The 57671-nt window shown below is 61.3% G+C and carries 48 protein-coding genes, 1 tRNA gene and 1 riboswitch (1 of these 50 running past the window's edge); of the genes, 16 read left to right on the plus strand and 33 right to left on the minus strand.

Annotated elements, in window-relative coordinates:
- Positions 1-174 precede the first annotated feature (174 nt).
- The 3 genes from AACV02_RS26455 (at position 175) to AACV02_RS26465 (ending at position 2998) form a co-directional block, all read left to right on the plus strand.
- Positions 175-261 (plus strand) — tRNA-Leu (locus AACV02_RS26455).
- A gap of 146 nt (positions 262-407) precedes the next feature.
- Positions 408-1433 carry an iron ABC transporter substrate-binding protein gene (locus AACV02_RS26460; RefSeq protein ID WP_119737913.1) on the plus strand — a complete coding sequence of 342 codons (1026 nt, stop codon included), beginning with the start codon at positions 408-410 and terminating at the stop codon, positions 1431-1433.
- Positions 1433-2998 carry an ABC transporter permease gene (locus AACV02_RS26465; protein WP_119737916.1) on the plus strand — a complete coding sequence of 522 codons (1566 nt, stop codon included), beginning with the start codon at positions 1433-1435 and terminating at the stop codon, positions 2996-2998. Before AACV02_RS26460 ends, AACV02_RS26465 begins: the two co-directional genes overlap by 1 nt.
- Positions 2999-3089: 91 nt before the next feature.
- On the opposite strand, the gene AACV02_RS26470 is transcribed toward AACV02_RS26465, so the two are convergent.
- The 12 genes from AACV02_RS26470 to AACV02_RS26525 form a co-directional block, all read right to left on the minus strand.
- The gene (locus AACV02_RS26470) at positions 3090-5024 is read right to left on the minus strand and encodes a methyl-accepting chemotaxis protein (protein WP_119737918.1); all 1935 of its coding nucleotides are present in this window, start codon (positions 5022-5024) and stop codon (positions 3090-3092) included.
- A 139-nt stretch (positions 5025-5163) separates the two neighbouring features.
- A complete protein-coding gene (locus tag AACV02_RS26475; protein WP_119737920.1) occupies positions 5164-6453 on the minus strand; it encodes an adenylosuccinate synthase in 1290 nt (429 codons plus the stop codon).
- Between the two features lie 54 nt (positions 6454-6507).
- On the minus strand, positions 6508-7695 hold the full coding sequence (locus tag AACV02_RS26480) for an ATP phosphoribosyltransferase regulatory subunit (RefSeq protein WP_119737922.1): 1188 nt from the start codon (positions 7693-7695) through the stop codon (positions 6508-6510).
- Positions 7696-8000: 305 nt separating this feature from the next.
- Complete coding sequence (gene hflC / locus AACV02_RS26485) at positions 8001-8867, minus strand: protease modulator HflC (RefSeq protein WP_017138460.1); 867 nt, start codon at positions 8865-8867, stop codon at positions 8001-8003.
- Entirely contained in the window at positions 8867-10042 is a 1176-nt protein-coding gene (gene hflK / locus AACV02_RS26490) for an FtsH protease activity modulator HflK (protein WP_106577626.1), read from the minus strand. Before hflK ends, hflC begins: the two co-directional genes overlap by 1 nt.
- A gap of 96 nt (positions 10043-10138) precedes the next feature.
- Positions 10139-11440: a ribosome rescue GTPase HflX gene (gene hflX / locus AACV02_RS26495; RefSeq protein WP_106577625.1), complete on the minus strand. Its 1302-nt coding sequence runs from the start codon at positions 11438-11440 to the stop codon at positions 10139-10141.
- A 12-nt stretch (positions 11441-11452) separates the two neighbouring features.
- On the minus strand, positions 11453-11713 hold the full coding sequence (hfq, locus tag AACV02_RS26500; protein WP_083355553.1) for an RNA chaperone Hfq: 261 nt from the start codon (positions 11711-11713) through the stop codon (positions 11453-11455).
- Positions 11714-11806: 93 nt separating this feature from the next.
- Entirely contained in the window at positions 11807-12778 is a 972-nt protein-coding gene (miaA, locus tag AACV02_RS26505) for a tRNA (adenosine(37)-N6)-dimethylallyltransferase MiaA (protein ID WP_119737924.1), read from the minus strand.
- Positions 12778-14691: a DNA mismatch repair endonuclease MutL gene (gene mutL, locus AACV02_RS26510; protein WP_119737926.1), complete on the minus strand. Its 1914-nt coding sequence runs from the start codon at positions 14689-14691 to the stop codon at positions 12778-12780. The genes miaA and mutL overlap by 1 nt, the downstream gene beginning before the upstream one ends.
- Positions 14691-16112, minus strand: coding sequence for an N-acetylmuramoyl-L-alanine amidase (locus AACV02_RS26515; RefSeq protein WP_106577622.1), 1422 nt, complete (start codon positions 16110-16112; stop codon positions 14691-14693). Before AACV02_RS26515 ends, mutL begins: the two co-directional genes overlap by 1 nt.
- Positions 16113-16129: 17 nt before the next feature.
- Entirely contained in the window at positions 16130-16600 is a 471-nt protein-coding gene (tsaE, locus tag AACV02_RS26520; RefSeq protein ID WP_106577621.1) for a tRNA (adenosine(37)-N6)-threonylcarbamoyltransferase complex ATPase subunit type 1 TsaE, read from the minus strand.
- Positions 16588-17448 (minus strand): NAD(P)H-hydrate dehydratase, encoded by an 861-nt coding sequence (locus tag AACV02_RS26525; protein WP_119737928.1) that lies wholly within the window; start codon positions 17446-17448, stop codon positions 16588-16590. Before AACV02_RS26525 ends, tsaE begins: the two co-directional genes overlap by 13 nt.
- 63 nt (positions 17449-17511) lie before the next feature.
- Between AACV02_RS26525 and queG the strand changes: the two genes are divergently transcribed.
- Positions 17512-18576 carry a tRNA epoxyqueuosine(34) reductase QueG gene (gene queG, locus AACV02_RS26530; RefSeq protein WP_119737930.1) on the plus strand — a complete coding sequence of 355 codons (1065 nt, stop codon included), beginning with the start codon at positions 17512-17514 and terminating at the stop codon, positions 18574-18576.
- Here the strand turns inward: queG and AACV02_RS26535 are convergent.
- Positions 18573-19190, minus strand: coding sequence for a trimeric intracellular cation channel family protein (locus AACV02_RS26535; RefSeq protein WP_177410090.1), 618 nt, complete (start codon positions 19188-19190; stop codon positions 18573-18575). The genes queG and AACV02_RS26535 overlap by 4 nt on opposite strands.
- A gap of 191 nt (positions 19191-19381) precedes the next feature.
- Positions 19382-19924: an oligoribonuclease gene (orn, locus tag AACV02_RS26540; RefSeq protein ID WP_056860533.1), complete on the minus strand. Its 543-nt coding sequence runs from the start codon at positions 19922-19924 to the stop codon at positions 19382-19384.
- A gap of 108 nt (positions 19925-20032) precedes the next feature.
- On the opposite strand from orn, the gene rsgA reads away from it, so the two are divergent.
- A complete protein-coding gene (gene rsgA / locus AACV02_RS26545) occupies positions 20033-21064 on the plus strand; it encodes a small ribosomal subunit biogenesis GTPase RsgA (protein WP_003171340.1) in 1032 nt (343 codons plus the stop codon).
- A 36-nt stretch (positions 21065-21100) separates the two neighbouring features.
- Here the strand turns inward: rsgA and motB are convergent, their stop codons facing one another.
- Positions 21101-22117: a flagellar motor protein MotB gene (gene motB, locus AACV02_RS26550; protein ID WP_106577617.1), complete on the minus strand. Its 1017-nt coding sequence runs from the start codon at positions 22115-22117 to the stop codon at positions 21101-21103.
- A 3-nt stretch (positions 22118-22120) separates the two neighbouring features.
- Positions 22121-22972 (minus strand): flagellar motor stator protein MotA, encoded by an 852-nt coding sequence (gene motA / locus AACV02_RS26555; protein ID WP_003217532.1) that lies wholly within the window; start codon positions 22970-22972, stop codon positions 22121-22123.
- A gap of 166 nt (positions 22973-23138) precedes the next feature.
- On the opposite strand from motA, the gene AACV02_RS26560 reads away from it, so the two are divergent.
- The 3 genes from AACV02_RS26560 to asd are packed head-to-tail and all read left to right on the plus strand — an operon-like array spanning position 23139 to position 26424.
- Positions 23139-24674, plus strand: a complete 1536-nt coding sequence (locus tag AACV02_RS26560; RefSeq protein WP_119737932.1) for an HDOD domain-containing protein — start codon at positions 23139-23141, stop codon at positions 24672-24674.
- A gap of 57 nt (positions 24675-24731) precedes the next feature.
- Positions 24732-25547 (plus strand): thiosulfate sulfurtransferase, encoded by an 816-nt coding sequence (gene rhdA / locus AACV02_RS26565; RefSeq protein WP_119737934.1) that lies wholly within the window; start codon positions 24732-24734, stop codon positions 25545-25547.
- 16 nt (positions 25548-25563) lie between these two features.
- Positions 25564-26424: an archaetidylserine decarboxylase gene (asd, locus tag AACV02_RS26570; RefSeq protein ID WP_106577614.1), complete on the plus strand. Its 861-nt coding sequence runs from the start codon at positions 25564-25566 to the stop codon at positions 26422-26424.
- A gap of 124 nt (positions 26425-26548) precedes the next feature.
- Here asd and serB read toward each other — a convergent pair whose 3' ends face one another.
- On the minus strand, positions 26549-27763 hold the full coding sequence (gene serB / locus AACV02_RS26575) for a phosphoserine phosphatase SerB (RefSeq protein WP_106577613.1): 1215 nt from the start codon (positions 27761-27763) through the stop codon (positions 26549-26551).
- A gap of 134 nt (positions 27764-27897) precedes the next feature.
- Between serB and AACV02_RS26580 the strand changes: the two genes are divergently transcribed.
- A complete protein-coding gene (locus AACV02_RS26580) occupies positions 27898-29430 on the plus strand; it encodes an AhpA/YtjB family protein (RefSeq protein ID WP_119737937.1) in 1533 nt (510 codons plus the stop codon).
- Between the two features lie 206 nt (positions 29431-29636).
- Here the strand turns inward: AACV02_RS26580 and AACV02_RS26585 are convergent, their stop codons facing one another.
- The 9 genes from AACV02_RS26585 to AACV02_RS26625 all read right to left on the minus strand — a co-directional run bounded on the left by AACV02_RS26585 (position 29637) and on the right by AACV02_RS26625 (position 39030).
- Positions 29637-30344, minus strand: coding sequence for a PqiC family protein (locus AACV02_RS26585; protein WP_164487902.1), 708 nt, complete (start codon positions 30342-30344; stop codon positions 29637-29639).
- Positions 30345-30520: 176 nt separating this feature from the next.
- Positions 30521-32785: a DNA topoisomerase IV subunit A gene (parC, locus tag AACV02_RS26590; protein WP_106577610.1), complete on the minus strand. Its 2265-nt coding sequence runs from the start codon at positions 32783-32785 to the stop codon at positions 30521-30523.
- Between the two features lie 10 nt (positions 32786-32795).
- Complete coding sequence (locus AACV02_RS26595) at positions 32796-33317, minus strand: retropepsin-like aspartic protease family protein (RefSeq protein ID WP_119737939.1); 522 nt, start codon at positions 33315-33317, stop codon at positions 32796-32798.
- Positions 33314-34309, minus strand: coding sequence for an esterase-like activity of phytase family protein (locus tag AACV02_RS26600; RefSeq protein ID WP_119737941.1), 996 nt, complete (start codon positions 34307-34309; stop codon positions 33314-33316). The genes AACV02_RS26595 and AACV02_RS26600 overlap by 4 nt, the downstream gene beginning before the upstream one ends.
- Positions 34309-36213 (minus strand): DNA topoisomerase IV subunit B, encoded by a 1905-nt coding sequence (parE, locus tag AACV02_RS26605; RefSeq protein WP_119737943.1) that lies wholly within the window; start codon positions 36211-36213, stop codon positions 34309-34311. The genes AACV02_RS26600 and parE overlap by 1 nt, the downstream gene beginning before the upstream one ends.
- 44 nt (positions 36214-36257) lie before the next feature.
- Positions 36258-36866: a YqiA/YcfP family alpha/beta fold hydrolase gene (locus AACV02_RS26610; RefSeq protein WP_119737945.1), complete on the minus strand. Its 609-nt coding sequence runs from the start codon at positions 36864-36866 to the stop codon at positions 36258-36260.
- Between the two features lie 205 nt (positions 36867-37071).
- Positions 37072-37887: a 3',5'-cyclic-AMP phosphodiesterase gene (gene cpdA / locus AACV02_RS26615; protein ID WP_106577605.1), complete on the minus strand. Its 816-nt coding sequence runs from the start codon at positions 37885-37887 to the stop codon at positions 37072-37074.
- 85 nt (positions 37888-37972) lie between these two features.
- Positions 37973-38422 (minus strand): DUF1249 domain-containing protein, encoded by a 450-nt coding sequence (locus AACV02_RS26620; RefSeq protein ID WP_003209507.1) that lies wholly within the window; start codon positions 38420-38422, stop codon positions 37973-37975.
- A complete protein-coding gene (locus AACV02_RS26625) occupies positions 38413-39030 on the minus strand; it encodes an NUDIX domain-containing protein (protein WP_119737947.1) in 618 nt (205 codons plus the stop codon). Before AACV02_RS26625 ends, AACV02_RS26620 begins: the two co-directional genes overlap by 10 nt.
- A gap of 195 nt (positions 39031-39225) precedes the next feature.
- Between AACV02_RS26625 and AACV02_RS26630 the strand changes: the two genes are divergently transcribed.
- Positions 39226-39972 carry an RsiV family protein gene (locus AACV02_RS26630; protein ID WP_119737950.1) on the plus strand — a complete coding sequence of 249 codons (747 nt, stop codon included), beginning with the start codon at positions 39226-39228 and terminating at the stop codon, positions 39970-39972.
- Here the strand turns inward: AACV02_RS26630 and cytX are convergent.
- Positions 39941-41230, minus strand: coding sequence for a putative hydroxymethylpyrimidine transporter CytX (cytX, locus tag AACV02_RS26635; RefSeq protein ID WP_119737952.1), 1290 nt, complete (start codon positions 41228-41230; stop codon positions 39941-39943). The genes AACV02_RS26630 and cytX overlap by 32 nt on opposite strands.
- A gap of 768 nt (positions 41231-41998) precedes the next feature.
- Complete coding sequence (gene thiC / locus AACV02_RS26640) at positions 41999-43903, minus strand: phosphomethylpyrimidine synthase ThiC (RefSeq protein ID WP_119737954.1); 1905 nt, start codon at positions 43901-43903, stop codon at positions 41999-42001.
- 146 nt (positions 43904-44049) lie between these two features.
- Positions 44050-44155: riboswitch (TPP riboswitch) on the minus strand.
- Between the two features lie 197 nt (positions 44156-44352).
- On the opposite strand from thiC, the gene AACV02_RS26645 reads away from it, so the two are divergent.
- A complete protein-coding gene (locus AACV02_RS26645) occupies positions 44353-45792 on the plus strand; it encodes a TolC family outer membrane protein (RefSeq protein WP_106577600.1) in 1440 nt (479 codons plus the stop codon).
- Between the two features lie 110 nt (positions 45793-45902).
- Here AACV02_RS26645 and waaA read toward each other — a convergent pair whose 3' ends face one another.
- Positions 45903-47180, minus strand: coding sequence for a lipid IV(A) 3-deoxy-D-manno-octulosonic acid transferase (gene waaA / locus AACV02_RS26650; RefSeq protein WP_119737957.1), 1278 nt, complete (start codon positions 47178-47180; stop codon positions 45903-45905).
- A 23-nt stretch (positions 47181-47203) separates the two neighbouring features.
- A complete protein-coding gene (locus tag AACV02_RS26655) occupies positions 47204-48094 on the minus strand; it encodes a LysR family transcriptional regulator (RefSeq protein ID WP_106577598.1) in 891 nt (296 codons plus the stop codon).
- A gap of 104 nt (positions 48095-48198) precedes the next feature.
- Here AACV02_RS26655 and AACV02_RS26660 point away from each other — a divergent pair, with 104 nt between their 5' ends.
- The 4 genes from AACV02_RS26660 to AACV02_RS26675 are packed head-to-tail and all read left to right on the plus strand — an operon-like array spanning position 48199 to position 51587.
- A complete protein-coding gene (locus AACV02_RS26660; protein WP_106577597.1) occupies positions 48199-48534 on the plus strand; it encodes a DMT family transporter in 336 nt (111 codons plus the stop codon).
- A 55-nt stretch (positions 48535-48589) separates the two neighbouring features.
- Complete coding sequence (locus AACV02_RS26665; protein ID WP_119737959.1) at positions 48590-49768, plus strand: NAD(P)/FAD-dependent oxidoreductase; 1179 nt, start codon at positions 48590-48592, stop codon at positions 49766-49768.
- Positions 49765-50577 (plus strand): aldo/keto reductase, encoded by an 813-nt coding sequence (locus AACV02_RS26670; protein ID WP_119737961.1) that lies wholly within the window; start codon positions 49765-49767, stop codon positions 50575-50577. Before AACV02_RS26665 ends, AACV02_RS26670 begins: the two co-directional genes overlap by 4 nt.
- 41 nt (positions 50578-50618) lie before the next feature.
- Positions 50619-51587, plus strand: a complete 969-nt coding sequence (locus tag AACV02_RS26675) for a metal ABC transporter ATPase (protein WP_106577594.1) — start codon at positions 50619-50621, stop codon at positions 51585-51587.
- A gap of 67 nt (positions 51588-51654) precedes the next feature.
- On the opposite strand, the gene AACV02_RS26680 is transcribed toward AACV02_RS26675, so the two are convergent.
- The 3 genes from AACV02_RS26680 to msbA all read right to left on the minus strand — a co-directional run bounded on the left by AACV02_RS26680 (position 51655) and on the right by msbA (position 56043).
- On the minus strand, positions 51655-52590 hold the full coding sequence (locus AACV02_RS26680; protein WP_119737963.1) for an NAD-dependent epimerase/dehydratase family protein: 936 nt from the start codon (positions 52588-52590) through the stop codon (positions 51655-51657).
- Positions 52583-54007 carry a bifunctional D-glycero-beta-D-manno-heptose-7-phosphate kinase/D-glycero-beta-D-manno-heptose 1-phosphate adenylyltransferase HldE gene (hldE, locus tag AACV02_RS26685; protein WP_106577765.1) on the minus strand — a complete coding sequence of 475 codons (1425 nt, stop codon included), beginning with the start codon at positions 54005-54007 and terminating at the stop codon, positions 52583-52585. The genes AACV02_RS26680 and hldE overlap by 8 nt, the downstream gene beginning before the upstream one ends.
- Before the next feature lie 230 nt (positions 54008-54237).
- Complete coding sequence (gene msbA / locus AACV02_RS26690; RefSeq protein ID WP_106577592.1) at positions 54238-56043, minus strand: lipid A export permease/ATP-binding protein MsbA; 1806 nt, start codon at positions 56041-56043, stop codon at positions 54238-54240.
- A 159-nt stretch (positions 56044-56202) separates the two neighbouring features.
- Here msbA and AACV02_RS26695 point away from each other — a divergent pair, with 159 nt between their 5' ends.
- Positions 56203-57671 carry the 5' portion of a bifunctional O-antigen ligase/aminoglycoside phosphotransferase family protein gene (locus tag AACV02_RS26695; protein WP_119737966.1) on the plus strand. 391 nt of this gene lie beyond the right edge of the window, so 1469 of the gene's 1860 nt are visible here — the first part of the coding sequence; it begins with the start codon at positions 56203-56205; its stop codon lies off the right edge, out of view.

Consider the following 57671-nt stretch of genomic DNA (forward strand, 5'->3'; position numbering starts at 1 on the left):
TTTCAAACTCAAGGTTCTGCCTCGAGTCTCCAAAAACCCGCGAAAGCGGGTTTTTGCGTTTCAGGCCTTTGATTTCTAACGAGAATCTCGATTTATATTTTTGAATCAGGGGTTTACAGATCAAAAAGCCCTCCGTATAGTTCGCTCCATCAACGGCGCAAGCGTTGTTGATAAGCCCAGGTGGTGAAATTGGTAGACACGCCAGCTTCAGGTGCTGGTGATCGCAAGGTCGTGGAAGTTCGAGTCTTCTCCTGGGCACCAAATTCAGATCAAACCCGCGAAAGCGGGTTTTTTCGTTTCCGGGGTTTGAAAACCTGCCTGGCGATTTCCCCCGCTTGTCCGCACTTGAGAAGTTTTATCGTTTATCCTTGTAAGGATTTGTTGCACTCAAGTGAGGAAAACCCCGGATGATGATCCGCGATACCCGTCTCAAGACATCGCTTCTGCGTGGCCTGACCATCACTCTGCTCGGCCTGACCCTGCTCTCGCCCGCTGCCTATTCTGCCGACAAGGTTGCACTGACCTTGTACAACGGCCAACACAAGGAGGTCGGCGATGAACTCGCCAAAGCCTTCGAAGCCAAGACCGGCATTCACGTCAACGTGCGCAAAGGCAGCAGCAACCAGCTGGCCAGCCAGGTCGTCGAAGAAGGCGACCGCTCCCCTGCCGACGTGATCTACACCGAAGAATCGCCGCCACTGAACAAACTTGGCGAACAAGGCCTGCTGGCCAAGATCGATGCCAGTACGCTCGACGTATTGCCCAAGGATTATGTCGGCAGCAACGGCGACTGGATGGGCGTCACCGCACGCACCCGTGTCGTGGCGTTCAACCCAAAGCTGATCGCCGAAAAAGACCTGCCCAAGTCGGTGCTGGATTTCGCCGGCCCCGAGTGGCAAGGCAAAGTCGGTTTCGTACCCACCAGCGGCGCGTTCCAGGAACAAGCTGTGGCAATCATCAAACTGCACGGCCGCGAAGCCGCTGAAGAATGGCTGACCGGCTTGCGCGCCTTCGGCAAGGTCTACAGCAACAATATGGTCGCCCTCAAGGCTGTGGAAAACGGCGAAGTCGCCACCGTGCTGGTGAACAACTACTACTGGTTCGCCCTGAAGAAAGAAAAAACCAACCTGGATTCCCAACTCCACTACTTTACCGATGGCGACGCCGGTGGCCTGATCACTGTGTCTTCCGCCGCCGCGCTGAAATCCAGCAAGCACCCCAAAGAAGCCCAGCAATTGCTTGCCTTCATGGCCAGCGAAGAAGGCCAGCGTGTGATCACCAACACCTCGGCCGAATACCCGCTGCGCAAGGGCATGGAATCCAACCGTGGCCTTAAGCCTTTCAGCGAGCTGCAGCCGCCGAAAGTCACCCCTGCGGACCTTGGCAATGCCGAAGAAGCCCTGGACCTGGAACGTGACGTTGGCTTGAACTGATGAACCCATCGCTATCGGCCCCCGCCTCGCGCGGGGGTTTCAGCCCGCGACGCAAGCGCCCGTCGATCTGGCTGCTGATTCCCGTCCTATTCCTGGTTGGCCTGAGCCTGTTGCCGTTGGTGTATGTCGGCACAAAGGCCTGGCAGGCGGGCTGGGCACAAGCGATGCACCTGTTATGGCGCCCCTATGTGTTCGGGCTGCTGCGCAACACCCTGGCGCTGATGATTGGCGTGACGGTGGCCTGCGGCGTGATCGGCCTGTCGCTGGCGTGGCTACTGGAACGCAGCAACCTGCCGGGCCGACGCATCTGGGGCGTGATCCTGTGCCTGCCGTTTGCAGTGCCGGCGTTTGTCAGCAGCTTTACCTGGGTCTCGCTGAGCGCCCACTTCGAAGGGCTGGGCGGGGCGATCCTGGTGATGACCCTGTCCAAATACCCGCTGGTGTTTCTGCCGGTGGCGGCGACGCTGCGCAATCTTGATCCCTCTCTGGAAGAATCAGCCCGCACCCTGGGGCTGAATCGCTGGGGCGTGTTTTTGCGTGTCACCCTGCCCTTGCTGTGGCCATCGCTATTGGCCGGGGCACTGTTAATTGCGCTGCACATGCTGGTGGAATTCGGCGCGCTGTCGATCATCGGCCTGCAAACCTTTACCACCGCGATCTACCAACAGTTCGAGCTGGAGTTCAGCAATGCGAATGCCGCGATGCTCTCGGCAGTGTTGCTGGTGATGTGCCTGACGCTGCTGTGGCTGGAACTGCGCGTGCGCGGCAAGGGCCGGCACGTGCGCATCGGCCAGGGCGCGGCGCGGCATGCGGAACAGCTCAAGCTGGGGAAGTGGGCGGGCTTGGGCCAGGTGTATTGCCTGGCGCTGGCGATCATTGGCAGCGGCATTCCACTGGGAATGCTCGGGTACTGGCTGGCGGTGGGCTCATCGGCAGCCTTCCCCGTGGCCGAGATCGGTGAAGCACTGCTGTCGTCCCTTGCGCTGTCGCTGGGCGGCGCCGCGCTTTGCCTGGTGCTGGCCGTGCCAGTGGGGCTGCTGGTGGTGCGCTACAAAGGCCAATTGGCGATCTGGGCCGAGCGCCTGCCCTACCTGCTGCATGCCCTGCCCGGCTTGGTGATTGCATTGACGCTGGTGTATTTCGCACTGCATTACGTGCCGGTGCTGTACCAGACTTCCGCGCTGCTGTTGATTGCCTATGCGTTGCTGTTTTTGCCACTGGCACAGGCGCCGATCCGCACGGCTTTGAACAAGGCGGCACCGCAACTGGAAGAGGCCGCGCGCACGCTGGGTGCGTCGTCGTTCAGCGCGTTTTGCCGGGTGACCTTGCCGATTATTTTCCCGGCATTGGGCGCTGCATTTGCGCTGGTGTTTCTGGATGCGATGAAGGAATTGACCGCGACGCTGCTGCTCAGTCCGACGGGGTTGAACACCCTGGCGACGGCCGTGTGGGCGCACACCTCGAATGTGGAGTTCGCAGCGGCGGCGCCCTATGCGGCGTTGTTGATTCTGGTGTCGGGGTTGCCGGTGTATCTGCTCACGACTCGGATGTATCTGAGCCGCTGAAATAGCTTTCGCGAGCAAGCCCGCTCTCACACTTGAAACACATTCCAATGCGGGAGCGGGCTTGCTCGCGAAAGGGCCCTCCCAGGCGACATCAAGCCCTGAACTGCCCCAGGCTCGCCTTCAACTGCGCCGCCAACCCATCCAGCACCTTGCCACTGGCAGTAGTCTCAACCACCGCCTGCGCAGCACGCTCGGCCTGGGCATGAATCACCTCGACCCGCCCACGCACCGCGTGCGCACCCTGCGCCTGATGCTCAGCCGCGCGCGTCGCCAACCCAATCGCTGCGTGCACCTGCTCCACCGAAGCCTGCACCGTCTGCTGCAAGCGCACGCTGTCGCGCAGCACCAGCAAACCTTCATTGGCCTGACGCCCAGCCTTGCCGATGGTTTCCACCGCCTCGCGCGCGCCTTGCTGCAACGCCACGATGTGCGCCTGGATATCACCGGTAGAGCTTTGGGTTTTGCTGGCCAGCGCCCGCACCTCATCCGCCACAACCGCAAAACCACGCCCGGTCTCACCGGCGCGCGCAGCTTCGATGGCGGCGTTGAGCGCTAATAGGTTGGTCTGCTCGGCAATGCCGTGAATCACCGTGAGCACCACTTCGATCTGCTCGCTTTGCTGGGCCAGCCGCTCAATGACCTGGGAGCCGGCCTGCACCTGCCCGGCCAACGCTTCGATCAGGCTGCCGACTTCCGCCGAAGTGCGCGAGTTTTCGTCCGTGGCCTGGCGAATATCCACCACCTGCTGCAACGCCGCCTGCATCGCATGGCTTTCGGCCTGGGCCTCATCGGCCATTTGCGACAGTGCCCGCAAGCTCTCCGCCACTTCATCGCGCTGCAAACCGGCCGCCGCATCGGCGCCAGAATTGCGCAAGGTCATTGCGCCGATTTCCACGCCGGTGCGCTGGGCCACATCGCCGGCCTCTCGCACGATGGGCTGCAACTTATCCACAAAGCGATTGACCGCCGAAGCCATGTCGCCGATCTCGTCCTTGCTACTGATTTGCACGCGCTTGGTGAGGTCGCCCTCGCCCGCCGCCAGGTCATCCATGGCCGCAATCAGCAGCTTCAGACGATTGACCACGCGACGCCCAAGCACAACAGCGATCAGCAGCAACACGCCAAACCCAACAATCGCGAGCCCCATGCCGATGCGCCAACGCAAGGTGCCTGCAGCCTCCTGCACGGCGCTGGTGGTGTTGGCGGTCATTTGCGTGGCGGTGGCTTGCGCCGATTGCAGGCGCGCGCCCATGGCAGCTGCGCTGTCTGCGGCAGCGCCCTTGAGGCTGTCGCCCACCAGTTGATCGCTGCTGGCAATCAGTGCGGCAAACCGCTTGTCCAGTGCAGCCAGGTCAGTCTCTACCGCCGCAGTCGACACCCCCATGCGGACCTTGCCAATCTCTACGCCATTGGGGCTGATCGACGCTTCGACGTAGAACACGGAAGGGTCGTTTTTCGCCGCGTCCAGGACCTTATCCAGCGCACGGTCGCCCTGACCTTTGGCCAGCAATGCCTGGTTGATCGGGTTGTCACGGTTCAGATAACGGGTCAGATGCTCGCCGGCCGCATCGTCGTAGACCACGAACAGCACGTTGGGATTGCGCTGAGCGCGACGGGCAAACTCCGACAGCGTCGGCACGTCGCTGTCCCACATGGCGCGCGGCGCCACCGAGGCCAGCAGTTGCGCCATGTCGTTGGCCGAGTCTTGCAGGTCCTTTTCCAGGGTCGCACGCAGTTGCTTCTGCTCATCCTGCAAACGCGTGGATAGCCCCGCCGTCAGACGCTGGCGCGTGCTCGAAGACAGACTGTCCAGACTGGAGGTGACTTCCTTGCCGGCTTGCGCCAGCTCGCCGGACAGTTTCTGGCTGTCGATACCCAGGCGGTTGCCCAGATCAGCTTCCAATGCAGTGACCGTGCTCCGCGTCAGAGCGACGGCGACCAGCACTTGCACCAAAAGAGCGATACCAAGGGTAACGAACACCGGCCGCAACAGCCGGCTTTGTAACAATGAGAGAACGGCAGACACTGGGAATCCCTCCACCACGGGTGCCATTAATTTGATAGCACCGCGAAAGAAAGAACCATAGCAAGGGTCGTGCCGTTTACCAGGCAGATACGACAAAGGGCTCCCGAAGGAGCCCTTTGCTTTTTACATCAACAGCTTATTAAGCGAACGGGTGACGCAGAACGATGGTCTCGTTACGGTCCGGGCCCGTCGAAATAATGTCGATTGGCGCGCCGATCAGCTCTTCAACGCGCTTGATGTAAGCACGAGCGTTGGCTGGCAGCTCTTCGAGGGTTTTGGCACCCACGGTGGACTCGGTCCAACCCGGCACTTCTTCGTACACAGGCTGCAGGCCCACGTAGCTGTCAGCGTCGGTCGGCGCAACGTCCTTACCGTCTGCATCTTTGTAGCCGATGCAGATGTTGATGGTTTCCAGACCGTCGAGCACGTCCAGCTTGGTCAGGCAGATGCCCGAGATGCTGTTCACATCGATAGCGCGACGCAGGATAACCGCGTCGAACCAGCCGCAACGACGAGCACGGCCCGTGGTGGCGCCAAACTCATGACCTTGCTTGGCCAGGTGCGCGCCGACTTCGTCGAACAGCTCAGTCGGGAACGGGCCCGAACCTACGCGCGTGGTGTAAGCCTTGGTGATACCCAGGATGTAGTCCAGGAACATCGGGCCGACACCCGAACCGGTAGCAACGCCGCCAGCGGTGGTGTTGGAGCTGGTCACGTACGGGTAGGTGCCGTGGTCGATGTCGAGCAACGAACCCTGGGCGCCTTCGAACATGATGTCTTTGCCGGCGCGGCGCAGGTCGTGCAGCTCAGCCGTCACGTCGAGCATCAGCGGCTTCAGCAGCTCGGCGTACTCTTTGCACTCGGCCAGGGTCTTTTCGAATTCAATAGCCGGCTCTTTGTAGTAACCAACGAGCATGAAGTTGTGGTAATCCAACAGTTCACGCAGCTTGTCTTCAAAGCGCGGCATGTTGAGCAGGTCGCCCACACGCAGGCCACGACGTGCAACCTTGTCTTCGTAGGCTGGGCCGATGCCGCGACCGGTAGTACCGATCTTCAGCTCGCCACGGGCCTTTTCACGGGCCTGGTCCAGCGCAACGTGGAAGGACAGGATCAGCGGGCAGGACGGGCTGATACGCAGGCGCTCGCGCACCGGTACACCCTTCTCTTCCAGCTTGGTGATCTCGCGCAGCAGGGCGTCAGGTGCAACCACCACGCCGTTGCCGATCAGGCACTGCACGCCTTCGCGCAATACGCCCGACGGGATCAGGTGCAAGACGGTTTTTTCGCCATCGATGACCAGGGTGTGGCCAGCGTTGTGGCCACCTTGGTAGCGCACTACGGCGGCAGCATGTTCGGTCAGCAGATCAACGATCTTGCCTTTGCCCTCATCACCCCATTGGGTGCCCAGGACTACGACATTCTTACCCATAACACTTGTCCTCATTCGCGCAAACTTGGTGCCGGCGATGGCCGGCAGGAAAACTCAAGAAGCCAGTGGCGATACTTGCCAAAGCCCGTTCTGCAGAATCAATTGCCGGTCGCAGTCCGCTTCACGGGCGGCGGCCAATGGCTGCCCAGGCAAAGCCTGGACGACACGCTGACCCTCACTGCGCAACTGGCAAACCTGCTGCCAGAGTGCTGCGTCCGTGCTGTCGGGCATCCAGACGCCACCAGACGGCAGCTCGACCTCAGCACGCCCCAGGGTCACCAGGGTTTTCAAATCAGTGGAAAAGCCGGTCGCCGGACGGGCGCGACCGAAGTCGGCGCCGATGTCGTCATAGCGACCGCCTTGGGCGATGGCCTGGCCAACACCCGGTACAAACACGGCAAACACCACACCGGTGTGGTAGTGGTAGCCGCGCAACTCGCCCAGGTCAAAATACAGCGGCAGTTGCGGGAAGCGCGCCGACAAACGCTCGGCAATCGCCAGCACGTCATCGAGCGCCGCCAATACGAGCGCCGGCGCATTGGCCAGGCGCTCGCGCGCAGCCACCAGCACTTCACGACCACCGCACAGATCAACCAACGCGCGCAGCATGCCGGCGAGGTCTGCAGGTACACCCTCGGTAAGGGCGATCACTTCATCGATTGCCTTGCGTTGCAGAGCATCGAACAACTGCTGCTCAACTTCACCAGACAAGCCGGCCGCGCGGGCCAAGCCACGGTAGATACCAACGTGGCCCAGGTCCATGTGCACATCCGGCACGTCAGCCAGTTGCAGCATGGCCAACATCAAGCTGATCACTTCAACGTCGCTGCTCGGGCTGGCATCACCGTACAACTCAGCGCCCAATTGAATCGGGCTACGCGAAGACGACAAGGCACGCGGCTGCGCATGCAGCACGCTGCCGGCATAGCAAAGACGGCTGGGACCTTCGCGGCGCAGGGTGTGCGCATCGATCCGCGCCACTTGCGGCGTGATGTCGGCGCGAAAGCCCATTTGCCGACCCGATTGCGGGTCGATGACCTTGAAGGTGCGCAGATCCAGGTCCTGGCCCGCGCCGGTCAGCAGGGATTCCAGGTACTCGATATGGGGGGTCACGACAAACTCGTAACCCCAGCTCTGGAACAGATCCAACACCTGGCGACGCGCTACTTCAATGCGCGCAGCTTCTGGTGGCAGTACTTCTTCGATGCCATCTGGCAGCAGCCAGCGGTCTACCGTTGCCATTACGCCATTCCCCTATGATCCGGGCGGCCAGCCCTCGGCCGAGCCCTGAGTGAAGCAGAAAATGCCCGGCCCCTGCATAAACAACGCGCAAGAACGACGTGACGAAATGGCCTGCTAGCGGCCTCGTCGGGCACTTTCCTCGAAAAACCTGTGGCGTCTGCAACGCACCACAACAATCAAACATGCAGACGCAAAAAAGCCGGGAATTTCCCGGCTGCCGCATCATACACCCGTTTTCTGAAAGGATCACCCCGCCAGGCATTTTAGCCGCCCGACGGAGTGTGTCCTACAGAATCACCGGCTGGTTACTTGGACTTTTCCAGGTAGCGGAAGAAGTCGCTGCTTGGGTCCAGTACCATGACGTCGGTTTTGTTCGCGAAGCTTTCACGGTAGGCGCGCAGGCTACGGTAGAACGCGTAAAACTCCTGATCCTGACCGTAAGCCTTGGCGTAGATCGCCGCAGCTTGAGCATCGCCATCACCACGGGCCTCTTCAGACTCGCGATAGGCTTCTGCCAGCAGTACACGGCGCTGACGGTCGGCATCCGCACGGATACCTTCTGCCAACTCGTTACCCTTGGCGCGGTGCTCACGGGCTTCACGCTCACGTTCGGTGCTCATACGCTCGAACACGCTGCGGTTCACTTCCTTGGGCAGGTCGATCGCCTTGACCCGGACATCAACAACCTCGATGCCCAGTTCTTTTTCAGCCATGGTGTTCAGCGAACGCGTGATGTCAGCCATCAGCGCATCACGCTCACCGGATACCACCTCGTGCAGGGTGCGTTTACCGAACTGGTCACGCAGGCCCGATTCCAGACGGCGCGACAAACGCTCGTCGGCAATCTGCTTGAGGCCGGATGTCGCGGTGTAGAAGCGCTCGGCATCCTTGACGCGCCACTTGGCGTAGGCGTCAACCATCACGGCTTTCTTTTCCAGGGTCAGGAAGCGCTGTGTCGGTGCATCCAGGGTCATCAGGCGGCCGTCGAACTTGCGCACCTGGTTCACGTAGGGGACCTTCACATGCAGGCCCGGTTGGACATCCGCCTGGACCACACGACCGAATTGCAGCAACACCGCGCGCTCGGTCTGAGACACGATGTAGAAGCAGTTCCAGGCAGCGATGACCACGACGACGCCCACAATCAGGGCGGTCAGCGATTTATTGCTCATCAACGACTCTCCCTGGTACGTGTTTGCTGTTGCAGCAAGTCAGCGGCCGCACGGGCGCTCGCTTCGTTGGCAGCAGCGGTCGAACCGGTAGCCGGTGCGCTGGTGCTGCTACGACCACCTTCGATCATCTTGTCCAGCGGCAGGTACAGCAGGTTGTTCTGCCCACCCTTGCTACCGGTCACGAGAACCTTGCTGGTGTTGCTGAAGACTTCCTGCATGGTGTCCAGGTACAGACGCTCACGCGTGACTTCCGGAGCCTTGCGGTACTCGGCGACCAGCTTGGTAAAGCGATCCGCCTCACCCTTGGCGCGGGAAACCACTTCGTCGCGGTAACCATTGGCATCCTCGAGGATACGCTGGGCCTGACCGCGCGCTTCCGGCACGACGCCGTTGGCATAGGTCTCAGCCTGGTTGCGCGAACGCTGCTCGTCTTCACGGGCGCGGATCACGTCGTCAAAGGCTTCCTGCACTTCGCGCGGTGCAGCAGCGCTCTGTACGTTCACCTGGGTGACAGTGATACCGGTGCGATAAGTGTCGAGGAACCGCTGCAGGCGCTCCTTGATCTCGCTGGCCATCAATTCACGACCTTCGGTCAGCACCTGGTCCATGGCGGTAGAACCGACCACGTGACGCAGTGCACTTTCGGTTGCGTGTTGCAGGCTGATTTCCGGCTGATCAACGTTCAGCACGAAGTCCTGCAGGTTGCTGATCTTGTACTGCACGGTCAGCGGCACTTCGACGATGTTCTCGTCTTCGGTCAGCATCTGGCCCTGCTTGGTATAGGCACGCTCACGCGTGACGTTTTCCATGTACTTCTTGTCGATCGGGGGGAAGTAGATATTCAGGCCCGGGCCGACAGTCTCGTAGTACTTGCCGAAGCGCAGCACCACGGCCTGCTCCTGCTCGTCCACGACGTAAACCGCGCTGTACAGCCACACGGCTGCGAGCACGACAAGACCCAGGCCCAGCAGGCCATAGCCACCGCCCTTGCTTGTGCGACCGCCGTCGTCACCACCACGTTTTTTCCCACCACCGAACAACCCATTCAGGCTTTCCTGCAGCTTTCGGAAGGCCTCGTCGAGATCCGGTGGCCCCTTGCGGTCGCCATTATTGCGGCGCTTACCACCCCAAGGATCCTGATTATTCGAGTTGCCACCCGGCTCATTCCAAGCCATAGCGCTCTCCATCTGATAAAGCAAAGACGCACCCACGGCGCGCCGACCAATGCTACAGAATGCCTGCTACTGCGGCACAACCGCTTTCGGAGGCTTTTATTGCAAAGTGTGTTGTTCGATGAACTCCGTCGGCACCACACCTTCACGGCTGACCAGCCGATTCAGCTCCGAGCGCGGCAATCGAACGGCCAGCAAGCTGACACCTTCTTCGTCGTATTCTTCTTTCTGTACGGCGCCCAGCTCGAAAAACTGTGCACGCAGTCGAGCAAAACGCTGAGGCAAGCGCAAGGTGCCGACAAACAAATCGCTGCCCAGCAACTCGGCAATGGCTTGTTCAAGCAACTCCAAACCACTGCCATCGCGCGCCGACAGCCAGACCCGCTGGGGCTTGCCGTCTTCATCACGCTGAATTTGTGGCTCAACGCCTTCAAGCAAATCGAGTTTGTTATAGACCTCGAGGATCGGCAAGTCCTGTGCACCAATCTCGCCCAGCACCACCATCACCTGCTCGATTTGCAACATGCGATCCGGTTCGGCCGCATCGATCACGTGCAACAGCAGGTCGGAATTGCTCGACTCTTCGAGCGTAGACCGAAACGCCTCGACCAGCTTGTGAGGCAAGTGACGAATGAAACCCACGGTGTCGGCCAGGACAATCGGCCCCAGGTCGTCCAGTTCCAGACGGCGCAAGGTCGGGTCGAGGGTGGCGAACAGTTGGTCGGCCGCGTACACGTCCGATTTCGTCACGTTATTGAACAGGGTGGATTTGCCGGCGTTGGTATAGCCCACCAGGGAAACGGTGGGGATGTCCGCCCGCATGCGGCCGCGACGCGATTGCTCACGCTGGCTGCGCACTTTTTCCAGACGGCCCTTGATCTGACGCAGGCGAACCCGCAGCAGACGGCGGTCGGTTTCCAGCTGGGTTTCACCCGGACCACGCATGCCGATACCGCCACCCTGACGCTCAAGGTGAGTCCAGCCGCGAACCAGCCGGGTGCTCATGTGGTCAAGCTGGGCCAGTTCGACCTGGAGCTTGCCTTCATGGGTACGGGCGCGTTGGGCGAAAATATCGAGAATCAGACCGGTGCGGTCGATCACGCGACACTCGAAAACACGTTCGAGGTTGCGTTCCTGACTGGGCGTGAGGGTGTGATTGAAGATCACCAGATCGGCTTCTTCAGCATGGACCAGGTCGCGCAGTTCCTCGACCTTGCCGCTGCCGATCAGGAATTTGGCGGTTGGCCGATGACGCGGTACGTTAAAAAACGCAACGGTCTCGGCGCCGGCCGAATTTGCCAACTCCTGAAACTCCTGCGGATCTTCGCGCGCCTCAGGGTCCTGTCCATCCAAGTGAACGAGGATTACTCGCTCACCACCACCGTGGCGCTCAAAGAACAAAGGAGACTCCTATCAGGCGTTACCTGGCTCAGCGTCACCCTGTTCGGTATCAGTTGCGCTAGGCAGACGGATAGGACGAACGGGAACGACTGTCGAGATAGCGTGCTTGTAAACCATCTGGCTGACGGTGTTTTTCAGCAGGATCACGAACTGGTCGAACGACTCGATCGTGCCTTGCAGCTTGATCCCGTTGACCAGGTAGATGGAAACCCCCACTTTCTCTTTACGTAAAGTATTCAAGTAAGGGTCTTGTAGCGAATGCCCTTTTGACATGTGCCGCACTCCTTTAAGGATCAATAATAAAATTCGGAAAATAGATAGCTTATGGCCGTCACACCCCCAAGGATAGACGGCAATTGCAAGGACTCAGCTCAATATGGAGACCGTTCCCAAGTATTTCAAGGCGCGTGACAGATTGTCGCTGTCCAGGCTGTCCAGCCAGTGCAAATCGCTCCAGCTGCGCAACCAGGTGAACTGGCGTTTCGCCAATTGGCGCGTGGCAATGATGCCGCGCTCCTGCATTTCGGCTGACGTCAGCTTGCCATCCAGATGATCCCAGACTTGGCGGTAGCCAACAGCACGTATCGACGGCAACCCAGCATGCAGGTCACCTCGGGAACGCAGTGCTACGACCTCATCCACAAACCCCTGTTCCAACATAATTGTGAATCTTTGTGCAATTCGTTCATGCAGCACCTGACGATTTGCCGGAGCAATGGCCAGATTCGCCACAGTATAGGGCAATACTGCCCGTCCAGACGCGCCTGCGTCAGCACTTTGCGCAGTTTGTTTCAGCCGATGTTCAGTCATGGTCTGCCCGCTGACGCGCCAGACTTCCAGGGCGCGAGTGAGGCGCTGCGGGTCATTGGGATGAATGCGCGCCGCCGATACCGGGTCAACCGCCGCCAATTGGTCGTGCAGGGCTTGCCAGCCAAGGCGTACAGCCTCTTCCTCGAGTGCAGCGCGCACTTGAGCGTCAGCCGGCGGCATATCCGCCAGGCCTTCCTGCAACGCCTTGTAGTAGAGCATCGTGCCGCCCACCAGCAGCGGAATATTGCCCCGCGCGGTGATTTCGGCCATGGCGGCCAAGGCATCGGCGCGAAAATCTGCCGCAGAATAGCTCTCGGCCGGGTCGATGATGTCGATCAGCTTATGCGGATATTCGGCCAGCAGCGCTTTTGAAGGCTTGGCCGTACCGATGTCCATGTCCCGGTAAACCAGGGCAGAGTCGACACTGATCAGCTCGCACGGCAACACCTTGGTCAGCTCAATGGCCAGGTCAGTCTTGCCGGCAGCCGTGGGGCCCATCAGGAAGATTGCGGGGGGCAAGGCGCTCATCAACGGCCGCGCAAGAACAGTTTGTCCAGATCGTCCAGGCCCATTTGGGTCCAGGTCGGTCGGCCGTGGTTGCATTGGCCGCTGCGCTCGGTGTTTTCCATGTCGCGCAGCAAGCCGTTCATTTCTGGCAAGGCCAGGCGCCGATTGGCGCGGATCGCACCGTGGCAGGCCATGGTGCCGAGCAGTTCGTTGATGTGGGCCTGGATGCGGTCACTGGTGCCGTACTCCATCAAGTCAGCCAGCACGTCGGCGACCAGACTGTTAGCTTCAGCTTGCTTGAGCAGCGCAGGAATCTGGCGGATCGCCAGGGTTTCCGGGCCAAGGCGCTGCAATTCGAAGCCCAGTTTCTGGAACACGCTGTGGTGCTCTTCAGCGCAATCGGCTTCACGCTGGCTGACGGCCAGGGACTCCGGCACCAGCAATGGCTGGCCGCTCAGGCCTTCGCTGGCCATGGCGATCTTCAAGCGCTCGTACATGATCCGCTCGTGGGCGGCGTGCATGTCCACCAGCACCAGGCCGTGGGCGTTTTCCGCGAGGATGTAGATGCCTTTGAGTTGCGCCAGCGCATAGCCCAGCGGCGGGATATCACCGCCGCCTTCTGGCAACGCGACAGCATTGGGCTCGGCACCCGGCAGCGGCGCAAAAAACTCACGATAGGCCGCCTGGGCCTCAGCCACCGGCACTGCCGACTGCGGACGCGGTGTGTATTGATACTGATAGCCGGCACCGGAGCCGGAACCCGGTGCCGTATAGCTCGGCTGCGGCTGCGGCGATTGCAGCAGGTTGGCCGCCAGGCTCATTTCGCCTTGAGGGCCAAACTCACCGGCTTCCGGGCCGCTCGGCCGCACCACCGCCGTCACGATCGGCGCAGACAGCTGATCATCCGGGCGCACATCGCCCAGCGCGCGGTGCAAAGTGCCATAAAGGAAGTCATGCACCATGCGCCCGTCACGGAAGCGCACTTCGTGTTTGGTCGGGTGCACGTTGACGTCGACCACCGAAGGATCGACCTCAAAAAACAGCACAAACGTAGGATGCCGCCCGTTGAACAGCACGTCGCGGTAGGCCTGACGCACAGCGTGGGCCACCAATTTGTCGCGTACCGCGCGGCCATTCACAAAGAAATACTGCAAGTCCGCCTGGCTACGGGAAAAGGTTGGCAAACCCACCCAGCCCCACAGCCGCAAGCCATTGCGCTCGATCTCGATCGGCAACGCCTGCTCCAGGAAACCCGCGCCGCAGATTGCCGACACACGCCGAGCGCGCGCCGCGTCGTCATGGGCTTCGTGCAGGCTGAGGATGGTCTTGCCGTTATGGCGCAAGTGAAACGCCACGTCGAAACGCGCCAAGGCCAGGCGCTTGATGACTTCTTGCAGATGATCGAATTCGGTTTTTTCGGCCTTGAGGAATTTGCGCCGCGCCGGGGTATTGAAGAACAGGTCGCGCACTTCCACCGAAGTGCCCACCGGGTGCGCCGCCGGCTGAACCCTGGGCGCCATGTCGCGGCCTTCGGTTTCCACCTGCCAGGCCTGCTCGGCGCTGCGGGTGCGCGAAGTCAGGGTCAGGCGCGCCACCGAGCTGATAGACGCCAGGGCCTCACCGCGAAAACCCAGGCTCATGACCCGCTCAAGGTCTTCGAGGTCGCGAATCTTGCTGGTGGCGTGACGCGCCAGGGCCAGCGGCAGGTCATCGGAGGAGATGCCGCTGCCGTCGTCGCGAACGCGCAGCAGCTTGACGCCACCCTGTTCCACGTCGACGTCAATGCGCTTGGCGCCGGAGTCGATGCTGTTTTCCAGCAGCTCCTTGATCACCGACGCCGGGCGCTCAACCACCTCGCCCGCGGCAATCTGGTTGGCCAGGCGTGGGCTGAGCAGCTCGATGCGCGAGCCACTGTTCAAGACTGATTCGCTCATTACTGCGCCGCCAATTCGGTGCCAGGGATGGTCAACACCTGGCCGACTTTCAACTCATCGGTCTTCAGGTTATTGGCGCTGCGCAAGGTAGCGGCCGACACCTGAAAACGCACGGCCAGCATCGCCAGGGTGTCGCCAGGCTGCACGCGATGGTCACGTGGGCCCTGGGCGATTTTCCCGGAGTCACGCAGCCAGGCGATGTAAGTGCCCGGCGGCGGGTTCTGTTGGAAGAACTGACGAATGCCGGCGCTGATCGAGCGCGCCAACGCCTGCTGGTGGCTCGCACTGGCCAGCTTCGAGGCCTCGTTGGAGTTGGAGATAAACCCGGTTTCGACCAGGATCGACGGAATGTCCGGCGACTTCAACACCATGAACCCGGCCTGCTCCACGCGCTGTTTGTGCAGCGAGGTGACGCGACCGATGTTGCTCAGGACCTTTTGGCCAACGTTCAAGCTGGAGGTCAGCGAGGCGGTCATCGACAGGTCGAGCAGTACGCCAGCGAGCATTTTGTCTTTGTCGTCGAGGGACACGTTGCCAGCCCCGCCGATCAAGTCGGAACGGTTTTCGCTGTCGGCCAGCCAGCGCGCGGTCTCGGACGTGGCGCCGCGATCCGACAACGCAAACACCGAAGCACCAAAGGCGGCGGCCGATGGCGCGGCGTCGGCGTGGATCGACACGAACAGGTCGGCGCCCTTCTTGCGAGCGATCTCGGTACGGCCACGCAAAGGAATGAAGTAGTCGCCGGTACGGGTCAGCTCGGCGCGATAGCCTTTCATGCCACTGACCTGACGTTGCAGTTCACGGGCGATGGCCAGCACCACGTCTTTTTCATGCTGGCCGCGCGAGCCGGAGGCGCCCGGGTCTTCACCGCCGTGACCGGCGTCGATCACCACGATAATGTCGCGCTTGCCCGCAGGTGCGGGCGGCGGTGGTGGAAGCTTGACCTGAGGCTGCGATGGATTGACCGGCACGGCCGGCACAGTCGCCACGCTTGGCGTCGGCGCAGGCGGCGGCGCGGCATCGGCGGCATTGTCGAACAGGTCGACCACCAGGCGGTTGCCGTATTGGGCGTTCGGCGCCAGCACAAAGCTTTTCGGGGTCACCGCCTTTTTCAGGTCGATCACCACCCGCAGGTCGGTCGGCGTGCGCTGCGCCGAGCGCATCGAGGTAATCGGCGTGTTGGCGGTGGAGACTTTCAACGGCGCGGCCAGGGTCGCACCGTTGATGTCGATCACCAGCCGATCAGGCGCCGTGAGGGTAAAGACGCTGTGCTGGACCGGGCCAGACAGGTCAAACACCAGTCGCGTGTTATCCGGCGCTCGCCACAGGCGAACACTTTTCACCTGTGAAGCAGCCAGAGCATTGAAAGTCATTGCCGCAAGCAACACCCCTACGACAGCAACCATCGCGCGAAAGCGCATACCTAACCCCACCAATTTTATTTGAATTCCAGTGCCAGAGCGGCGCACCACGACTCACCGCGCGCGCTCTGGGGCAACAACTTCAGCTGACGTCCGTGGTCATGCGGCGTAATGGTAATGGTCAGGTCCGGCTTTGGCAAAAAGCCTGTGCCTTTATCTGGCCACTCGATCAGGCACAACGCGTCTTCGTCGAAGTAATCACGGATGCCCATGTATTCCAGTTCTTCCGGGTCGACCAGACGATACAGGTCAAAATGGAAGGCGCGAACTTTACCGATCTCGTAGGGTTCGACCAGGGTGAACGTCGGGCTTTTTACCGCGCCCGTGTGGCCCAACCCGCGAATAATGCCGCGTGACAGCGTGGTCTTGCCCGCCCCCAGGTCGCCTTCGAGAAAGATCAGCCCCGCGCCGTTTGTGACGTGGGCGATGCGATTTCCGAACGCAACCATGGCGTCTTCATCGCCCAGAAAAAGCGTTACTTCAGACACGGTGACTGCTCCTCCAGCAATTGACGAATGGCAGGTATCAGGTCACTGGCAGCCAGCCCGCGACCGAAAGTGCCTTGGCGATCCCCCGCCGTGGCGTGCAACCACACCGCCAGGCAGCTGGCTTCATAAGCCGGCATGCCCTGGGCCAGCAACGCGCCGACCAGACCACTCAACACATCCCCCAGACCCGCCGTGGCCATCGCCGGATGGCCCTGGTCACAGCGCGAAACACGCCCGTCCGGGCTGGCAATCAAACTGCCAGCACCCTTGAGAATAGCCACTGCATTGAATTTCTGGCTCAACGCGCGCGCCACCTTAAGGCGATCGGCCTGAACCTCGGCTGTCTTCATGCCCATCAAGCGCGCTGCTTCGCCAGGATGTGGCGTGATCACCGAGTTGGCCGGCAGGCTGACGCTGCCGGTAGCCAGTTGATTCAAGGCGTCCGCATCCCAGACTTGCGCCTGTTTGGCGTTGGCGGCGACGGATAACAAACTTTTGCCCCAGGACGCCTCACCGAGGCCTGGACCGATGACGATCACCGAGATTTTTTCCAGCAGCCCCATCAACTGATTGGCCGAACTCACGCCAACGGTCATGACTTCCGGCAGGCGCGCCAGGGCGGCGGGAATGTGTTCAGGGCGCGTGGCCAGCGAGACCATGCCCGCGCCACTGCGCAAGGCGCTTTCGGCGCTCAGCAGCGCGGCGCCGCCAAAGCCGTGGTCGCCGCCGATGACCAGCAGGTGACCGAACTGGCCTTTATGGGCGTCCGGGGAGCGTGCAGCCAGTTGCGGCAAATGGCCGTGCAATAGAGGCTGTACGTCGGTTATTGCGTGTTTTGTCTGCGGCATGCGTCTTCAAGCTCCGATGTCTGGCAGAATTATACCTATCTAACCTGCGGTTTCCCTTGTCTCATGCCTGCCATCACCACCGATCTGCCCGCCCTCGCCCAATCGATCAAAGACTGGGGCCGCGAGCTGGGCTTTCAACAAGTCGGCATCAGCGGCCTGGACCTGGCCGAGCATGAGCAGCACCTGCAACGCTGGCTCGACGCGGGCTACCACGGCGAGATGGACTACATGGGCGCCCATGGCAGCAAACGCTCGCATCCCGATGAACTGGTGCCGGGCACTCTGCGCGTGGTCTCGCTGCGCATGGATTATCTGCCAGGCGACACCCAAATGGCGCAGTTGCTGGCCAAGCCAGAAAAAGCCTACATCTCCCGTTACGCCCTTGGCCGCGATTACCACAAGCTCATCCGCAAGCGCGTGCAGCAACTGGCCGATCGCATTCAGGCCCAGATCGGCCCGTTTGGCTTTCGCGCGTTTGTCGACAGCGCGCCGGTGCTGGAAAAAGCCATCGCCGAGCAGGCCGGTCTCGGCTGGATCGGCAAAAACACCCTGGTGCTCAATCGCAAGGCCGGCAGTTATTTCTTCCTGAGCGAGCTGTTTGTCGATTTGCCACTGCCGGTAGATCCGCCTCACGCCACCGAGCACTGCGGCCGCTGCACCGCTTGCCTGGACATCTGCCCCACCAACGCGTTTGTCGGCCCCTATGTACTGGACGCGCGACGCTGCATTTCCTACCTCACCATCGAGCTCAAAAGCTCAATTCCTGAAGACCTGCGCCCGCTGATCGGCAATCGCGTGTTCGGTTGCGATGACTGTCAGATCGTTTGCCCGTGGAATCGTTTCGCCCGACCTACCGCCGAAGGCGATTTCAAGCCTCGGCACAACCTGGACAACGCCGAGCTGGCCGAACTGTTTATGTGGGACGAGGATAAATTCCTCAGCAGCACCGAAGGTTCGCCGCTACGCCGCGCCGGTTATGAACGCTGGCTGCGCAACCTGGCCGTTGGGCTGGGCAATGCGCCATCGAGCATTCCAGTGCTGGAAGCTTTAAAGGCGCGTCGGGATTACCCATCGGACTTGGTGCGCGAACACGTCGAGTGGGCGCTCAACCAGCACGCTACACGCTAGTGCACGTCGTCGTTGTAGACGAACTTGGGCATTTCCCAGTGAAAACGGATGGCCAGCAGGCGCAACAGAAAGCCGCTGAACAAGGTCAGCAGGATCGCTTGCTCGCTGGGCAACTGCAGATAAAGGCACAGCATGTAGAACCAGGCGGCAAGGAACGACACGCTGGCGTACAGCTCACGGCGGAAGATCAGCGGGATGTCGTTGCAGAAAATATCCCGCAGGATGCCGCCGAATACGCCAGTAATTACCCCGCTGACTGACGCCACCAACATGCCATGGCCCATTTCCAGGGCGGTCATGCAGCCGATCAAAGTGAACGCCACCAGGCCCACGGCGTCCAGCGCCAGGAACAGTGACCGCAGATGGCGCATCAACGGTGCGATAAAGATCGTCACCAACGCAGCGATGGAGGTCAACACCAGGTATTCCGGGTGTTTGACCCAGGTCAGCGGGTAATGCCCAAGCAATACATCGCGTACCGAACCACCGCCCAATGCCGTGACGCAGGCAATCAGCACCACCCCAAACCAGTCCATGCCCCGCCGCCCGGCGGACAGCGCGCCGGTCATGGCTTCGGCGGTGATGGCGATGAGGTAGAGCATCAACAGCATGATGGCGATCCTTGCAATGAGGCGCGCAGTCTAATCATTTGGTGATGGCACCAAAAGGGGGCGCCAGGCGAAAGACCGCGTCGCGCCCTTCGCGAGCAAGCCCGCTCCCACATTTAACCGAGTTCCACCTTTGGAATGCAGTCGAATGTGGGAGCGGGCTTGCTCGCGAAGGCGCCGGGCCAGGCGCCACAGATTCAGGCCTTGATGAAATGCTTGCGGTAATGCTGCAACTCAGCAATCGACTCGCGAATATCATCCAACGCCAAATGGGTGCTGCCCTTATGGAAGCTGTCTTTGACTTCCGGCGCCCAACGCGCAGCCAGCTCTTTCAAGGTAGACACATCCAGGTTGCGATAGTGGAAGTAGCTCTCCAGCCCCTTCATATGTGTATAAAGGAAGCGACGATCCTGGCAGATGCTGTTGCCGCAGATCGGCGACTTGCCCTTGGGCACCCATTTTTCAAGGAAGGCGATGGTTTCAGCTTCGGCGTCGCGCATGCTGATGCGGCTGTCACGCACGCGCTGGGTTAGGCCGGAGTTGCCGTGGGTGCGCGTATTCCACTCATCCATGGTGGCGAGGACGGCGTCGCTGTGGTGAATGGCGATCACCGGACCTTCGGCCAAGGTGTTGAGGTTGCTGTCGGTGACAATCGTCGCCATCTCGATGATGACGTCGGTGTCGGGGTTCAGACCGGTCATTTCCAGATCGATCCAAATCAGGTTCTGTGGGTTTTGCATGGCTTGATTCTCTTGGCACCTTGGCGTAGCTGCGCAGTTTAGCAGGCAGGGGCGTGCTAGACTCGCGACCGTTTTACCTAACTTTTGCATTATCGACACGGAACACCCATGGCCAAACGCCAGCTCAATCGTCGCCAAAACTGGCGCATCGAAAAGATCCAAGGTGAGCGCGCTGCTCGCGCCGCCAAACGTGAATCCTCCGCCGTAGAGGCGCTCGAGGGCGGCGACCTGGGCCCCGAACAGACGGGCCTGGTGATCGCGCACTTTGGTGTGCAGGTCGAAGTCGAGGCGCTGGAAGGCGAACTCGCAGGCTCTGTCTCCCGCTGCCACTTGCGCGCCAACCTGCCTGCGCTGGTGACCGGCGACAAGGTCGTGTGGCGCGCCGGCAACCAGGGCATCGGCGTGATCGTCGCCCAGTTGCCGCGCACCACCGAATTGCGCCGCCCTGACAGCCGCGGCCAGCTCAAGCCCGTGGCCGCCAACGTCGACATGATCGTGATCGTGTTCGCGCCGCTGCCCGAGCCGCATGCCAACCTGATCGACCGCTACCTGGTCGCAGCCGAGCATGCCGGCATTCGCCCGCTGTTGCTGCTGAACAAATTCGACCTGATCGACGAGCAAAACGCCCCGGCGCTCAACGCGCTACTGGCGGTCTACCGCACGCTGGGTTACCCGGTGCTGGAAGTTTCGGCGCATCACGGCAATGGCATGGAACAGCTGCAACAGCAGTTGGACGGGCGCATCAGTGTGTTCGTCGGCCAGTCGGGCGTGGGCAAGTCGTCGCTGGTCAACAGCCTGCTGCCGGAAGTCGACACCCGTGTCGGCCCGCTGTCGGAACTGTCCGGCCAGGGCACCCACACCACCACCACCGCGCGGTTGTTCCACTTCCCGGGCGGCGGTGAGCTGATCGACTCCCCGGGTATTCGTGAATTTGGCTTGGGCCACGTCAGCCGCAGCGATGTGGAAGCGGGCTTCATCGAGTTCAACGACCTGATCGGCACCTGCCGCTTCCGCGACTGCAAACACGACCGCGAGCCCGGTTGTGCACTGCTCAAGGCGCTGGAAGACGGTCGCGTTCAGCAGCAGCGCATGAACAGCTACCGGTCGATTATTGCGAGCTTGCCCGAGAGCAGTTACTGAACCGTTGTGGCGAGCCCGCTCGCCACAATCGCTCTGTTACGAGCCAGGCGCCGTAGGATCTTTCACCCCACCATCATCAAACAGGTTCAGCTTCTGCCGCAGCTCGTGGGCCGGCAGCGGCTCCTGCCCTGGCGGAATCGCGTTCGGGTCGGCCGGCACTTCGCCCGGTGCGCCTTCGCCTTGGGTCGGTGCTGCCGGCGCTGCGCCCTGATCGCCTTCGATCGCACGCTGGGCCTTTTTGGTCAGCACGACAATATCAATCCGACGGTTGATCGGGTTGAACGGATCTTTAGGATCAAATAGCTGCGACGACGCAAAACCCACCACACGTGCCACTTGCGGGTCCGGGTAGCTGCCCGCGACCAGCGCACGGCGGGCGGCGTTGGCGCGGTTGGCCGAGAGTTCCCAGTTGCCGAAGTCACCCTGGCCCGCATACGGCTTGGCGTCGGTGTGGCCGCTGATGCTGATCTTGTTCGGCACCGCCTTGATGGTGTCAGCCATGGCCAGCAGGATGTCTTCAAAATAGGGTTTCAGGCGCGCGCTGCCAGAGTCGAACATCGGCCGGTTGGCGGCGTCGGTGATCTGGATGCGCAAGCCTTCCGGCGTGATTTCGAAAGAAATCTGATCCTTGAATTTCAGCAGCTGCGGATTCTCTTCAACCTTGGTCTGCAGTTCCTGCAGCAACAATTCCAGGCGTTCCTGCTCGACCTGCTCGGCCATGGCCTCGACGGTGTCGCGCTCGATTGGAATGTTTTCCTGCGGCGATTCGGTCTTGACCTCCGGGTTGATGGTGCGCTCGGGCGCCAGCTGCGGCGAGCCGCCCAGGTCGATGACAAACGGTGTGCCGCTTTCCGAAAAGCCAATCGGGTCTTTGAAGTAACCGGCGATGGCGATCTTCTGTTCGGGCGTGGCGGTGGACATCAGCCACAGCACCAGGAAGAACGCCATCATCGCCGTCGCAAAGTCGGCGAAGGCGATTTTCCAGGCGCCGCCATGGTGCCCCGCAGCGAAGCGCTTGACGCGCTTGATGATTATCGGCTGGTTGTTTTCCATGACTTAGCGACCGCGAACCGCTTGTTCCAGCTCGGCAAAACTTGGGCGATGTTTCGGGTACAGCACCTTGCGCCCGAACTCCACCGCCAGCGATGGCGGCATGCCGGACGCCGAAGCCACCAGACAGGCCTTGATTGCTTCGTACAAATTCACTTCTTCCTTGGCATCGTGGGCCAGGGAAGTGGCCAGTGGGCCGAAGAAACCGTAGGCGGCAAGAATACCGAAGAAGGTACCCACCAGGGCCGCGCCCACGTGCATGCCGATGGCCTTCTGGTCGCCTTCGCCCAGGGACGCCATGGTCACCACGATGCCGAGTACCGCCGCGACGATACCGAAACCGGGCATGCCGTCGGCGATGCCGGTCACGGCGTGGGATGGGTGTTCCAGCTCTTCCTTAAGGCTGAACAACTCCATGTCGAACAAGCCTTCCAGCTCGTGCGGCGCCATGTTGCCGGAGGACATGATGCGCAGGTAGTCGCAGATGTAGGCGGTCATGCGCTCGTCTTTGAGCACCGCCGGGTACTTGGCGAAAATCGGGCTGGCGGCGGCGTCTTCGATGTCGCCTTCGATAGCCATCATGCCTTCGCGGCGACTCTTGTTGAGGATCTCGTAGATCAGCCCCAGCACTTCCAAATAAAAGGTGTGGGAGAAGCGCGAGCTGAACATGCCCAGCGACTTCTTGATCACGTGCATGGTCATGTAGCCGGGGTTGGCCTGCAGGAATGCGCCAAACGCGGCACCGCCGATGATCAACACTTCGAAGGGCTGGATCAGCGCGGCAATTTTACCGTGGGACAGGACGTACCCACCGAGCACACTTGCGATGACGACGATGATGCCGATAATTTTAGCCATAGGAGATTGGTACTTGCGCCGTCGGGTTCATGGACATATTGGGTGAAGCTGAAAACTCTTGTTCTACTTATCGGCAAAACTGCGCCAGACTATAGCCCGTTAAGGCGAAAAGCCAATTCGGCCCGTTCCGGGCGTGTAGAACGCAAGTGATGATCGCGCCCCAATCATGGCTAATGAAACGACAGCTCCAACGACAAAACCCACTACCCTCGCGACTTGGATAAAGCGCCTGGACGATGTGCTGCTGCCTGTTCCTCAGGCTAGTCACGAACGCGTGTGCAAGGCCATCCGCGATAGCCGTAGTTCTTTACGGGATATTGCTGAGCTGATGCAACACAGCCCGGCGCTGGTGCTCAGCGTGATGCGCGAGGCTAACGGCCAGGCCCATGGCAGCCTGTCGGGGCCGGCGGAAAACCTCGAAGTGGCGCTCAACCGCCTCGGCCTCAAACGCGCCGAGGAGTTGCTGGCGCGCCTGCCCTCGGTGCCGGAAAAAGACATTCCGGTGGCCCTGCGCCAACTGCTGCTGGTGAGCCAGCACGCCTCCCAGCAAGCCAACGGTTTGTTCGCCAGCCGCCTTGCGCGGTTGTGGCAAGACATTCATTGGGGCAGCCTGCTGTTTCTGTCGCCGCTGTGGCCGATGGCCGTCGCGTACCCCAAGCTTCTGGAAGAATGGGAACTGCGGGTGATCCACAAAGGCCAGTCGGCACACAAGGTCGAACAGGCACTGTTCGGTGTGCGCCTGCTGGACTTGTGCCGCGGTTTGACCGAAGCCTGGCACCTGCCGATCTGGGTCTCCCAAGGCTACAACCTGCTGCTGACTGAACAGCGCTTGCTGGTCAAGGCGCTGCGCATCGCCCGTGAAGACGACGCGCTGCGCCAACAGCAATTGCTCGACGCCGAACCCAACCTGCGCCGCTGGCTGAACCAGCCGGCCAACACTGTGCTGCTGGCCAACGGCCTGGCGATGTCGGCGCAGGAATCCTGGACTTGCCCGCACACCGAGCGCTGGCAGTACCTCACGGCGCTGTACCTGCAAGAGCCGCTGAGTGACGTGCAGCAACAAGTTCACCAGCAAGCGGTGACCAGCGCACGCACAACCTTGATGCCTGACCTCTGGCACCCGGCGTTGTCGCTGATCTGGCCGTGGCATGTGCAGAAAATCCATCGCGGCCTGTTGCCGGCGCCGCCGCCCACTGCCGAGGCACTCGCCGTGTGGCGCAAGCGTTGCACCGAGCTGCTGGTCGAACCGAGCCGTTTTGCCAATGCCATGCACCTGACTACCTGTGCCCGAGAAGCCTTGGTCGCCAGTGGCATGCAGCGCGTCTTGCTGTTCATGGCGGACCGCGCCTTGAGCACCTTGCGCGTGCACCAGGCTGACGGCTTGCCCAGGGACGCGGCAAACCTGAGCCTGGACGTGGTCAACAGCACGCTGCTGCAGCGCCTGCTGGAAAAGTCTGCCCAGGTACGCCTCACGCCAGACAACCACGCACAGTTCTCGGCCTTGCTGCCGCCGATCCTGCGCCGCCTGTTCAATGGCGAACACCTGTTGCTGCGTTCGTTGAGCTGCAACGGCAAGGTCGTGATGCTGATGGTCGCCGATCAGGGCGGTGGCCCCTTCTCGGAAACCACCGTGCAGGCCTTCGGCAAAACCGCTCAATGCATCGAGAAAGCGCTGCACAGCTTTACCAACCGCAGCGCTTGATGCTTGCGCTACAATCGCCCTCTTTTATCGCCAACAATTGTGCCCAGGAGACCTCACATGCCTGACTTCTCTGGCTTGCCGCTGGTGATCGAGTCCAGCGACCTGCTCGGTCAACTGGATGCCGAACACCTGATTCTGGTGGACCTCACCAGTGCTGCCCGCTACGCCGAAGGGCATATCCCCGGCGCGCATTTCGTTGACCCCAAGCGCACCCAACTGGGCCAGGCGCCCGCACCCGGTTTGCTGCCGCACAAGGCTGACCTCGAAAAATTGTTCGGCGAACTGGGCCACACCCCGGATGCCACCTACGTGGTCTACGACGACGAAGGCGGCGGCTGGGCCGGGCGCTTCATCTGGTTGCTCGACGTGATCGGCCACCAGAAATACCACTACCTGGACGGCGGCCTGCTGGCATGGCTGGACGGTCAGCACCCGCTTTCCACCGAGGTGCCCGCCCCTGTCGGCGGGCCGGTGAGCCTGACCTTGCACGACGGCCCTACCGCCACCCGCGAATACCTGCAAAGCCGACTTGGCGCGGCCGACCTGGGTATCTGGGACGCACGCGGCCCCCTGGAATACTCCGGCGAGAAAGTGCTCGCAGCCAAGGGCGGACACATCCCCGGCGCGGTGAACTTCGAATGGACCGCCGGCATGGACAAGGCGCGCAGCCTGCGTATCCGCCGCGACATGCCGCAGATCCTGGAAGACCTCGGGTTGACCAAAGACAAAGAAATCATCACCCACTGCCAGACTCACCACCGCTCTGGCTTCACCTACCTGGTGGCCAAGGCGCTCGGTTATCCGCGAGTCAAAGGTTATGCCGGTTCCTGGGGCGAATGGGGCAACCACCCCGACACCCCCGTTGAGATTTAAGGTTTAAGGACAGTTAATGAAAAAGCAGTTGTTTATCCTCAGCCAGTACTTGCTGCCGCACCACTTGCTCTCGCGACTGGCCGGCTGCATCGCCGAGTGCCGCGTGCGCTGGTTCAAGAACGCCTTCACCGCCTGGTTCGCCAAGCGCTATCAGGTGGACATGTCCCAAGCCCTGGTTGAAGACTTGACCGCCTACGAGCATTTCAACGCCTTCTTCACCCGCGCCTTGAAAGACGGCGCGCGCCCGCTGGATCAAACCCCAGGCGCGGTACTCAGCCCGGCCGACGGCGCCGTCAGCCAGCTTGGCCCAATCGAACACGGCCGCGTGTTCCAGGCCAAGGGCCACAGCTTCAGCGTGCTGGAATTGCTGGGCGGCGATGCCGCATTGGCTGCACCGTTTATGGGCGGTGATTTCGCCACTATTTACCTGTCGCCCAAGGACTACCACCGCGTGCATATGCCGCTGGCCGGTACGCTTCGCGAGATGGTCTACGTGCCAGGTCGAATTTTCTCGGTCAACCAGACCACCGCCGAAAACGTGCCTGAACTGTTTGCCCGTAACGAACGTGTTGTCTGCCTGTTCGACACCGAACGCGGCCCGATGGCGGTGGTGTTGGTGGGTGCGATGATCGTCGCGTCGATTGAAACCGTATGGGCCGGGCTGGTGACGCCGCCAAAACGCGAGCTGAAAACCTTCCGCTACGACGAGGCTGCACGCGCACCGATTCACTTGGAGAAAGGCGCAGAACTGGGCCGCTTCAAGCTGGGTTCGACTGCAATTGTGCTGTTCGGGCCGGACCAGGTTAAGTGGGCCGAAGAACTGGTGGCAGGCACGCCGGTACAGATGGGCCAGGGCATCGCCGCTCCTAAAGCCTGACACCAAACCCAATGTGGGAGGGGGCTTGCCCCCCGAAAGCTGTGTTTCAGTCACCTCATCGGGTGACTGACTCATCGCAATCGGGGGCAAGCCCCCTCCCACATTTTCAACTGCGTTTTGCCAGTTACAACTGACCGTCGCGGTCGCGCAAGCCCAGCAGGTACAACACGCCATCCAGCCCCAACGTCGAGATCGCCTGCTTGGCCGATTGCTTGACCAGCGGCTTGGCGCGGAACGCCACACCCAACCCGGCGATTGCCAGCATCGGCAAATCATTGGCGCCGTCACCGACCGCAATGGTCTGTTCCAGACGCAAACCTTCCTTATGCGCCAATTCCCTCAGCAAATCCGCTTTGCGCTGCGCGTCGACAATCGGCTCCACCGCCACGCCCGTCACCTTGCCATCCACCACTTCCAGCTCGTTGGCGAACACATAATCGATGCCCAGCTTGGCCTGCAGTTGCTTGGCGAAGTAGGTAAAGCCGCCCGATAGAATCGCGGTCTTGTAGCCCAGGCGCTTGAGCTCGGCGAACAGGGTTTCGGCGCCTTCGGTCAGGCGCAGCGAGGCGCCGATCGAGTCCAGCACGCTCACATCCAGGCCTTTGAGCAGCGCCAGGCGCTCCTTGAAGCTGGCACGGAAATCCAGCTCACCGGCCATGGCGCGCTCGGTAATTTCAGACACTTGCTCGCCCACACCGGCAGCCTTGGCCAGCTCGTCGATGACTTCGGCTTCAATCAGCGTGGAGTCCATGTCGAACACCGCCAGGCGGCGGTTGCGGCGGAACAGCGAGTCTTCCTGGAAGGCGATGTCGACATTCAGTTCCTGAGCCACGCTCAAGAACTCGGCGCGCAGGGCTTGCGGATCCGCCGGTTCGCCGCGCACGGAAAACTCGATGCAGCCCTTGCCTTTGTCGGCTGGCGTATCAAGCGGCATGCGACCCGACAAACGGTCGATATGATCAATATTCAAACCGTACTGGGCGGTAATCGAGCTGACACGTTGCAATTGCTCGGCGGTGACCTTGCGGGTCAGCAGCGTAACGATGTGGCGTTTTTTGCCCTGGCCTTCCACCCAATGCTGGTAATCGGCTTCGGACACCGGCGTGAAACGCACCTGCTGATCGAGCTTATACGCCGTAAACAGGATGTCCTTGAGCACCGAAGAAGCCTGTTCGGTACTCGGGATTTCCACGAGGATGCCGAACGAGAGGGTGTCGTGGATCACCGCCTGGCCGATGTCGAGAATGTTCACACCACCCTGGGCCAGCACACCGGTAATGGCTGCGGTGAGACCCGGTCGGTCAACACCTGTGATGTTTATCAGGACAATTTCGCGCAAAGCGCACCCCCAGGCTGGAAAAAAACCGCATTCTACCCACTTTCAGTGACCATCGGGCACAGCCAGCGCTTTGCCGGTCCCAGGCCTGTCGCTATACTGCGCGTCAACTTCACGGACTAAAGAGCCGAGCTCAAGTGAACCGGCCTACGCCAGTAAAAACCGATAACTTCTTCCTGCTGATCTTCCGGGCACTGCGCCACCGCCGTGTACCGATCGCATTACGCATCGCCAGCCATAACGTGATCCTGGTCGCTCTGGCCCTGGTGATCTATGCCTGCGTGATGGGCTTGCAGTTCAAGCAGGCCATGCACGAGCAAGCCGACGCCCTGGGCGAGAGCCTGACCACTCAGACCGCCACGTCGGCGACTGAGTTGCTGGTGTCCAACGACATTCTCAGCCTCAACGTGCTGCTCAACAACCTGACCAAGAACCCGTTGGTGGCCCACGCCGCGATTTACAGCGTGGACAACCGGATCATGGCCGAAGCCGGGCAACGCCCGAAAAACGGCTTGCTGGGTGAAGCCGAAGGTTTGTATTCGAGCAACATCACGTTTCAGGATGTGAAGGCCGGCCAACTGCGCATCAGCCTGGACATGCAGCAATTCCAGCAGCCGATGACCATCAGCCTGCAAAGCATGGGCATCCTCAGCGCGATCCTGTTGGCATTGGCCCTGGCCTTGAGCTTGCGCCTGGGGCGGCATATCTCCACGCCGCTGATGCAGTTGCGCATCTGGCTGCGCGATATTGACGAACACACCCCGGCCACTGATCGCCAGGATGAGATCGGCGACCTCGCCCGCCAGCTTCACGCCAGCTTCGCGCCCGAGCCGGTAGTGCCCGAGGTCGAGCCCGAACCCGAGTACGACGACACCGATTACGACGACGAACCCGAGTTTGAAGTGCGCGACCTGCGTGATCCAGGCTTTGACGAAAGTGCGCCGGTGGCAGGCCTCAAGCCCGCGCCCCGCCAGGTCATCAAGGCGGAGGAAGATGAACTGGATGACGAAGACCCGTTCTCCGACCTGCGCGATACCTCGGCCGCCACCGCGGCCGTCGCGCCTAAGCCTGCGCCGGTGAAGAACACCGAGCCCCAGCACAGCGCCGTATTGGCCGTGCAACTGGGCGCCCAGGACCAACTGCGCCGCCTGCCCCGCGCCCGCCTGACGGAATTGCTGGAACGCTACCGCGACTGCCTGGACCAGGCCGCCTCGCTGTATCAGAGCGAACTGCACACCCTGAACGACGGCAGCACGCTGATGCTGTTCCACAGCGAAGACAGCGGCGAAGATTACCTGACCAACGCCATTTGCTGCGGCGAGTTGTTGCGCGCCCTCGGCCATGCCCTGCAGATCGAAGTGGCCGACAGCGGCATCACCTTGCAACTGCAGCTTGGTTTGACCGTGGGCGATGATCTGTTTGGCATGAGCCAGATCGACCTGCTGCTGACTGAAATCGCCCAGGATGCGCTGGCCTTGTCGCAACACAGCCGCAACCTGCTGCTGGTGGAGCGCAAGATCAGCGAAGACGCGTTGATTCGCCAACGCGCGCGTATCCGCCCGATTGCCAGCCCTGAAGGCGCCAGCTGTGTGGAACGCTTGATGGAGCCGTATCCGTCGATGCTGGAGCGGCAGTTGGCGCGGATGCATGAGACCCGTACCAAGTCCTGAAGACACCGCCCAGCCCACTGAGCAGTGGGCTTGTGGGGGAGCGGGCTTGCTCGCGAAGGCGGCGTGTCAGTGGCCAGGCTTATCGACTGATCCAACGCACTCGCGGGCAAGCCCGCTCCCACATTAATCTGCAGCGCAACTCAAATCCCGGACAAACAAAAAGGCCCGCTTACTCAGCGGGCCTTTTTGTTTGTCTGCGATTCAGATCAGAACCTGAACACTTCCATGTCCGTACGAATCGGCGTAGCCATCGGCATCTTCGGCTTTTCCGGCGCTGCGGGCTTGGCCTGAGCCGGGGCTTGCTTGCGCGGCGCCTCGGCAACCGGCGGCTGGTTGGCCAATGGCTTGAGCGCCACCGACAACTGCTGCGCCAGATGCTGCAACAACACGCCCTGGGCCTGGACCTGGGACGCGGTGGTGCCGCTGTGTTCTTCCTGCAAATGCACGATGCGGTTATCGCGCACCTGGCCACGGCGGTCGATCAGACGCCACTGCGCGTCGAGGATGGCCGGCTGCGAGGCGCCCGAGTCAAGCCGCGTAATGGTCAGCAACACCTGCACATCCGGAGTAAAGCCGGTTGGCGCAGGCGCGAGCACCACACGCTGACTGTCCAGATGACCGGCCACTTGGCGCAACATCAACTGGTTGATGTCGGACGACAAACTGCCCGCCCAACGGCCGTCAGTGGAACCTTGCAGGCTGCCGTCGTTCTGACGTTGCAGCAGGGTTTCGCGTTGCAGGTAATCGGCAACGACTACCGGGCCAAGCAATACGGCCATGCCAGCGGTTTGCGCTGGCTGAGCTGGACTTCCGCTGTCCAGCTGGTACAGCGACACCGGCTGGTGCGTGCTGCAACCCGCCAGCCCCAAAAGGCCAGCGAGCATCAAAAATAAAGGAAGGCGTGGAGCAGTCATCATCCCATCCAGGTGGCTGCCACAAGGCGAACCACAATGTAATACTAAAAATAACCTAAACACGCTCGGCCACGCCGGCGCTGGAAAGGCCATATCATCCGTGAATATGCGCCATGACTCCAGCGCGAAAGCGTCGATCTACGCGTTAAATCGTAGATCGAGGGCTCTAATACGCCTTAAACCGGCGTTTCGACCAACAAAGCATCCACTCGCTGGAAGCCCCGCGGCAGTTTGTTACCGCGCCGCCCACGCTCACCCTTGTAATGTTCCAGGTCGTCAGCACGCAGCGACAGCGTGCGTTTGCCAGCCTGAAGTACCAGGGTTGAGCCTTCCGGGATCACTGCAATGTCGGTCACGTACTCTTCGCGACTGGCCACCCGCTCCCCGGGAATCCCAATAATCTTGTTGCCCTTGCCTTTACCCAGCTGCGGCAGGTCGCTGATCTTGAACACCAGCAGACGCCCTTCGGTGGTCACCGACGCCAGCCAGTTGCTCTCGCGGTCTTCCACTGTGCGCGGCAGGATCACCTTGGCGTTGTTGGGCAAGCTCAACAACGCCTTGCCCGCCTTGTTCTTGGCCTGCAGGTCTTCACCCTTGACCACAAAACCGTAACCCGCGTCGGACGCGATCACATACAGCGAATCATCATCGGGCAGCAGCACGCATTCGAAACTCGCCCCCGGTGGCGGTGTGAGTCGCCCGGTCAGCGGCTCGCCCTGGCCACGCGCTGAAGGCAACGTGTGCGCCGGCACCGAGTAACTGCGCCCGGTGGAATCGATAAACACTGCAAATTGGTTGGAACGCCCGGCAGCCGCGGTCTTGAAGCCATCACCGGCCTTGTACGAGAGGCCGGTAGCGTCAATATCATGCCCTTTGGCGGAGCGAACCCAACCCTTTTCCGACAGAACGACGGTAATTTTCTCGTTAGGCAACAGCTCGGTTTCTGTCAGAGCTTTCGCTTCTGCGCGCTCGACGATTGGCGAGCGACGGTCATCACCATAGGTTTCGGCATCTTTGATCAGTTCGCTGCGCACCAGCTTCTTGAGCTTGGCTTCGCTGCCCAGCAGCGCTTGCAGCTTGGCTTGTTCCTTGAGCAATGCATCCTGCTCGTCGCGCAACTTCATCTCTTCCAGGCGCGCCAACTGACGCAGGCGGGTGTCGAGAATGTAGTCGGCCTGGATCTCGCTCAGCTCGAAGCGCGCGATCAGCTCGGCTTTCGGGTGCTCGGCGGTACGAATGATGTGGATCACTTCGTCCAGGTTGAGATAAGCAATCAGCAAGCCGTCCAACAAGTGCAAGCGACGCTCGACCTTGTCGAGGCGAAATTGCAGGCGGCGGCGCACGGTTTGTATGCGGAACTCCAGCCACTCCACCAGCAAGTTGCGCAGGTTTTTCAGCTGCGGCTTGCCGTCCAGGCCGATGATGTTGACGTTGACCCGGTAGCTCGACTCCAAGTCGGTACTGGCAAACAGGTGCTGCATCAGCACCTCGTGGTCGACCCGGCTGTTGGTCGGGATGATCACGATGCGGCATGGGTTCTCGTGGTCGGACTCATCACGCAGGTCAGCGACTTGCGGCAGTTTCGACGGTTTGGCCTGCATCAGCGCGGCGATCTGCTCCAGCACCTTGGCACCGGACACCTGGTGCGGCAGCGCGGTGACAATAATGTCGCCGTCTTCGATGTGGTACACGGCGCGCATGCGCACCGAGCCCTTGCCGGTTTCGTACATTTTCAGCAGGTCGGCGCGCGGCGTGATGATTTCCGCTTCGGTCGGGTAGTCCGGGCCCTGGATATGCTCGCAGAGCTGCTCGACCGTGGCCTTGGGTTCATCCAGCAAACGTACGCAGGCGGTGGCCACTTCGCGCAGGTTATGCGGCGGCACGTCGGTGGCCATGCCGACCGCGATGCCGGTGGTGCCATTGAGCAGGATATTCGGCAAACGTGCCGGCAACACCAAGGGTTCGTCCAGGGTGCCGTCGAAGTTCGGGCCCCAGTTCGCGGTACCCTGGCCCAACTCGCTGAGCAGCACTTCGGAGTAACGCGACAGGCGTGCCTCGGTGTATCGCATGGCGGCGAATGACTTGGGATCATCCGGCGCACCCCAGTTACCCTGCCCGTCTACCAGCGTGTAGCGGTAGCTGAACGGCTGGGCCATCAGCACCATGGCTTCGTAGCACGCCGAGTCGCCGTGTGGGTGGAACTTGCCGAGCACGTCACCGACGGTACGCGCCGACTTCTTGTGCTTGGAATCAGCGTCCAGCCCCAACTCACTCATGGCGTAGATGATGCGCCGTTGTACCGGTTTCAGGCCGTCGCCGATATGCGGCAAGGCACGGTCCATGATCACGTACATGGAGTAGTTGAGGTAGGCATTTTCGGTGAAGTCAGCCAGCGACCGGCGTTCTACGCCATCTAAGCTGTCTGCGAGGATGTCACTCATGCGGGCCTCATCATTGTTTGGTCTGGCGCAGCAGCAATGTGCCGCTGCGCTGGGTAAATTCAAGTTGTTTCAATGCGCTCATGCCCAGCAGCACCTGTTCCCCGTCCAGGCCCGGCGCCACGATCGCGCGGACGTCCTGCAGGACGATATCGCCCAGCTTCAGGCGGTCAAGGTGGGTGCGGTAGCCCTGAACACGGCCGTTGGCGGTGCTCAAGGTCACCGGCAGGCCACGTTTAAGCCCGAGGCGGTCGGCCAATTCGGCCGGCACCGCCACATCGGTCGCGCCGGTATCGAGCATAAACTCCACCGGCTGACCATTGATCTGGCCACTGGCAACAAAATGCCCTTGGCCGTTGCCCAGCAATTTCACCTCGATGTACCCCTCGTGTTGCTGCGAGGTCACCACCGCATTGGGATTTTCCTGACGTGCTTCCCACTGCCCAAAAAACCGTGTGGCCAAAAACAGCCCGGCGCCCCATGCCACAAACATCAGCACACGTCCGGCGCGCTTGCCAGGCGGCTGCCCGCTCATGGCTGGGCGCTCCAGCCGCCGGCAGGCGCGGCGAAACGATAGACCACAGGGCGTTTTTCACCATCGGCACGCGGGCCAAAATTGTTGTCGATCCCCAGCCAGGCGCCGTCTGCATCCACCACCAGGGCTTCGGCCAGACCGTAGGGCTGGGCATAGCGCCGTTTCGGCATCAGGGTTTCGTCGGCAAACGACCAGCACAGCTCGACTTTGGCGGTGACCGCATCGCGCCGGCAAATCTGGAACGCATTGCGCTCCAGGGTAAACAGCTTGCCGTCAAACAGCGCCAGGTCGGCAAAATCCTTGGACACAGCCTTGGCGTTGGTGAACTGCGCCGGTTGCACTTCCTGGCCAGCCTCGCTCAACAACACACAGGGACCGTCACAGTCCCATACGCTCTGCCCGCGCTTGATCGAGATTAAGCCACGCCGCTCACGCTCGGCCGCCAGCCAAATCTGATTACCGGCAGGATTCACCGCCAGGCCTTCGAACAAAGCGTTGAAGTGCAGCAACATGCCACTGGCGCGGGCTTCACGCACCATGCCAGGGGCGATTTTCAACCATTCAGGGGCGCCCGCCATCGGCACTTGCAGCACCGCAGCGTGGGCTTCGCTGACAATGTAGCGGTTGCCGGCGGCATCGCAGCTAATGCCTTCAAAATCCAGGTCGCCACCGCGGATGAACGACGCCGCCTTGGTGCGCGAGCGCAACCCCCAGGGCAACCCGGACTCGGGCACCGGCGGCACGTCAATTTTCACGGTTTCGGCCTGCCAGGTCGGCGCACTGATGTCGAGTCGGTAAATCTGGTCGTCATCGCGATCGGACACCGTCCACAGCTCCTGGCCACATACCGCCAGGCCCGAGAGGTTACCGCCGCGCATGCCGTCCACCGGATGCTCGGATATCAGCTTTAGCTCAGTCACGGGCTCGGCGACCACTTGGGCCGCCGCCAACCCGCTCAACATCAGGATCGCCAGGGCGAAACCTGTGCGCATCAGCCCAGAACCTCGGCCAGGTTGCCTTTGGACTCCAGCCAGGCCTTGCGATCCGGTGCACGCTTTTTCGCCAGCAACATGTCCATCATTTCCGAGGTGCCGGCGAAGTCTTCCAGGGTCAACTGCACCAGGCGCCGCGTGTTCGGGTCCATGGTGGTTTCGCGCAGCTGCGGTGGGTTCATCTCACCCAGGCCTTTGAATCGCGTGACCTGTGGCTTGCCGCGTTTCTTCTCGGCGACCAGGCGGTCGAGGATGCCATCGCGCTCGGCTTCGTCGAGCGCGTAGAAAATCTCTTTGCCCAAATCGATACGGTACAGCGGCGGCATGGCAACGTAGACGTGACCGGCATCCACCAATGGGCGGAAGTGCTGGACGAACAGCGCGCACAGCAGCGTGGCGATGTGCAAACCGTCGGAGTCGGCGTCGGCGAGGATACAGATCTTGCCGTAGCGCAGCTGGCTCATGTCTGCCGCGCCCGGGTCGACGCCGATGGCCACGGCGATGTTGTGCACCTCTTGGCTGGCGAGGACTTCGCTGCCATCGACTTCCCAGGTGTTGAGGATCTTGCCGCGCAACGGCAGGATCGCCTGGAACTCCTTGTCTCGCGCTTGCTTGGCAGAACCGCCGGCGGAGTCACCTTCGACCAGAAACAGCTCGGAACGCATCGGGTCTTGCCCGGCGCAATCGGCCAGTTTGCCCGGCAGTGCCGGCCCTTGGGTAATGCGCTTGCGCTCGACCTTTTTGCTGGCCTTCAAACGGCGGCCGGCGTTATTGATCGCCAACTCCGCCAGGGCCAGGCCCAGCTCCGGGTGCTCGTTGAGCCACAGGCTGAACGCATCTTTGACCACGCCGGAGACAAACGCCGCCGCTTCACGCGACGACAGGCGTTCCTTGGTCTGACCGGAGAATTGCGGCTCCTGCATCTTCATCGACAGCACGAACGCGATGCGCTCCCACACGTCTTCCGGCGCCAGCTTCACGCCACGTGGCAACAGGCTGCGGTATTCGCAAAATTCGCGCATGGCGTCCAGCAAACCCTGGCGCAAACCGTTGACGTGGGTGCCGCCCTGGGCGGTGGGGATCAGGTTGACGTAGCTTTCCTGCACGCTGTCGCCGCCTTCAGGCAACCACAGCAGCGCCCAGTCAACGGCTTCTTTATTACCGGCCAGGCTGCCGCAGAACGGCTCGTTGGGCAGGCGGTCGAAGTCGCTGACAGAGTCTTCGAGGTAGGAACGCAGGCCGTCTTCGTAATGCCACTCGACCTTCTCGCCGGTGCCTTTGTCTTCAAAGCTGACCAGCAAACCCGGGCACAGAACGGCCTTGGCCTTGAGCACATGCTTGAGGCGGCTGATGGAGAATTTGGGTGAATCGAAGTATTTCGGGTCCGGCGCGAAGTACACGCTGGTGCCGGTGTTGCGCTTGCCAACGCTGCCGATCACTTCCAGGTCGGTGGCTTTGTAGCCATCGGCGAAGGTCATCTGGTACTCGTTACCGTCGCGCTTGACCTTGACCCTGACCTGCGTGGACAGGGCGTTGACCACGGAAATACCCACACCGTGCAAGCCACCGGAAAACTGGTAGTTCTTGTTGGAGAACTTGCCGCCGGCGTGCAGCTTGGTGAGGATCAGCTCGACGCCCGACACCCCCTCTTCGGGGTGGATGTCCACCGGCATGCCGCGACCATCGTCGGACACTTCCAGGGAATGGTCGGCGTGCAAGATGACTTGTACCGACTTGGCATGCCCGGCCAAGGCTTCGTCGACGCTGTTGTCGATGACTTCCTGGGCAAGGTGGTTCGGCCGGCTGGTGTCGGTGTACATGCCTGGGCGTTTACGCACCGGGTCGAGGCCCGAGAGGACTTCGATGGCGTCGGCGTTATAAGAGCTAGCGCTGGGAGTGGCCATGGGGTCTCGTCGTGAGTCGTTCGATTAAAAAGTAACCTGCGGCTTTACAGGGCTGCAAAGTCGAAGGATTGATACTGATCTGCACCAATGCCGGCAAAGCTCAACATCGCCGGCAGTTGCTGGGCGAACCCTTGGTAGCCATGGTCGCCACCGGCCTGGATGCGCAAGGCACAGGCCCGGTAATACTGTTGGGCGAGGCGATAATCCAGGGTTTCATCCCCGGTCTGCAACCACACCTGATAACGCGCGGCGTCCTGCGGGGCTGGCACTTCCAGTTCGGCCAGGGCCGAGACGTGGTCGTGGGTCAGCTCCCAGGTTTCATCGGTGTAGAGGTTTTTCTGGGTCCCCAGGTAACCGTCAAACATCCGATGCGGGCTGACCGCCGGGTTGACCAGCAGCGCCGTGAGGCCATGGCGTTCGGCAAGATGGGTTGCATAGTAGCCGCCGAGTGAGCTGCCGACCAGCAGCGGCCGACCCAGCTGCGCAATCGCTTCTTCCAATTGAACAATTGCCTGGCGCGGGTGGTGATGCAGGGCCGGCACGCGCAATTGGTCGGCCAGGCCGAGGCTGTCCATCACGGTCATCAACTGACTGGCCTTGTTGGAGGCCGGCGCACTGTTGAAACCGTGGATATACAAGATCGAAGCAGACATGCCGGGCTCTCCGTGCGTCAGCCAAAGAGGCGCAGTTTACAGGGATCGGGGTGGTGTGTGAGGCCCTCTATCCAAAGGACACAGAAGATCCACTGTGGGAGCTGGCTTGCCTGCGATGACGGTGTATCAGTCACACATTTATCAACCGGTATACCGCTATCGCAGGCAAGCCAGCTCCCACATTTTTGATCAGTGTTTGCAGCGGTTAGTAGCCGTTGCTGCCGTAATCGATGGTAAACGCGAAACCTTCGACCCGCTCTACGCCGGTCTCCAACCGCCCGTCGGCGTGCAGGCGCAGCCAGCGGTAACCCGGCGCTTGCTCGCTGACCTTGAAGTCTTCGCTGCCCGGCGCGAACTGAATGCAGGTAGACGGCGACGCCAGCAAGCGCACGCCGTTGCGATCGCGGTCGATTTCCTGGTGCACATGGCCCCAGAGCAGCGCCTTGACCTGCGGAAAGCGGTCGAGCACCGCAAACAAAGCCTCCGGGTTGCGCAGGCCGATGGGCTCCATCCACGCACAGCCAATGGGCACCGGATGATGGTGAAAACACACCAGATGATGACGGGAAGGCGCCTCGCTCAAGGCCTGGGCAAGCAATTGCAGTTGCTGATCTTGCAAGTAACCGGGCACTGAGCCTGGAACAGCCGAATCCAGCAAGGTGACGCGCCAGTTGCCGATGTCGACGACCGGCTCCAGCAAATCACTGTGTTCGGCGGCGTGGGCCATGATCTGCGGCTCGTCGTGATTGCCGGGAATCCAGCGCGCCGGAGCGTCGATCTGTCGGGTCAGGTCGCGAAACTGTTGATAGGACTCAAGCGTGCCGTCCTGGGACAGGTCGCCGGTGGCCAGCAGCAAATCGATCTGCGGCTGTTGCGAGCGCACCAACCCGATCACTCGCTGCAGGCTTTCGCGGGTGTTCATGCCTAGCAGCGCGCCGTCGGCCTCGGCATACAGGTGGCTGTCGGACAGCTGCACCAGCAGCGCTGGCGCATCAGGGTTCACGGTGGATACGCTCGGCAAGGCGCTCTCCCAAGGCAATCACAGAAAAGGACATGTGGGCGATTATGCTAGGGCAGGACGCAAAGAGGAAAGACGCAGTTCACATCTACCGCACGACTTCAAACTCATGGCCCAGGGCCAGGCAGTGGCTCAGCCATTCACCGAGGAACACATTGAGCTGTGCTTTCTCATCGGGTTGGTGCATGAACACGTTCGGGTAAGGATAGATGCTGCGAAAGCGTCGCGCATGTTCGGCGCTGATCACTTCGGCCATGCGCGCATCGTGGTAGACCTGCACCTCCAGTTGCGGCACCGGCAGCCACGGCAGGCTGTGCTCCTGGCGCACGCGCAGGGTGGTGGTGTACGGGCAGTTGACGATGACTTCAAGGGTCAGCACGCCAAGCATCTGGTCGCCGTGGGTCACGGCAATACGCCGCGCCTCGGGGGTGTGGCGCATGTCGGGCAGCAAGCGCATCAGCCGCGCATAGTTAGCCTCGCAGGCGGCTTGCAACCCGATCAGGTCAACGCGATATCGTTCCCGTGCCTTTACTGCCATAACCCCCTCACTTCCGCGCGATTAAGCGCAAGCCATTGCAGGGCGATAATGCTGGCTGCGTTGGAAATTTTGCCGTCACGCACCGCTTGCAAGGCATCTTCAAAGGCCCAGGTGGTGACGCGGATATCTTCTGCCTCTTCTTCCAGTCCATGGACGCCACCGGCCCCGGTGCTGTCGCAACGGCCCAGGTACAGGTGGACAAATTCGGTACTGCCACCGGGCGATGGGAAATATTGGGTGATTGGCCACAGCGCAGAGAATGTCAGCCCAGCTTCCTCCTCGGCTTCGCGGTGTGCAACCTCCTCCGGCGCTTCATCCTTGTCGATCAGGCCGGCAACCATTTCTATCAGCCACGGGTTGTCGGTACGGCCCATGGCGCCCACGCGGAACTGCTCGATCAGCACCACTTCATCGCGCTGCGGGTCATATGGCAACACGCACACCGCGTCGTGCCGAACAAAGACTTCACGGTTGATCACCCGGCTCATGCCGCCGTCGAATTTCTCGTGGCGCAGCTGCACGCGATCAAGCTTGTAGAAGCCCTTGTAGGCATTGTCGCGCTGAACAATTTCGATTTTGTTCGGCGTCGATTTGGCAATGTCCGTCATATTCTTCCTCGTTTACGCGGGTGCAATTCGCGCCATCCTAACGCGCCCTTGCCACTTGATGCAGCCCCTTTCCAGTTGCCGGGATAGACGGCGGAGGTCAAACTCACTCTAATCAGCTTAGTGGCGAACTGACGGCTCTGTTCGCAGTCGAAGCGCTACTCTTTTTCGCTTTCCATCGATTTCCGAAGGACGCACATGTCGCTTTTAAAAATCGCCTCCGTGGCTTGTATTGCCTTGACCCTGGGTGCCTGCCAGAGCCTGTTCCAGCCCAGCTACCTGAAGCCGCTGGACACTAAATCGGACGCCTCCGAACAGATCAAACCCGGCTGCGGCAGCCCTGACTGCCCGCTGGTGAACATTGACACCGTGCACTTCCCCAGCGAGCCGCAGCTCGACACGATTGTGGAGCAACGCCTGCTGCAAATGACCCGCACCACGCCCGGCGCCAGCGTGCCGCCGACGCTGAATGCCTACCGGGACAAGTTCCTGCGCGAATCGCCGGACCGCAACAGCATGTACTTGCAGGCCAAGGTACGTGACCAGCATGACGGACTGGTGATCATTGAAGTTTCGAGCTACCTGGACACCGGAGCCGCCCACGGTGAACCCGGCCGCGGCTTCATCAACTACTCACGCCTGCAGCACAGAGAGCTGAGCCTGACCGACATGCTGCTGCCGGGCCAGGAACAGGCGTTCTGGAACACCGCGAAAGTCGCCCACAACAGCTGGCTGATCAATTCGCAGATGGACCGCGACCCGGCGTTCGTCAAGAACTGGCCGTTCCAGAAAACCCCGAACGTGGCCTTGACCAGCGACGGTGTGGTGCTCAAGTACAACGTGGCCACCATCGGCCCTTACGCATTGGGGCTGATCGAAATGACCATCCCCTATGCGCGTCTGACGGGCGTGCTCAAGCCTGAACTGATGCCCGCGCGCCGCTGAAGACCCGGCCCAATATCAACTGCAACAGCCCTGCCAGCACCAGTGCCGGCAGGGTCGCGCCGATATCCGGATACAGGTTGGCCAGCACGTGATACGTGGCAATGCCACCCAGCCAGGCCACCAGCGCCGCCCAGTGCAGGTTGCCAACTGAACCCTGGCCACGGCGGCGCAGGATAAAGTGATCCACCAGCACCACGCCGAACAGCGGCGCGAACACCGAGCCGATCAGCAACAGGAAGTTCTGGTATTGCGCCAACGGCGCGAAGCAGGCGATCAGCGTGCAGATAACGCCGATGGCCAACGCCAGGTGTTCGACCTTCCAACGCAGCAAAATCCCGCTGGAGACTGCTGCCGAGTGGATATCGGCGAAGGCGTTTTCCGACTCGTCCAACAGGATCAGCAACAGCGGAATGCCCAGACCTGCACCGGCCAGCGCCAGCAACAGCGCATTCACCTCACCACTGGGTGCAAACGCCAGGGTATAGGCCACGCCCAGGCTCATCAGCCAGAAATTGCCGATAAAAAAGCCCAGCGCCGTCCCGCCGAATACATTTTTTGCGCGTTTGCCGAAGCGCGAGTAATCGGCAATCAACGGCAGCCACGACAGCGGCATGGCGATGGCGATATCAAAACCCACCGCGAACGGCATCGAGCCGTCACCGGGTGTTGCCCACAACGCGGCGAGGTCGGCCTTGGCGAACAGGTTCCAAGTCAGCCACAGGCAGGCGGCCAGCAGCAGCCAGATGCCCCACTTGCGCAGGATCTGGCGCACAAAAGTCAGCGGGCCACTGACGGCCAGTAACGTCGCCAAACCACCGAAAAACAGCGTCCACAGCAAAGGACTCGCCAGCAGGCTACCCTCGCTGAATGCTCGCGTGCCCAGCAAACTGGCGGCATCGCGCATCACGATGATTTCGAATGAACCCCAGCCGACCAGCTGCAGCAGGTTCAGCAATGCCGGCAGGCTGGCGCCCTTGGCGCCGAGGCTGAGTTTGAGCGCGGCCATGGCGGACAGGCCAGTGTCGCTGCCAATCACGCCGACGGCGGCCAGCAACAGCACGCCCACCAGCGTGCCGAGAAAAATCGCCAACAGCGAACCGGAAAAGCCCAGGCCCGGAGCGAGCAACGCGCCGGTTTGCAGGACCATCAGGCCGATGCCGAGGGAAAACCACAGGGAAAACAGGTCGCGGGCGCCGAAGACGCGTTTGTCGCTCGGCACCGCTATATCAGGGGAGTAGGTACTCGGTTGAATGCTCAAGGGTGTTATCTCTGAGGGACATGTGTTGTTTGAGAGATTGCATTCGCGGGCAAGCCCGCTCCCACATTCGACCGCATTCCAAAGGTGGAACCCGATCAAATGTGGGAGCCGGGCTTGCCCGCGATGACGGCAGTGCAGGCACCACCGTCTCTGGATCAGACCTTTTTGTACAACTGACTACCTCCCACATTCGACCGCATTCCAAAGGTGGAACCCGATCAAATGTGGGAGCCGGGCTTGCCCGCGAAGAGGCCCTTACAGGCGCCCGCAACCCCGGATCAGACCTTTCTTGTACAGCTGACTGCCTCCCACATCCGACCGCATTCCAAAGGCAGAACCCGATCAAATGTGGGAGCCGGGCTTGCCCGCGAAGAGGCCCATACAGGCGCCCGCAACCCCGGATCAGACCTTTTTTGTACAGCTGACCGCCTCCCACATCCGACCGCACTCCAAAGGTGGAACCCGATCAATGTGGGAGCGGGCTTGCCCGCGAAGAGGCCCTTACAGGCGCCCGCAATCCCGGATCAAACCTTGTTGTACAGCTGACTACCTCCCACATTCGACTGCATTCCAAAGGTGAAACCCGATCAATGTGGGAGCGGGCTTGCCCGCGAAGAGGCCCTTACAGGCGCCCGCAACCCCGGATCAGACCTTTTTGTACAACTGACTACCTCCCACATTCGACCGCATTCCAAAGGTGGAGCCCGATCAAATGTGGGAGCCGGGCTTGCCCGCGATGACGGCAGTGCAGGCACCACCGTCTCTGGATCAGACCTTTTTGTACAGCTGACTGCCTTCCTGCTTGAACCGCTCTGCCTGCTCGGCCAAGCCCTTGGCCACGTCCACATCCACCGCTTCAATGCGCTGGTTGGCGGCGTACTCACGCACTTCCTGGGTGATCTTCATCGAGCAGAATTTCGGCCCGCACATCGAGCAGAAGTGCGCGACCTTGGCCGAGTCTTTCGGCAAGGTTTCGTCGTGATACGAGCGCGCGGTGTCCGGGTCCAGGCCGAGGTTGAACTGGTCTTCCCAGCGGAACTCGAACCGCGCCTTGCTCAAGGCGTTATCGCGGATCTGCGCCCCCGGATGGCCCTTGGCCAAATCCGCAGCATGCGCCGCGATCTTGTAAGTGATGATCCCGGTCTTCACGTCATCCTTGTTCGGCAGCCCCAAGTGTTCCTTGGGCGTGACATAGCAAAGCATCGCGCAACCGAACCAGCCGATCATCGCCGCGCCGATGCCCGAGGTGATGTGGTCGTAGCCTGGTGCAATGTCTGTAGTCAGCGGGCCGAGGGTGTAGAACGGCGCCTCGTCGCAGCACTCGAGCTGCTTGTCCATGTTCTCTTTGATCAGTTGCATCGGCACGTGGCCGGGGCCTTCGATCATGGTTTGCACGTCGTGCTTCCAGGCGATCTTGGTCAGTTCGCCCAATGTCTCCAGCTCACCGAATTGCGCAGCGTCGTTGGCGTCGGCAATCGAGCCAGGACGCAGGCCGTCGCCAAGGGAGAAGCTGACGTCATAGGCCTTCATGATTTCGCAGATTTCGTCGAAATGCGTGTAGGTGAAGTTCTCTTTGTGGTGCGCCAGGCACCACTTGGCCATGATCGAACCGCCACGCGAGACGATGCCGGTGACGCGCTTGGCCGTCAGCGGTACGTAGCGCAGCAGCACGCCGGCGTGGATGGTGAAGTAGTCGACGCCCTGCTCGGCCTGTTCGATCAGGGTGTCGCGGAACAGCTCCCAGGTCAGGTCTTCAGCGGCGCCGCCGACTTTTTCCAGGGCCTGGTAGATCGGCACGGTACCGATCGGCACCGGCGAGTTGCGGATGATCCATTCGCGGGTTTCGTGGATGTGTTTGCCGGTCGACAAGTCCATGACGGTGTCCGAACCCCAGCGAATGCCCCAGGTCAGTTTCGCCACTTCTTCTTCGATGGACGAACCCAAGGCGCTGTTGCCGATATTGCCGTTGACCTTCACCAGGAAGTTACGGCCGATGATCATCGGTTCCAGTTCGGTGTGGTTGATGTTGGCCGGGATGATCGCGCGGCCACGGGCGATTTCTTCGCGCACAAATTCGGGGGTGATGATTTTCGGCACGCTGGCGCCGAAGCTGTGGCCGGCGTGTTGCTGATCGAGCAGGCCGCTGGCGCGGGCTTCTTCAAGCTTCATGTTTTCGCGGATGGCGACGTATTCCATCTCGGCGGTGATGATGCCTTTGCGCGCGTAGTGCATCTGCGTGACGTTGGCGCCGGCCTTGGCGCGGCGCGGGTTCTTCACGTGGGCAAAACGCAACGCGGTGAGTTCGGCGTCGCTCAGGCGCTGTTGGCCGAAGTGCGAGCTCAAGCCCGACAGGCGCTCGGTGTCGCCACGCGACTCGATCCACGGCGAGCGCACATCGCCCAGGCCTTTGCGCACGTCGATGATCACATTCGGGTCGGTGTACGGGCCGGAGGTGTCGTAGACCACCACGGGCGCGTTGATTTCGCCGCCGAAGTCGGTGGGGGTCACGTCCAGGCTGACCTCGCGCATCGGCACACGAATGTCCGGACGAGTGCCTTGCACGTAGATTTTTTGTGAGCGGGTAAACGGCTGCACGGAGCCGGAGTCGACCTTGGCCGATTCACTCAAGTGCACGGTGTTTTTCAGTTTTGTACTTTTTATATCTGTGCTCATCACGGGCTCTCCAACTATCCAGGCGGTGGATTTTTGTCGGAGCGAACCTGTGACGGATGGACGCACTGAAACCAGTGCTGTGCAAGGCACGAGGGCTGTTCGATTGTCGAACAACATCCCGGACGAAGCACAAGAGGACTCGCCGGGTGACGAGAAATCTTGTTCCCTACGCAGGCGCTAACCTGATCAGGTTCAACGGGATCCGGTATTTACCGATCTCAGCCTTCCAACAAGGCACCCCGACAAGAACGCGGCCAGTCTAGACCAAGGCGTGGGCAAATTGCCAATGGCGGTGCATTCAGCGTGATGAATGGCGTGATTGCGGGATTGTTGCGCCGGGTCAGCAACACTACACTCGGTTGCCGCCACAATGGCTTGACGCCAGAAATGGCCAGCCTTAGCCTTGGGCGCTAAATTATCGCCGTAATATTCACACTAGGGATCGCCTCATGCTGCGCAAACTCTCACTGGCTCTTGCCGTGTCTTGTGCGACCAATGGAATGGTCTGGGCAGCTGAAGCGCCCTTGTCCGCCAAAACCGATTTGGTCAGCGTCTACCAGGAAGCGGTGAACAACAACGCCGACCTGGCCGCCGCCCGCGCCCAATACGGCGCGCAGAAAGAAGTGGTGCCCCAGGCCCGTGCCGGCTTGCTGCCGAACCTGTCGGCCGGTGCCGACAGCAATAACGTGCGCACCCAGATCGACCAGCCGGCGGCCACCGCCAACCGTGATGCGCACTCCTGGCGCGCAACCTTGAGTCAGCCGCTGTTCCGTGCCGACCGCTGGTTCCAGCTGCAAGCCGCCGAAGCCGTCAACGAGCAGGCCTCGCTGCAGCTCTCGGCCACCGAACAGAACCTGATCCTGCAAAGCGCCGAGAACTACTTCGCCGTGCTGCGCGCCCAGGACAACCTGGCGTCGACCAAGGCTGAAGAAAATGCCTTCAAGCGCCAGCTCGATCAGTCCAACGAACGCTTTGACGTGGGCCTGTCGGACAAGACCGACGTGCTGCAATCCCAGGCCAGCTACGACACCGCCCGCGCCAACCGCATCGTCGCCCAACGCCAGGTAGACGACGCCTTCGAAGCGCTGATCACCCTGACCAACCGTGAGTACAACGCGATCCAGGGCATCGTGCACACGCTGCCGGTGTTGCCACCGGCGCCGAATGACGCCAAGGCCTGGGTCGAAACCGCCGGCCGCCAAAACCTCAACCTGCTGGCCAGCAACTACGCGGTCACGGCCGCCGAAGAAACCCTGCGCCAGCGCAAGGCCGGCCACTTGCCGACCCTCGATGCCGTGGCGCAATACGAAAAGGGTGACAACGACGCGCTGGGTTTCAGCAACCCGAATCAACTGCCCATCCCTTACGGCGGTGATGTGTCGCAACGCACCATCGGCCTGCGCCTGAACATCCCGATCTACAGCGGCGGCCTCACCAGCTCGCAAGTGCGCGAATCCTATTCACGCCTTGACCAAAGCGAGCAACAACGCGAAGGCCTGCGCCGCCAAGTGGTGGAAAACACCCGCAACCTGCACCGCGCGGTGAACACCGACGTGGAACAGGTGCAGGCACGCCGCCAGTCGATCATCTCCAACCAGAGCGCGGTGGAAGCCACGGAAATCGGGTATCAGGTGGGTACGCGCAACATCGTCGACGTGCTGGATGCACAGCGCCAGCTCTACTCGTCGGTGCGCAACTACAACAACAGCCGCTACGACTACATCCTCGACAACCTGCGCTTGAAGCAGGCGGCGGGCACGCTGAGCCCCGGCGATTTGCAGGACCTGACGCGCTACCTCAAGGCTGACTACAACCCGGACAAGGACTTCCTGCCACCGGACCTGGCCAAGGCCGCTGCCGAACAGCTCAAGGCTCGCCCCGGTTACTGAGCACAGCACAAAACCACTGTGGGCGCTGGCTTGCCTGCGATAGCATCACCTCGGTCTACCTGATGGACCGAGGCGTTTGCATCGCAGGCGAGCCAGCTCCCACCTTTGGATCAGCGTTGAATCAGTCTGTCCAACCCATCCAGCAGGCGCTTCAGTGCGCCCTGGTTGGCCTGCATCACTGCCAGCCCCGCCTGCGCCATCTTGCGCGCATCCTGCGGCAGCTCGAACAGCTGCCGCACCGCCTCGGCCAAGCCCTGGGCGTCATCCACCTCCCGCAACGCCCCGGCCTCGCGCATCATTGCGCTGATTTCGAGGAAGTTGAACAGGTGCGGTCCCATGATTACAGGCTTGGCCAGCGCTGCCGGCTCCAGCGGGTTATGCCCGCCCGTCGGCACCAGGCTGCCGCCGACAAACGCGCTGTCGGCCAGGGCGTAGAGAAACAGCAACTCGCCCATGGTGTCGCCGAGCAGTACCGACGTTTGCGCCGTCACAGGCTCGCCACTGGAGCGGCGCACCGTGGTGAATCCTTGCTGCCCGCACAGCTCGAACATCGGGCCGAAGCGCTCCTGATGACGCGGCACCAGAATCAACAATGCATTGGGATAACTTTCGAGCAGCTGGCGATGCGCAGCCAGGACCACGTCGTCTTCGCCTTCATGGGTGCTGGCGGCGATCCACACCGGGCGTTCGCTGGCGCCCCATTGCTCGCGCAAGGCGGCAGCGCGCGCCGGCAGCTCGGGGTCAATGGTCAGGTCGAACTTGATCGAACCGGTCACCTCTACGGTTTCCGGGCGCGCGCCCAGGCTCAGGAAGCGCTGGGATTCAGTGCGCGTCTGCACGGCGAACAGGCTCATTTGCGCCAGCATCGGTGCGGTGAGCTTGGCGAATCGTGCGTAGCCCTTGGCCGAACGCGCCGACAACCGCGCATTGGCCAGCGCCACTGGAATACCGCGTTGGGCGCAGGCGTGAATATGGTTGGGCCACAACTCGGTTTCCATGATCACGGCGAGCTTAGGCTGCACGCGATCTAGAAAACGCTTGGCCGCGCACGGCAAGTCATACGGCAAGTAGCAATGCTGTACGCGCGGTTCATTGGCGAACAGCGCCTGGATGCGCTCGGAACCGGTGGGCGTCATGCAGGTGACGGTGATCGGCAGCGTCGGATGCCGCGCCATCAGCCCGCGAATCATCGGCGCGGCGGCGATGCTTTCACCTACCGATACCGCATGCACCCAGATCCCGCCCGGCTGCATCACCGGCAGGCCATAGGAGAACCGCTCGCCGACGCGCTTGGCGTAGGCCGGCGCCTTGCGCGCGCGCAGCCACAAACGTAAAGCCACCAACGGCAGCGCCAGGTAAAACAGACAGCTGTAGAGAGTTCTATTCATGGCGGCGGAGTTTATCGGCTTTTTCAGTCTATCGCCTGCAAGCACTCGGCAAATCGTGCGGCCAGGAAGCGCGCTGCGGGACCGAGGTGCTCGTCACGGCGCCAAACCAGTTCCACCACCAGCGCGGGCGGTGTCCATTCGCTGTCCAGCTCAACCATTTGTTGTTGATAAGTCGGGTACTGCACGATGTGCCGCGGCAGCCAGGCCCAGCCCAGGCCACTCATCAGCCATTCGGCCAACACGTAGAAACTGTCGGCGCGCCACACCAGAGGGCTGGCGGCTTCGCTGCCGGGGTAGACGCTGGTCTGGGTCGACATCAACAGTTGGCGAAACTGCGCCAGATGCTGGCAGGTCACGTACGGTTGCTTGGCCAGCGGATGATTCACACCGCACACGGTGACCATTTCCACACTGCCCACCACCCGCCGCTCAAGCGCCTCAGGGATTTGGTCGTGGTAAAACAACAGGCCCAGGTCGGCCTTGCGCTCCACCAACTTGCGCGCCACATCGCCTTGAGCGGCGCTGGAAAGCTGCACCTCCAGCTGCGGGTATTGCCCGGCCAGCGCCTCAAGGCTGTCGAGTACCGGCTGAAACAGCATGGCCTCGTCCTGGGCCAGGCGCAGGCAGGCTTCCTCGCCACGCGTCAGTGACAGCGCGCGGCCATTGAGCCGTTCACACTGGCGCAATACCTCACGGGCTTCCTCCAGCAACACACTGCCGGCTTCGGTCAGGCGCGGCTGGCGGCCACTGCTACGCTCAAACAGGCTCAGCCCCAGGTCCGCTTCCAGCAGGGCGATACCGTTGCTCACCGCCGATTGCGCCTTGCGCTGGTCGCGGGCCACTGCCGAAAACGAACGCTGTTCGGCAACGCTGACAAACAGGCGCATCTGGTCCAGGTTCCACTGCACGCTCATGGCTCAACCCATCTTGAATTCGGATAGGTAATGACTTTATCCCATCTGCCGAAGCGTTAGAATGCTGACCTTATTCAAGTACGTCACACACCGAGGATTACCCCATGAATGCCGCCTACCTCTACCTGGCCATCGCCATTTGCTCGGAAGTGATCGCAACCGTGTCCATGAAAGCCGTCAAGGGCTGGAGCACACCGCTTCCACTGGCGCTGGTCATCGTCGGCTACGGCATTGCGTTCTGGATGTTGACCCTGGTGGTGCGCACCGTGCCGGTGGGCGTGGCGTATGCGGTGTGGGCCGGCATGGGCATTGTGATGGTCAGTGTCGCCGCGCTGTTCATCTATGGGCAAAAGCTCGACCTGCCGGCGATGCTGGGCATGGGCCTGATTGTGCTGGGCGTGGTGGTGATTCAGCTGTTCTCGAAAACCGCCGGGCACTGACCGCCACTCAACAGCCTGTATACTGCGCCTCTTGTCTTGAACACTGAGGTCGCCGATGCCATCCGTTATTTCCACCGACGTTCTGATTGTCGGCGCCGGGGTTGCCGGCCTCTGGCTTAACGCGCGCCTGCGCCGCCAGGGGTTTTCCACGGTGTTGGTGGAAAGCGCCACGCTGGGCGGCGGGCAAAGCGTGAAGTCCCAGGGGATCATCCACGGCGGCGCGAAATACGCCCTGCACGGCGCGCTCACCGGCGCGTCCGAAGCGATTGCCGACATGCCGCGCCGCTGGCGCGAGGCGTTGGCGGGTGATGGCGAACTCGATCTGTCGGGCGTGCGCCTGCTGTCCGAAGCCCATTACCTGTGGTCGCCCGGCACACTCGCCGGCAACCTCACCAGCTTCTTCGCCAGCAAGGCCGTGCGTGGCAGGGTCGACCAGGTCAAGGGCGACGAATTGCCGCCGGCCCTGCAGGACCGTCGCTTCAAGGGCAAGGTCTACCGACTGGCCGAGCTGGTGGTCGACGTGCCGAGCCTGATCGAGCGTCTGGCCCAACTGGCGGGTGACGGTTTGCTCGCCGGCCAGCACATCGAACCGCTGCGCGATGGCGATAGCCTGGTGGGTTTGAAGGTTGACGGCCGTGAGATTCGCGCCCAGCGCATCGTGCTCAGTGCCGGTGGCGGCACGGCTGATTTGCTCAGCGCCCTGGGCCTGAGCCAGCCCGCCATGCAAAAGCGCCCGCTGCATATGATCATCGCCAAGGGCCCGGGCTTGAAACCGCTGTATGCGCACTGCCTGGGCGGCGGCACCAAGCCACGCCTGACCATCACCACCCACCCGGCCGCCGATGGCAACTGGGTGTGGTACATGGGCGGCGATATCGCCGAGGCCGATGGCGTGGCGCGCACACCTGAAGAACAGATCGCCACTGCGCAAAAAGAGCTGGCGCAATTGCTGCCGTGGATCGACATGAGCCAGACGCAATGGGCGACCTTGCGCGTGGACCGCGCCGAGCCGCTGCAATCGGGCCTGACCCGACCAGACAATGCGTTCCTTGCCGAAGAGGGCCGCCTGCTGGTGGGTTGGCCGACCAAACTGGCGCTGGCGCCAGACTTCGCTGACCGCGTACTCAACGCCCTGCAACGCGACGGTATCCAGCCGAGCACCAACAACGACGCCCTGCCCGAGCTGCCAAAACCAGCCCTCGGCCAACCTGCCTGGGAGCACCTGTTGCCATGAGCCTGCCCACCCTGCACGACCTGCATCGCCCCTTGGGCAGCACCGGCCTGCTGGTGTCGCCACTGGGTCTTGGCACAGTAAAACTGGGCCGCGACCAAGGGGTGAAATACCCCAACGGCTTCCAGATTCCTGATGATGACGAGGCGCGCATGCTGCTACGCCAGGCACGCCAGCTGGGCATCAACCTGATCGACACCGCGCCGGCTTACGGCCGCAGCGAAGAACGCCTGGGGCCGCTATTACGCGGCCAACGCAATGACTGGGTGATTGTCAGCAAGGTGGGTGAAGAGTTTGCCGATGGCGTGTCGCAGCATGATTTCAGTGCGGCCCATACGCGGATGTCGATCGAGCGCAGCTTGAAACGACTTGAAACGGATTTTATCGACCTGGTGCTGGTGCACTCCGATGGCAATGACCTGCATATCCTCAATGATTGCGAGGTGTACCAGACCCTCGCAGCGCTGAAAAAAGAGGGCAAGATTCGCGGTTTCGGCTTCTCCGGCAAAACCGTCGAAGGCGGCGTGAAGGCTCTGGAACAAGGTGATTGCGCAATGGTCACCTACAATCTGAACGAACAGAGCGAGAAAACCGTCATTGATTACGCCGCTGCCCATGGCAAAGGCATCCTGGTGAAAAAAGCCCTGGCCAGCGGCCACGTGTGCCTGGAGCCTGGAATGGATCCAATTCACGCCAGTTTCATGTTGTTGTTTGCGCAAACGGGCGTCGCCAGTGCTATTGTCGGGACCATTAATCCGCTGCACCTGGCCCATAACGTGGCGACCGCTGCCAAGGTCATTCGTCAACTCTGATGCCGCCGACGCGGCCGACCCCGTCGCAAGAAGGAGCCGACATGCCGCGCACGCTTATTAGAAAAAACCCCAGCAACTTTAAAACACTGCCGCTGCACGTCGAAGCCACCCCCGAAGGCCTGAGTTACCAGAGCGTGGGCATGCCGCTCAACTTCGCCCAGACCCTGCAACGGCGCAAGCCGGTGGAGGTGGCGGACCCGGAGCGTTTCGCCCTGGAACTGGCGAATCTCGGTGTGTCGGTGCGACTGACCCTGCACTGGCAAAACAAGGATTACTGGGTATTGGTCCGCCAACGCCGCCAGGACCGTGGCGACGTGGTGCTCAAGCTGATCTCGGGCTATGTGCCGGCCCACGAACTGAACCTGCCGCTGCACACCGCCATCCAGGAAATTGCCGAAGAATGCCTGCTGGAGACGCCTGAAGGCTGGCTCGGCGGACGCTTCAACGACACCTGGCTGCCAGCGCCCTACTCCACCGCCCTGCATTACCGTGAAGCACTGCCGTTTCGGTTGAGCCCTTTGTCGGGCGCCGCCCGCCCGGTTCGCTGCGCTACCACGCAATTGATCGAGCGCCCACGGGCCTACGTGCACCTGCCGACGGCGTCGCTGCAATTGATTTATGACTTGCGCCTTGAGGTGCCGAAGGAAGCCAAATCCCTCAGCCTGTTTCATGTGGATGAGCGACTTGAAGGCGACCAGTTGGTAGCCCGACTGGACCGCAAGCGCCCGGACTTGTACCTGATGCCGCTCAAAGATGGCCAGCCTGTAGCAGAGCTGTACACCGTCAAGAAAGACCAGCTGTATCCCGCCAGCACACGCGGTTTATACCTGGCCGAAAGCTTTGCTCAGCAAGACGGCTGGTTGGTACGTGATGAGCGGATTCGCTGGAAGGATTGGCTCAGGCAGCAAGGCCTGGCCCAGCCTGAAAAAGAGTCGAAACTGAAGCGATTGACCGGCAAGGCGCGGCAGATGCTGCGCAAGATTGTGCCGAAGAAAAAAGCCAAGGGGTGAAACCGCTCTGATCTGGGCGCTGGCTTGCCCGGCTCCCAGATAAAGCGGCTACTACAGTTGACGGTGTTCAGCCCGTGAGCAACCGCTCCAGGCCCACCTTCAACGGCGTGGGCTCAGGCAGCGTGAAACTCGCCAACAGCCGCTGGTTATTGGCCCGCGAATGCCGAATATCCCCCGAGCGTGCCGGGCCGTAAGTGATCGTCGGCAACTGACCCACCACTTCTTCCAGCGCCTGCAACACCTGCTTGAGCGTGGTGGTGCGGTTCCAGCCTACGTTGATCGCACCCAGCGGCGCGTCGGGCGCTTCGATGGCCTGTACCAGCACATCGACCAAATCTTCCACGTACATGAAATCGCGGGTTTGCTCGCCATCACCAAACACGTTGATTGGCACACCCTGCTGCACACGCTCGCTGAAAATACTGATCACCCCGGAATACGGCGAGGACGGATCCTGGCGTGGCCCGAAGATGTTGAAGAAGCGGAAGATCACCGGCTCAAGGCCATGCTGGCGGCGGTAGAAATCGAAGTAATGCTCACCGGCCAATTTGTCCGAGGCATAAGGTGTCAGCGGCGCCTTGGTGGTCTCTTCGTCAATCGACGCGCCCTCACCATTGTTGCCATACACCGCCGCGCTGGACGCAAACACCACGCGCTTGACCCCGGCCTTGCGCATCGCTTCGCAGACATTCAGGGTACCGACGAAGTTGCTCTGGTGAGTGCTCACCGGGTCATCCACCGAGGCCTGCACCGAGGCCACTGCGGCCAGGTGCACCACGGCGCTCACGCCAACGGCGGCGTGCGCCACCAGCTCGGCATTGGCGACATCACCCTCAATCAGTTGCACACGCGGGTTGCCCAGCGCCAGGTTGCTGCGCTTGCCGGTGGACAGGTCATCCAGCACCCGCACGGCATAGCCTTTGGCAAGCAACGCATCAACCAGATGCGAACCGATAAAACCGGCACCGCCGGTGATCAAGACCCACTTATCAGCGTTACTCATTGTTGCGGATCTTCTCGACAATGGCGGTGGTCGAGCTGTTCTCGACCAGGCCCAGCACCTTCACCGTGCCGCCGTAAGCGCCAACGATATCGGCACCCACGACCTGATCGACGGAGTAGTCGCCGCCCTTGACCAATACATCGGGCTTGACCTGGGCCAACAGGTTTTCCGGAGTGCCTTCAGAGAAGCTGATCACCCAGTCCACCGCGCCCAGACCGGCCAATACCGCCATGCGCCGATCAACACTGTTGATCGGACGGCCAGGGCCTTTCAGGCGGCTGACCGAAGCGTCGTCGTTGACCGCAACGATCAGGCGATCGCCTTGGGCTCGGGCCTGCTCAAGATAGGTCACGTGACCGGCGTGCAGGATGTCGAAACAGCCGTTGGTGAACACAATGCTTTCGTTGTGGGCCCGCGCATCGTCAATCGCCAGCAGCAATTGTTCGATGGTCAGCACACCGCGCTCGGAGCCTTCGGAGCGCTGGATAGCCCGGCGCAATTCTGGCGCGCTGATGGCCGCGGTGCCCAGCTTGCCGACCACAATGCCCGCCGCCAGATTGGCCAGGGCCACGGCGTGGGGCAATTCCTCACCGGCTGCAATCGAGGCAGCCAGGGTGGAGATCACGGTGTCGCCGGCGCCGGTAACGTCGAACACTTCACGCGCACGCGCCGGCAAGTGCATCGCCGGGTGGCCCGGACGCAGCAGCGTCATGCCATGCTCGCCACGGGTCACCAGCAAGGCGCCCAGGTCGAGGTCGGCCATCAGCGTGGCGCCCTTGGTCACCAGCTCGTGCTCGTCGGCGCAACCGCCGACGATGGCTTCGAACTCGCTGAGGTTTGGCGTGATCAGGCTGGCGCCCCGATAAATCGAGAAGTCCTTGCCCTTGGGGTCGGCCAGTACCGGAATGTTGCGGGCCTTGGCGGCCTGGATCAGCATCTGGTGGTTCTTCAGGGCGCCTTTGCCGTAGTCGGACAAGACCAGCACCTTGATGCCTTCGAGCAACGTGTCGACTTGCTCGCTCAGCGCCAAGGCGTCGGTGGCGAAGGGTTCTTCAAAATCAATACGCAGCAATTGCTGGTGACGGCTCATGACCCGCAGCTTGACGGTGGTCGGCTGATGGGCGATGCGCTGGAACAGTGCGCGCACGCCGGCACCGCGCAGGCTGTTGGCCAGGCTGTCGGCGGCTTCGTCGTCGCCGGTCACACCCACCAGGGAGGCCGGGGCGCCGAGCGCGGCAATATTGAGGGCAACGTTGGCAGCGCCACCTGGACGGTCTTCGATTTGCTCGACCTTGACTACCGGTACCGGTGCCTCAGGGGAAATCCGTGAGGTACCGCCATGCCAGTAACGGTCGAGCATGACATCGCCGACCACCAAGACAGGGGCTTGATCGAATCGCGGCATGGACAACTTCATGGAGCAACCCACATACAAAATGAACAGGGGCGCGATATTAGCACAGGGTTACAGGAGGCTTGTGGAGGGCGTGACAGAAGATGGTACGGGAGACGGAGAGCGAATCCGCTGATGAAACAAATATGGGAGCGGGCTTGCCCGCGAAGACGGCGTGTCAGTCGACATCTCTATGACTGATCTACCGCATTCGCGAGCAAGCCCGCTCCCACACTGGGCCGGTGGCCCCTGACTCAGGTGATGTCGGCCGGTACCGGCGCATCCAGGCCCATGGCATGCAGACGGGCGTAATAGCCGTTCTGGGCCAGCAGCTCGGCGTGAGTGCCGCGCTCGACAATCCGGCCGTCGTCCATCACCAGGATCAGGTCGGCTTTCTCAATGGTAGAGAGGCGATGCGCAATCACTAACGTCGTGCGGCCCTGCATGACTTTGTCCAGTGCGGCTTGGATGTGCCGCTCGGATTCGGTGTCGAGGGCCGAGGTGGCCTCGTCGAGAATCAGCAACGGCGCGTTCTTGAGCAACGCCCGCGCGATCGCCAGGCGCTGACGCTGGCCGCCGGACAACAGCACGCCGTTCTCGCCAACCTGGGTGTCGAAACCCTTCGGCAATTGGTCGATGAAGTCTTTGGCATAGGCATCCGCCGCCGCCGCTTCAACGTCCGCACGTGGCGCGCCGGCCAGGTCGCCGTAGGCGATGTTGTTGGTGACGGTGTCGCTGAACAAGGTCACATGCTGGGTCACCTGGGCGATGTGCCGGCGCAGGTTAAGCAGTTTGTAATCTTCGATCTCTACGCCGTCGAGCAGGATTTCACCACTCTCGTGATGGTAGAAACGCGGAATCAGGCTGGCCAGGGTCGACTTGCCGCTGCCGGAACGCCCCACCAGCGCGATCATCTGCCCAGGCTCGGCGGTGAAGCTGATGTCCTTGAGCACATGGCGTTCAGTGCCTGGGTAGGTGAAGTTCAGGTGACGCACTTCCAGGCGGCCGCTGACCTTGTCGCGCTCAACGGTGCCGCGGTCGATTTCCTGCTCTTCGTCCAACTGCTCGAAAATGCTCTCGGCGCCGGCCACACCTTTCTGGATGGTCGAGCTGACTTCCGACAATTGACGGATCGGCTTGGGCAACAGCCCGGCCAATGTGATGTAGGCCACCATGTCACCCGCCGACGCATCACCGCGAAGGTAAAGCACCAGGAACATCAGCACCGCCATGGCGGTGTAGATCACCAGTTGCAGCAACGGGGTGTAGATCGCCCCGGTGCGGGTCATGCGCAGTTGCTTGTCGGTGTTGCCCTGGCTGGCCTTGAGGAAACGCTTCTCCTCGTAGACTTCGCCGCCGAAGCTGCGCACCACACGGTAGCCCTGAATGGTTTCCGAGGCCACGTGGGTCACATCACCCATGGCAACCTGGATCTTCTTGCTCTGCTTGCGGAATTTCTTGCTGGCCGTGCTGACCATCACCGCAATCAACGGCAGGATGGCGATCATCACCAGCGTCAGGCGCCAGTTCATGAACAGCAGCGAGGCGAACAGGAAGATCACCGTCATGCCTTCGCGGATCACCACTTTAATGGCATCGGTCGCCGCACCCGTGACCATGGTCACGTTAAAGGTGATGCGCGAAATCAGGTGCCCGGAGTTGTGGTTGTCGAAGTAGCGGTTGGGCAGCGTCAGCAGGTTGTTGAACAACTGCACGCGCAGGTCGTGGACCAGGCCCAGGGAAACCTTGGCCAACAGGTAGTTGCCTAGGAACGAACCCAGGCCCTGCCAGGCTGCGATCAGAATGATCAACAACGGCACGGCTTGCAGCAATTGCAGGTCACGCAGGAACGGTACGCTGGGAAACAGCACCGCTTCAGGGTTGGACAAACCGTCGACGAAGTACTTGAGGATGTACCCCAGCATGGGCTGGGTCGACGCGAAAATCAGAAATCCGACAATACTCAACGCGAACAAGCCGGCGTAGGGCTTAACGTACATGAGCAGGCGGAAGTATATTTTCAAGCTCGAAGGGCTTGCGCTCGGACTGGAGTCGGTCATATCACGCGGCGTTTTGAAAAAGGAGGCTGACTTTAGCACAGCTTCTCTGTTGTACTTGCACCCGGTATGACCCTCGGCCTGGTTGGATCCAGGCGACGACATTATATAGCCACTACTTTAAGATGGTCGGCTTTCTCTATTCTGGAATGGCTTTTCTGTATGCACTCCAAGCGCCTTATTTATGGCTCAAATCGCGTTTTCGACTTCCTGGTCCTATGGATTTTGCCCATTGGCTTGTTGTTGCTTCTGAGTTCATTGTTCTACGTCACCAACCGCAACGTCATGCACCGTCTCTACTACGGCTTTTTCAGTGTGCCGACCTTGTTCCTGCTGTGCCTGCGCCCGCGGGAAATCAAAGAACTGCTGCGCGAACCTTTGATCATTGCGCTTCTGGCATTTTGCGCCTGGGCGCTGATCACCGTGCTGTGGAGCCCGCAACCCACCGGCGACTCCAACCTGTTCAAGGTGCCGCTGCAAACCTTCATGCTGTTTGCCGGCTGTGGGCTGTTGCTGCACTACCGCAGCGAGCTGTTCAAACCGATCTTTTTCAGCGCCGCCGTCATTGCCCTGGTGGTGTGCCTGTTCAACCTGGTGGCGTTCGCCAAAGGCTTCGTGCCCGGCGTGAGCATGCGCATGATCGGCGGCCTGGGCGCTCTCGATAACCCACTGCTGAGCTCCCATCTGTTCGGCTTTTTCTGCATCTATTGGCTGTATGTCTGCATCACCACCCAGCGCTTGCAGGTGTTGTTGTTCAGCGCGCCTGCGCTGGCGGTCATGACGCTCGCAGTCCTGGCCACCGGCTCTCGCACGCCACTGGTTGCGCTGACGCTGGCCGCCGTGTGGATCGCCTTCGTCAGCCGCAATCGCCGCTCAGCACTGATGATCGCGACCCTGGTGCTTGGCGCTGCAGCGCTGCTGCTGTTTTATCCTGAAGCGATTACCGAGCGTGGCAGTTCGTACCGTTTTGAATTGTGGGGCATGACCCTGCAGCGTATCGCCGACCATCCGCTGATCGGCCACAGCTACGACTCCGAACTGTCCTTGATCGTGGACGGTTACGAACTGATGGAACCGCACAGCTTTGCCCTCGGCGTGCTCTATTACGTCGGCATCATCGGCTTTATCCCGTGGATCTTCATGCTCGGCTGGGGCCTGTACAAAGGTTTCAAAGAGCGCGCACAACCGCTGTTTCTGCTGGCGTCCGCCCTGCTGGCCTATGGCATCGGCGCCGGTCTGACTGAAGGCGGCGGGATCCTGTCGCGCCCTAAAGAGCATTGGTTCCTGCTGTGGATTCCGCTGGCGCTGATCGCCGGCCTGAGTATCGCCAAGCGCCGTCGCAGCCTGCTCGGCATGCGTGTGCAAACGCCCACACCGCTGGCGTTCGACGCCCTGCGTAAAGGCGCTGCAGTCATCGAGGAAGATGGTCTTGGGCCCAAGGTCCTGCGCCTTGAGGACGGCAGCTTCCTCAAGCTGTTCAGGGCGCGCCGCTGGTACACTTCCGGGGGTTTCAATCCGTATTCGGAACGCTTTGCCAGCAACAGCGAACACCTGCAGCAACTGGGTATCGCGTCACCGCGGATTCTGGATGTGTATAGCTTGCGCGATGGCAGCAGTGCCGTGCGCTATCA

This window comes from Pseudomonas sp. Larv2_ips (genome assembly GCF_963879675.1).
Lineage (GTDB): Bacteria > Pseudomonadota > Gammaproteobacteria > Pseudomonadales > Pseudomonadaceae > Aquipseudomonas.

What these genes read in the sequence shown, in the direction of transcription:
- motA (WP_003217532.1), bottom strand. Translation starts at nt 22,972, where the DNA reads ATGGCTAAAATTATCGGCATCATCGTCGTCATCGCAAGTGTGCTCGGT.
- AACV02_RS26515 (WP_106577622.1), bottom strand. Translation starts at nt 16,112, where the DNA reads ATGCGCTTTCGCGCGATGGTTGCTGTCGTAGGGGTGTTGCTTGCGGCA.
- AACV02_RS26625 (WP_119737947.1), bottom strand. Translation starts at nt 39,030, where the DNA reads ATGACGGACATTGCCAAATCGACGCCGAACAAAATCGAAATTGTTCAG.
- AACV02_RS26655 (WP_106577598.1), bottom strand. Translation starts at nt 48,094, where the DNA reads ATGAGCGTGCAGTGGAACCTGGACCAGATGCGCCTGTTTGTCAGCGTT.
- AACV02_RS26460 (WP_119737913.1), top strand. Translation starts at nt 408, where the DNA reads ATGATGATCCGCGATACCCGTCTCAAGACATCGCTTCTGCGTGGCCTG.
- rhdA (WP_119737934.1), top strand. Translation starts at nt 24,732, where the DNA reads ATGCCTGACTTCTCTGGCTTGCCGCTGGTGATCGAGTCCAGCGACCTG.
- AACV02_RS26675 (WP_106577594.1), top strand. Translation starts at nt 50,619, where the DNA reads ATGCCGCGCACGCTTATTAGAAAAAACCCCAGCAACTTTAAAACACTG.
- AACV02_RS26620 (WP_003209507.1), bottom strand. Translation starts at nt 38,422, where the DNA reads ATGGCAGTAAAGGCACGGGAACGATATCGCGTTGACCTGATCGGGTTG.
- msbA (WP_106577592.1), bottom strand. Translation starts at nt 56,043, where the DNA reads ATGACCGACTCCAGTCCGAGCGCAAGCCCTTCGAGCTTGAAAATATAC.
- hfq (WP_083355553.1), bottom strand. Translation starts at nt 11,713, where the DNA reads ATGTCAAAAGGGCATTCGCTACAAGACCCTTACTTGAATACTTTACGT.
- hflK (WP_106577626.1), bottom strand. Translation starts at nt 10,042, where the DNA reads ATGGCTTGGAATGAGCCGGGTGGCAACTCGAATAATCAGGATCCTTGG.
- AACV02_RS26660 (WP_106577597.1), top strand. Translation starts at nt 48,199, where the DNA reads ATGAATGCCGCCTACCTCTACCTGGCCATCGCCATTTGCTCGGAAGTG.
- AACV02_RS26665 (WP_119737959.1), top strand. Translation starts at nt 48,590, where the DNA reads ATGCCATCCGTTATTTCCACCGACGTTCTGATTGTCGGCGCCGGGGTT.
- AACV02_RS26680 (WP_119737963.1), bottom strand. Translation starts at nt 52,590, where the DNA reads ATGAGTAACGCTGATAAGTGGGTCTTGATCACCGGCGGTGCCGGTTTT.
- AACV02_RS26585 (WP_164487902.1), bottom strand. Translation starts at nt 30,344, where the DNA reads ATGACTGCTCCACGCCTTCCTTTATTTTTGATGCTCGCTGGCCTTTTG.
- rsgA (WP_003171340.1), top strand. Translation starts at nt 20,033, where the DNA reads ATGGCCAAACGCCAGCTCAATCGTCGCCAAAACTGGCGCATCGAAAAG.
- hldE (WP_106577765.1), bottom strand. Translation starts at nt 54,007, where the DNA reads ATGAAGTTGTCCATGCCGCGATTCGATCAAGCCCCTGTCTTGGTGGTC.
- AACV02_RS26630 (WP_119737950.1), top strand. Translation starts at nt 39,226, where the DNA reads ATGTCGCTTTTAAAAATCGCCTCCGTGGCTTGTATTGCCTTGACCCTG.
- miaA (WP_119737924.1), bottom strand. Translation starts at nt 12,778, where the DNA reads ATGAGCGCCTTGCCCCCCGCAATCTTCCTGATGGGCCCCACGGCTGCC.
- asd (WP_106577614.1), top strand. Translation starts at nt 25,564, where the DNA reads ATGAAAAAGCAGTTGTTTATCCTCAGCCAGTACTTGCTGCCGCACCAC.
- AACV02_RS26645 (WP_106577600.1), top strand. Translation starts at nt 44,353, where the DNA reads ATGCTGCGCAAACTCTCACTGGCTCTTGCCGTGTCTTGTGCGACCAAT.
- hflC (WP_017138460.1), bottom strand. Translation starts at nt 8,867, where the DNA reads ATGAGCAATAAATCGCTGACCGCCCTGATTGTGGGCGTCGTCGTGGTC.
- AACV02_RS26475 (WP_119737920.1), bottom strand. Translation starts at nt 6,453, where the DNA reads ATGGGTAAGAATGTCGTAGTCCTGGGCACCCAATGGGGTGATGAGGGC.
- mutL (WP_119737926.1), bottom strand. Translation starts at nt 14,691, where the DNA reads ATGAGCGAATCAGTCTTGAACAGTGGCTCGCGCATCGAGCTGCTCAGC.
- AACV02_RS26560 (WP_119737932.1), top strand. Translation starts at nt 23,139, where the DNA reads ATGGCTAATGAAACGACAGCTCCAACGACAAAACCCACTACCCTCGCG.
- AACV02_RS26480 (WP_119737922.1), bottom strand. Translation starts at nt 7,695, where the DNA reads ATGGCAACGGTAGACCGCTGGCTGCTGCCAGATGGCATCGAAGAAGTA.
- AACV02_RS26595 (WP_119737939.1), bottom strand. Translation starts at nt 33,317, where the DNA reads ATGAGCGGGCAGCCGCCTGGCAAGCGCGCCGGACGTGTGCTGATGTTT.
- waaA (WP_119737957.1), bottom strand. Translation starts at nt 47,180, where the DNA reads ATGAATAGAACTCTCTACAGCTGTCTGTTTTACCTGGCGCTGCCGTTG.
- motB (WP_106577617.1), bottom strand. Translation starts at nt 22,117, where the DNA reads ATGGAAAACAACCAGCCGATAATCATCAAGCGCGTCAAGCGCTTCGCT.
- orn (WP_056860533.1), bottom strand. Translation starts at nt 19,924, where the DNA reads ATGCAAAACCCACAGAACCTGATTTGGATCGATCTGGAAATGACCGGT.
- queG (WP_119737930.1), top strand. Translation starts at nt 17,512, where the DNA reads ATGCCTGCCATCACCACCGATCTGCCCGCCCTCGCCCAATCGATCAAA.
- AACV02_RS26610 (WP_119737945.1), bottom strand. Translation starts at nt 36,866, where the DNA reads ATGTCTGCTTCGATCTTGTATATCCACGGTTTCAACAGTGCGCCGGCC.
- thiC (WP_119737954.1), bottom strand. Translation starts at nt 43,903, where the DNA reads ATGAGCACAGATATAAAAAGTACAAAACTGAAAAACACCGTGCACTTG.
- AACV02_RS26465 (WP_119737916.1), top strand. Translation starts at nt 1,433, where the DNA reads ATGAACCCATCGCTATCGGCCCCCGCCTCGCGCGGGGGTTTCAGCCCG.
- AACV02_RS26600 (WP_119737941.1), bottom strand. Translation starts at nt 34,309, where the DNA reads ATGCGCACAGGTTTCGCCCTGGCGATCCTGATGTTGAGCGGGTTGGCG.
- parC (WP_106577610.1), bottom strand. Translation starts at nt 32,785, where the DNA reads ATGAGTGACATCCTCGCAGACAGCTTAGATGGCGTAGAACGCCGGTCG.
- AACV02_RS26525 (WP_119737928.1), bottom strand. Translation starts at nt 17,448, where the DNA reads ATGCCGCAGACAAAACACGCAATAACCGACGTACAGCCTCTATTGCAC.
- AACV02_RS26670 (WP_119737961.1), top strand. Translation starts at nt 49,765, where the DNA reads ATGAGCCTGCCCACCCTGCACGACCTGCATCGCCCCTTGGGCAGCACC.
- parE (WP_119737943.1), bottom strand. Translation starts at nt 36,213, where the DNA reads ATGGCCACTCCCAGCGCTAGCTCTTATAACGCCGACGCCATCGAAGTC.